At 69.1% G+C, this 56,395-nt stretch carries 50 protein-coding genes and 1 pseudogene (1 of these 51 running past the window's edge); 30 read left to right on the top strand and 21 right to left on the bottom strand.

Annotated features, from left to right (window positions below; translation table 11 throughout):
• The 3 genes from AC1PK7_RS07930 to AC1PK7_RS07940 all read left to right on the top strand — a co-directional run.
• Positions 1–23 carry the final stretch of a PAS domain S-box protein gene (locus AC1PK7_RS07930; protein ID WP_481100863.1) on the top strand. Its footprint begins 4,828 nt before the window's first position, so only the last 23 of its 4,851 coding nucleotides appear in the window; its start codon lies beyond the left edge, outside the window; its stop codon occupies positions 21–23.
• On the top strand, positions 20–955 hold the full coding sequence (locus AC1PK7_RS07935) for a diguanylate cyclase domain-containing protein (protein WP_267106964.1): 936 nt from the start codon (positions 20–22) through the stop codon (positions 953–955). Before AC1PK7_RS07930 ends, AC1PK7_RS07935 begins: the two co-directional genes overlap by 4 nt.
• A 94-nt stretch (positions 956–1,049) precedes the next feature.
• Positions 1,050–2,330 carry an MFS transporter gene (locus AC1PK7_RS07940; RefSeq protein ID WP_481100416.1) on the top strand — a complete coding sequence of 427 codons (1,281 nt, stop codon included), beginning with the start codon at positions 1,050–1,052 and terminating at the stop codon, positions 2,328–2,330.
• Here AC1PK7_RS07940 and AC1PK7_RS07945 read toward each other — a convergent pair.
• The 3 genes from AC1PK7_RS07945 to AC1PK7_RS07955 all read right to left on the bottom strand — a co-directional run bounded on the left by AC1PK7_RS07945 (position 2,311) and on the right by AC1PK7_RS07955 (position 6,495).
• Positions 2,311–3,648, bottom strand: coding sequence for a GGDEF domain-containing response regulator (locus tag AC1PK7_RS07945; RefSeq protein WP_481100417.1), 1,338 nt, complete (start codon positions 3,646–3,648; stop codon positions 2,311–2,313). The two genes, AC1PK7_RS07940 and AC1PK7_RS07945, sit on opposite strands and share 20 nt — an antisense overlap.
• A gap of 79 nt (positions 3,649–3,727) precedes the next feature.
• Complete coding sequence (locus AC1PK7_RS07950) at positions 3,728–5,002, bottom strand: NAD(P)/FAD-dependent oxidoreductase (RefSeq protein WP_481100418.1); 1,275 nt, start codon at positions 5,000–5,002, stop codon at positions 3,728–3,730.
• A 113-nt stretch (positions 5,003–5,115) separates the two neighbouring features.
• Positions 5,116–6,495: a glutamine synthetase family protein gene (locus tag AC1PK7_RS07955; protein ID WP_481100419.1), complete on the bottom strand. Its 1,380-nt coding sequence runs from the start codon at positions 6,493–6,495 to the stop codon at positions 5,116–5,118.
• 244 nt (positions 6,496–6,739) lie between these two features.
• On the opposite strand from AC1PK7_RS07955, the gene AC1PK7_RS07960 reads away from it, so the two are divergent.
• The 11 genes from AC1PK7_RS07960 (at position 6,740) to AC1PK7_RS08010 (ending at position 21,955) form a co-directional block, all read left to right on the top strand.
• The gene (locus AC1PK7_RS07960) at positions 6,740–7,495 is read left to right on the top strand and encodes a gamma-glutamyl-gamma-aminobutyrate hydrolase family protein (RefSeq protein WP_481100420.1); all 756 of its coding nucleotides are present in this window, start codon (positions 6,740–6,742) and stop codon (positions 7,493–7,495) included.
• Between the two features lie 5 nt (positions 7,496–7,500).
• Complete coding sequence (locus AC1PK7_RS07965) at positions 7,501–8,883, top strand: glutamine synthetase (RefSeq protein WP_019801651.1); 1,383 nt, start codon at positions 7,501–7,503, stop codon at positions 8,881–8,883.
• Positions 8,884–9,817: 934 nt separating this feature from the next.
• Positions 9,818–11,182, top strand: a complete 1,365-nt coding sequence (locus AC1PK7_RS07970; RefSeq protein ID WP_481100421.1) for an aspartate aminotransferase family protein — start codon at positions 9,818–9,820, stop codon at positions 11,180–11,182.
• Positions 11,183–11,272: 90 nt separating this feature from the next.
• Complete coding sequence (locus AC1PK7_RS07975; protein ID WP_481100422.1) at positions 11,273–12,394, top strand: polyamine ABC transporter substrate-binding protein; 1,122 nt, start codon at positions 11,273–11,275, stop codon at positions 12,392–12,394.
• Positions 12,395–12,953: 559 nt separating this feature from the next.
• Complete coding sequence (locus AC1PK7_RS07980; RefSeq protein WP_481100423.1) at positions 12,954–14,207, top strand: HlyD family secretion protein; 1,254 nt, start codon at positions 12,954–12,956, stop codon at positions 14,205–14,207.
• Positions 14,204–15,781: a DHA2 family efflux MFS transporter permease subunit gene (locus AC1PK7_RS07985; protein ID WP_420009509.1), complete on the top strand. Its 1,578-nt coding sequence runs from the start codon at positions 14,204–14,206 to the stop codon at positions 15,779–15,781. The genes AC1PK7_RS07980 and AC1PK7_RS07985 overlap by 4 nt, the downstream gene beginning before the upstream one ends.
• Positions 15,782–15,794: 13 nt before the next feature.
• A complete protein-coding gene (locus tag AC1PK7_RS07990; protein WP_481100864.1) occupies positions 15,795–17,297 on the top strand; it encodes an efflux transporter outer membrane subunit in 1,503 nt (500 codons plus the stop codon).
• Between the two features lie 133 nt (positions 17,298–17,430).
• A complete protein-coding gene (locus tag AC1PK7_RS07995; protein ID WP_481100424.1) occupies positions 17,431–18,573 on the top strand; it encodes an ABC transporter ATP-binding protein in 1,143 nt (380 codons plus the stop codon).
• Positions 18,574–18,656: 83 nt separating this feature from the next.
• Positions 18,657–19,532, top strand: a complete 876-nt coding sequence (locus AC1PK7_RS08000; RefSeq protein ID WP_481100865.1) for an ABC transporter permease subunit — start codon at positions 18,657–18,659, stop codon at positions 19,530–19,532.
• Positions 19,529–20,380, top strand: coding sequence for an ABC transporter permease subunit (locus tag AC1PK7_RS08005; protein WP_048489875.1), 852 nt, complete (start codon positions 19,529–19,531; stop codon positions 20,378–20,380). The genes AC1PK7_RS08000 and AC1PK7_RS08005 overlap by 4 nt, the downstream gene beginning before the upstream one ends.
• Positions 20,381–20,590: 210 nt before the next feature.
• Complete coding sequence (locus tag AC1PK7_RS08010) at positions 20,591–21,955, top strand: NAD-dependent succinate-semialdehyde dehydrogenase (RefSeq protein ID WP_481100425.1); 1,365 nt, start codon at positions 20,591–20,593, stop codon at positions 21,953–21,955.
• 142 nt (positions 21,956–22,097) lie between these two features.
• Here the strand turns inward: AC1PK7_RS08010 and AC1PK7_RS08015 are convergent, their stop codons facing one another.
• The 10 genes and pseudogenes from AC1PK7_RS08015 to AC1PK7_RS08060 all read right to left on the bottom strand — a co-directional run bounded on the left by AC1PK7_RS08015 (position 22,098) and on the right by AC1PK7_RS08060 (position 30,573).
• The gene (locus AC1PK7_RS08015; protein WP_010342143.1) at positions 22,098–23,093 is read right to left on the bottom strand and encodes a magnesium and cobalt transport protein CorA; all 996 of its coding nucleotides are present in this window, start codon (positions 23,091–23,093) and stop codon (positions 22,098–22,100) included.
• Positions 23,094–23,143: 50 nt separating this feature from the next.
• Positions 23,144–24,420, bottom strand: a pseudogene (locus AC1PK7_RS08020) (lipoprotein N-acyltransferase Lnb domain-containing protein); the annotation flags it as partial.
• Between the two features lie 18 nt (positions 24,421–24,438).
• The gene (locus tag AC1PK7_RS08025) at positions 24,439–25,320 is read right to left on the bottom strand and encodes an HlyC/CorC family transporter (protein WP_019801191.1); all 882 of its coding nucleotides are present in this window, start codon (positions 25,318–25,320) and stop codon (positions 24,439–24,441) included.
• A gap of 111 nt (positions 25,321–25,431) precedes the next feature.
• A complete protein-coding gene (locus AC1PK7_RS08030; protein ID WP_481100426.1) occupies positions 25,432–26,058 on the bottom strand; it encodes a hypothetical protein in 627 nt (208 codons plus the stop codon).
• A 172-nt stretch (positions 26,059–26,230) separates the two neighbouring features.
• Entirely contained in the window at positions 26,231–26,716 is a 486-nt protein-coding gene (ybeY, locus tag AC1PK7_RS08035) for an rRNA maturation RNase YbeY (protein ID WP_010342139.1), read from the bottom strand.
• Positions 26,717–26,769: 53 nt separating this feature from the next.
• On the bottom strand, positions 26,770–27,525 hold the full coding sequence (locus AC1PK7_RS08040) for a hypothetical protein (RefSeq protein ID WP_481100427.1): 756 nt from the start codon (positions 27,523–27,525) through the stop codon (positions 26,770–26,772).
• A 236-nt stretch (positions 27,526–27,761) separates the two neighbouring features.
• The gene (locus AC1PK7_RS08045) at positions 27,762–28,316 is read right to left on the bottom strand and encodes a hypothetical protein (protein ID WP_420009515.1); all 555 of its coding nucleotides are present in this window, start codon (positions 28,314–28,316) and stop codon (positions 27,762–27,764) included.
• An 8-nt stretch (positions 28,317–28,324) separates the two neighbouring features.
• Complete coding sequence (locus AC1PK7_RS08050) at positions 28,325–29,311, bottom strand: PhoH family protein (protein WP_481100428.1); 987 nt, start codon at positions 29,309–29,311, stop codon at positions 28,325–28,327.
• A gap of 351 nt (positions 29,312–29,662) precedes the next feature.
• Positions 29,663–30,079, bottom strand: a complete 417-nt coding sequence (locus tag AC1PK7_RS08055; RefSeq protein WP_481100429.1) for a hypothetical protein — start codon at positions 30,077–30,079, stop codon at positions 29,663–29,665.
• Positions 30,076–30,573, bottom strand: coding sequence for an OsmC family protein (locus AC1PK7_RS08060; RefSeq protein WP_481100430.1), 498 nt, complete (start codon positions 30,571–30,573; stop codon positions 30,076–30,078). Before AC1PK7_RS08060 ends, AC1PK7_RS08055 begins: the two co-directional genes overlap by 4 nt.
• 71 nt (positions 30,574–30,644) lie before the next feature.
• On the opposite strand from AC1PK7_RS08060, the gene AC1PK7_RS08065 reads away from it, so the two are divergent.
• The gene (locus tag AC1PK7_RS08065; RefSeq protein WP_481100431.1) at positions 30,645–31,307 is read left to right on the top strand and encodes an ArsR/SmtB family transcription factor; all 663 of its coding nucleotides are present in this window, start codon (positions 30,645–30,647) and stop codon (positions 31,305–31,307) included.
• 15 nt (positions 31,308–31,322) lie between these two features.
• On the opposite strand, the gene miaB is transcribed toward AC1PK7_RS08065, so the two are convergent.
• Together miaB and AC1PK7_RS08075 are read right to left on the bottom strand one after the other, a co-directional pair.
• Positions 31,323–32,747 (bottom strand): tRNA (N6-isopentenyl adenosine(37)-C2)-methylthiotransferase MiaB, encoded by a 1,425-nt coding sequence (gene miaB, locus AC1PK7_RS08070; protein ID WP_481100432.1) that lies wholly within the window; start codon positions 32,745–32,747, stop codon positions 31,323–31,325.
• 66 nt (positions 32,748–32,813) lie between these two features.
• Positions 32,814–33,428 carry a glutathione S-transferase family protein gene (locus AC1PK7_RS08075; protein WP_481100433.1) on the bottom strand — a complete coding sequence of 205 codons (615 nt, stop codon included), beginning with the start codon at positions 33,426–33,428 and terminating at the stop codon, positions 32,814–32,816.
• A gap of 76 nt (positions 33,429–33,504) precedes the next feature.
• On the opposite strand from AC1PK7_RS08075, the gene AC1PK7_RS08080 reads away from it, so the two are divergent.
• From AC1PK7_RS08080 to AC1PK7_RS08110, 7 genes are all read left to right on the top strand, one after another.
• The gene (locus AC1PK7_RS08080; RefSeq protein ID WP_481100434.1) at positions 33,505–34,479 is read left to right on the top strand and encodes a helix-turn-helix transcriptional regulator; all 975 of its coding nucleotides are present in this window, start codon (positions 33,505–33,507) and stop codon (positions 34,477–34,479) included.
• Between the two features lie 90 nt (positions 34,480–34,569).
• Positions 34,570–35,523 (top strand): transglycosylase SLT domain-containing protein, encoded by a 954-nt coding sequence (locus tag AC1PK7_RS08085; RefSeq protein ID WP_481100435.1) that lies wholly within the window; start codon positions 34,570–34,572, stop codon positions 35,521–35,523.
• A 146-nt stretch (positions 35,524–35,669) separates the two neighbouring features.
• Positions 35,670–36,299, top strand: coding sequence for a ubiquinol-cytochrome c reductase iron-sulfur subunit (gene petA, locus AC1PK7_RS08090; protein WP_010342127.1), 630 nt, complete (start codon positions 35,670–35,672; stop codon positions 36,297–36,299).
• Between the two features lie 3 nt (positions 36,300–36,302).
• On the top strand, positions 36,303–37,565 hold the full coding sequence (locus AC1PK7_RS08095; protein WP_010342126.1) for a cytochrome b: 1,263 nt from the start codon (positions 36,303–36,305) through the stop codon (positions 37,563–37,565).
• Entirely contained in the window at positions 37,558–38,304 is a 747-nt protein-coding gene (locus AC1PK7_RS08100) for a cytochrome c1 (protein ID WP_420009524.1), read from the top strand. Before AC1PK7_RS08095 ends, AC1PK7_RS08100 begins: the two co-directional genes overlap by 8 nt.
• 170 nt (positions 38,305–38,474) lie before the next feature.
• Positions 38,475–39,110: a glutathione S-transferase N-terminal domain-containing protein gene (locus AC1PK7_RS08105; RefSeq protein ID WP_010342124.1), complete on the top strand. Its 636-nt coding sequence runs from the start codon at positions 38,475–38,477 to the stop codon at positions 39,108–39,110.
• A 73-nt stretch (positions 39,111–39,183) separates the two neighbouring features.
• Positions 39,184–39,615 (top strand): ClpXP protease specificity-enhancing factor, encoded by a 432-nt coding sequence (locus AC1PK7_RS08110; protein ID WP_010342123.1) that lies wholly within the window; start codon positions 39,184–39,186, stop codon positions 39,613–39,615.
• 279 nt (positions 39,616–39,894) lie between these two features.
• Here the strand turns inward: AC1PK7_RS08110 and AC1PK7_RS08115 are convergent, their stop codons facing one another.
• The 4 genes from AC1PK7_RS08115 to AC1PK7_RS08130 form a co-directional block, all read right to left on the bottom strand.
• Positions 39,895–40,239 (bottom strand): DUF3301 domain-containing protein, encoded by a 345-nt coding sequence (locus AC1PK7_RS08115; RefSeq protein ID WP_209031122.1) that lies wholly within the window; start codon positions 40,237–40,239, stop codon positions 39,895–39,897.
• 276 nt (positions 40,240–40,515) lie between these two features.
• Positions 40,516–41,640, bottom strand: coding sequence for a DUF2272 domain-containing protein (locus AC1PK7_RS08120; protein WP_481100436.1), 1,125 nt, complete (start codon positions 41,638–41,640; stop codon positions 40,516–40,518).
• 284 nt (positions 41,641–41,924) lie between these two features.
• Positions 41,925–42,803, bottom strand: a complete 879-nt coding sequence (nadC, locus tag AC1PK7_RS08125; RefSeq protein ID WP_481100437.1) for a carboxylating nicotinate-nucleotide diphosphorylase — start codon at positions 42,801–42,803, stop codon at positions 41,925–41,927.
• Positions 42,800–43,069: a Trm112 family protein gene (locus tag AC1PK7_RS08130; protein ID WP_010342118.1), complete on the bottom strand. Its 270-nt coding sequence runs from the start codon at positions 43,067–43,069 to the stop codon at positions 42,800–42,802. The genes nadC and AC1PK7_RS08130 overlap by 4 nt, the downstream gene beginning before the upstream one ends.
• A 58-nt stretch (positions 43,070–43,127) precedes the next feature.
• Here AC1PK7_RS08130 and purE point away from each other — a divergent pair, with 58 nt between their 5' ends.
• Positions 43,128–43,631: a 5-(carboxyamino)imidazole ribonucleotide mutase gene (purE, locus tag AC1PK7_RS08135; protein ID WP_481100438.1), complete on the top strand. Its 504-nt coding sequence runs from the start codon at positions 43,128–43,130 to the stop codon at positions 43,629–43,631.
• Positions 43,628–44,776 (top strand): 5-(carboxyamino)imidazole ribonucleotide synthase, encoded by a 1,149-nt coding sequence (locus AC1PK7_RS08140; RefSeq protein ID WP_481100439.1) that lies wholly within the window; start codon positions 43,628–43,630, stop codon positions 44,774–44,776. The genes purE and AC1PK7_RS08140 overlap by 4 nt, the downstream gene beginning before the upstream one ends.
• Positions 44,777–44,872: 96 nt before the next feature.
• Here the strand turns inward: AC1PK7_RS08140 and AC1PK7_RS08145 are convergent, their stop codons facing one another.
• Positions 44,873–45,448: a superoxide dismutase gene (locus AC1PK7_RS08145; RefSeq protein WP_481100440.1), complete on the bottom strand. Its 576-nt coding sequence runs from the start codon at positions 45,446–45,448 to the stop codon at positions 44,873–44,875.
• A 125-nt stretch (positions 45,449–45,573) separates the two neighbouring features.
• On the opposite strand from AC1PK7_RS08145, the gene grxD reads away from it, so the two are divergent.
• From grxD to ppnN, 6 genes are all read left to right on the top strand, one after another.
• Positions 45,574–45,894: a Grx4 family monothiol glutaredoxin gene (grxD, locus tag AC1PK7_RS08150; protein ID WP_010342114.1), complete on the top strand. Its 321-nt coding sequence runs from the start codon at positions 45,574–45,576 to the stop codon at positions 45,892–45,894.
• Positions 45,891–46,631 (top strand): SDR family NAD(P)-dependent oxidoreductase, encoded by a 741-nt coding sequence (locus tag AC1PK7_RS08155; RefSeq protein WP_481100441.1) that lies wholly within the window; start codon positions 45,891–45,893, stop codon positions 46,629–46,631. Before grxD ends, AC1PK7_RS08155 begins: the two co-directional genes overlap by 4 nt.
• The gene (locus tag AC1PK7_RS08160) at positions 46,628–47,227 is read left to right on the top strand and encodes a YhgN family NAAT transporter (protein ID WP_019800076.1); all 600 of its coding nucleotides are present in this window, start codon (positions 46,628–46,630) and stop codon (positions 47,225–47,227) included. Before AC1PK7_RS08155 ends, AC1PK7_RS08160 begins: the two co-directional genes overlap by 4 nt.
• A 301-nt stretch (positions 47,228–47,528) precedes the next feature.
• Positions 47,529–49,907, top strand: coding sequence for a TonB-dependent receptor (locus AC1PK7_RS08165; protein ID WP_481100442.1), 2,379 nt, complete (start codon positions 47,529–47,531; stop codon positions 49,905–49,907).
• Positions 49,908–50,638: 731 nt separating this feature from the next.
• Entirely contained in the window at positions 50,639–53,860 is a 3,222-nt protein-coding gene (locus AC1PK7_RS08170) for a TonB-dependent receptor (protein ID WP_481100866.1), read from the top strand.
• A gap of 109 nt (positions 53,861–53,969) precedes the next feature.
• Positions 53,970–55,358: a nucleotide 5'-monophosphate nucleosidase PpnN gene (gene ppnN / locus AC1PK7_RS08175; protein WP_209244477.1), complete on the top strand. Its 1,389-nt coding sequence runs from the start codon at positions 53,970–53,972 to the stop codon at positions 55,356–55,358.
• On the opposite strand, the gene AC1PK7_RS08180 is transcribed toward ppnN, so the two are convergent.
• A complete protein-coding gene (locus AC1PK7_RS08180) occupies positions 55,348–56,385 on the bottom strand; it encodes a sensor histidine kinase (protein ID WP_420009533.1) in 1,038 nt (345 codons plus the stop codon). The two genes, ppnN and AC1PK7_RS08180, sit on opposite strands and share 11 nt — an antisense overlap.
• Positions 56,386–56,395: the final 10 nt, after the last annotated feature.

Here is a 56,395-nt window from a genome sequence, read left to right on the forward strand (position 1 = left end):
TGTTGGAGACCGCTTCCCCATGAGCGATTTCGCTGCCTACCGACGCCTCGCCCCGCAGGGACGGCGCCCGCGCGTGCTGATCGTGGACGACCAGCCGATCAACATCCACGCGCTGCACGAACTGCTGCGCGACGCCTGCGAGGTCAGCATGGCGCTGGATGGCGCGCGCGCCCTGGCCTTGTGCCAGCAGCAGCCGCCGGACCTGGTGCTGCTGGACGTGATGATGCCGGAGCTGGACGGGCTGCAGGTCTGCCGTCGGCTCAAGGCCGACCCGGCGACGGCGGACATTCCGGTGGTGTTCGTCACCGGGCAGGATGCGCCGGAGGACGAGGTCGCCGCGCTGGAGGCCGGGGGCGCCGATTTCATCAGCAAGCCGGTGCAGCCGGTGGTGGTGCGGGCGCGGGTGCAGAACCATCTGATCATGAAGCTGCAGAGCGATCTGTTGCGCGAGGTCGCGCTGCTGGATGGGCTGACCGGGGTGGCCAATCGTCGCCGGTTCGACGAGGCCCTGGCCACGCACTGGCAGGCCTGCCTGCGCGAAGGCAAGCCCTGCGGGGCGCTGATGATCGACGTGGACTACTTCAAGCGCTACAACGACCACTACGGCCATCAACTCGGCGACGGCTGCCTGCGCGCCGTCGCCCAGGCGCTGGCCGGCTGCGTGCTGCGCCCGCACGATCTGCTGGCCCGCTACGGCGGCGAGGAGTTCGTGGCGCTGCTGCCGGGCAGCGAGGCCGAGGGGGTGCGCGAGGTGGCGCAGCGCATGCTGCAGCGGGTCGCCGAACTGCAACTGGCGCATGCGGCTTCGCCGCTGGGGCCATGCGTGAGCATCAGCCTGGGCGGTGCGGTGGCGCTGCCCCAGGCCGAGATCAGCGCCGCGCAGCTGCTGGCGCAGGCCGATGCGCAACTGTATCTGGCCAAGCAGGGCGGTCGCGCGCAGGCCAGCGTGGCGTGATGCATTGCGCAGGCGATCGTTGCCGGCGCAACCAAGCGCGTCGCAGCTTCGCCGATCTGCCAGAATCGGCCGATTGCCTGTCGATGTCGCCTCCATGACCGTTGCCGCGTCTCCCGTTCCGCCCGTGAATTCGCCGCGTCGCGTGCTGCTGGCCAGCCTGGTCGGTACCACCATCGAGTTCTTCGACTTCTACATCTACGCCACCGCCGCGGTGCTGGTGTTTCCCAAGCTGTTCTTCCCCGAAGGCGATGCCGATGCGGCGCAGCTGCAGTCGCTGGCGACCTTCGCCGTGGCCTTCGTCGCGCGGCCGCTGGGGTCGGCGCTGTTCGGCCATTTCGGCGACCGGATCGGGCGCAAGGCCACCCTGGTGGCGGCGCTGCTGACCATGGGCCTGTCCACCGTGCTGATCGGCCTGCTGCCCAGTTACGGGCGCATCGGCCTGTGGGCGCCGGCGCTGCTGGTGCTGTGCCGCTTCGGCCAGGGCCTGGGCCTGGGCGGCGAGTGGGGCGGGGCGGTGCTGCTGGCCACCGAGAACGCGCCGCCGGGCAAGCGCGCCTGGTACGGCATGTTCCCGCAGTTGGGCGCGCCGCTCGGCTTCCTGCTGTGTTCGGGCATCTTCCTGCTGCTGGGCGCGCTGCTGGACGAGGCGCAGTTCCTGCACTGGGGCTGGCGCATCCCGTTCGTCGCCAGCGCCCTGTTGGTGATCACCGGGCTATGGGTGCGCCTGCGCATCCACGAGACCCCGGATTTCCAGCGCGCCCTGGACCGCAACGAGCGCGTGCGTCTGCCGATGCAGACGGTGCTCTCGCAGCACATCGGCGCGACGCTGCTGGGCACGTTCGCGGTGCTGGCGACCTTCGTGCTGTTCTACCTGATGACGGTGTTCGCGCTGCAGTACGGCACCAAAACGCTGCACTACAGCCGCGAGCAGTTCCTGCTGCTGCAGATGGTCGGCATCCTGTTCTTCGCCGCCGGCATTCCGTTGTCGGCCTGGTATGGCGACCGCCGCGGCACGCGCACGGCGATGCTGGTGGCCACCGTGGCGATCGTCGCATTCGGGTTGCTGTTCGCGCCGCTGTTCCAGGCCGGCCAGCCCTGGCAGGTGCTGGCCTTCCTGGCGCTGGGCTTCTTCTTCATGGGCCTGACCTACGGCCCCTGCGGCACGCTGCTGGCCGAACTGTTCCCGGTGCCGGTGCGCTACACCGGCGCCTCGCTGGCGTTCAACCTGGCCGGCATCGTCGGCGCGGCGCCGGCGCCGTATGTCGCGGTGTGGCTGGCCAAGCAGTACGGCCTGCCGTGGGTCGGCTACTACCTCAGCGCGGCGGCGCTGCTGACCTTGCTGGCGCTGCTGGCGATCAGGCGGCCGCGTCGCTGAGCGCCGGTTCCGGCGGCGGTGCGCATTCGACCCGGTTGCGGCCGCCGGCCTTGGCCAGGTAGAGATACTTGTCGGCCTCGGTCAGCAGCGGATGCAGGGTCTGCCGCTGCGGGCCGCTGCTGCTGACGCCGATGCTGATGGTCAGGCGCAGGGTCTGCGTACCCAGCGGGATCTTGAGGTCGGCGATGCGCGCGCGCAGGGTCTCGAAATAGTCGGTGGCCGCGGCCGCGTCCAGGCCCGGCACCAGCATGCAGAACTCTTCGCCGCCGAAGCGCGCCACCATGTCCTGCGGGCGCGCGTGCGCGGCCAGGGTCGCGGCGACCGCGCGCAGCGCCTCGTCGCCGGCCTCGTGGCCGCAGGTGTCGTTGATGTGCTTGAAGTGGTCGATGTCGAGCATCGCCACGCTGACCGGTTCCTGCCGCGCCAGCCACTGCGGCAGCATGCGCTGGCTCTGTTCGAGGAAGTGCCGGCGGTTGGGCAGGCTGGTGAGGAAATCGCGCGTGGCCAGGTCCTGCAGCGTGCCGATCAGCTCCAGCTGGTCCACGTTCTGCGAGACCCGGCAGAAGAACTCCTCGCGCGAGAAGGGCTTGCGCAGGAAGTCGTTGGCGCCGTTCTTGAGGAAGCGCGGCACAAGCGAGGGGTCGTTGTTGCCGGACAGGCCGATCACCGCCAGCATGTCGCGTGCGCGCAAGGTGCGCAGCCGGCGGGTGAATTCCACGCCTTCCATGCCCGGCATCTCCTGGTCCACCACGGCCAGGCGGATGGACGGGTTGGCCTCGATCGCGCGCAGCCCGGCGGCGCCGTCGGCGGCCTCGACCACGCGGTAGCCATACATCTTCAGCAGCGAGGCGGCGTAGGCGCGCGCCGAAGGCGAGTCGTCCACCACCAGCGCGGTGATGGCGCGGTTGCGCGCCAGTCGCTGCACCAGCCAGGCCAGGTAGTCGATGCTGTCCGGCGCGTTCTTCAGCACGAAGTCGATGATCTGCTGGGTCAGGATGCGCTTGCGCAGGCTTTCGTCGTAGACCCCGCTCACGACCACCGTGGGCAAGCCGCGCGCGACGAAGAAGTCCACCACGGCGTCGCGGTCGCCATCGGCCAGCACCAGCCCGGTCAGCGCCAGGAACCAGGAGCCGCCGTCGTCCAGCGCGGCGGCCGCCTCGGCCAGGGTGGAGACCACCACCACCGGCAGTTCGACCCGTTGCGCGATCGCCGCGCGCAGCAGGTCGGTGAAGGTCCGAGAATTTTCCACCAGCAGGATGCGCTGCTGTGCGGGGCTGCCGTCGGGGGCGATCGGGGCGATCGACAACGGGTGCGACATGCAGGCCTCGCGGGCGGCAATCCAGGGGTGGAACCCGGTTAGCGGCCGCGCGCGCGCAAACTTGAGGGGCGCGCGACGGCTACCACAGCGCGTCGCGCAGCTTGTACCAGGACATCGCCGCCACCAGCAGCGGCGTACGCAGCAGGCGGCCGCCGGGGAAGGGCGCGTGCGGAATCCGCGCGAACACGTCCAGCCGCTGCGCCTGTCCGCCGATCGCCGCGGCGATGACCGCGCCGGCCAGGCCGGTGGCGGCCACGCCGTGGCCGGAGAAGCCCTGCGCGAAGTACACGTTCGGGGTCAGCCGGCCCCAGTGCGGGGCGCGGTTGCGGGTGATGTCGACGTAGCCGCCCCACACCGACTCCATCTCCACCCGGCGCAGTTGCGGGAACACCTGGCGCATGCGCCGGGTCATCACCCCGCGCAGGCCGGGCGGCGGCAGCGAGGAATAGCTGGCGCGGCCGCCGAACAGCAGCCGGTGATCGCGGCTGAGGCGGAAGTAGTCCAGCGCCCAGTTGACGTCGGCCACCGCCATGTCGTTGCCGATCAGCTCGCGCGCCAGCGCCTCACCCAGCGGCGCACTGGCGCCGATGTAGGTGCCGACCGGCATGATCCGCGATTCCAGCTCCGGGGCGATGCCACGCAGCCAGGCGTTGCCGGCGAGGATGGCGAACTCGCCCTCGACCTCGCCGTGCGCGCTGCGCAGGATCGGCCGCGCGCCGCGCAGCAGCTGCGTGACCGGCGTCTGCTCGTGGATGCGCACGCCGGCCGCCAGCGCCGCCCGCGCCAGGCCACGCGCGTACTCCAGCGGATGCAGGTGGCCGCTGGCGGCGTCGTACATCGCCCCCAGATAGCGCGGGCTGCGCAACTGCGACTGCAACTGCGCGCGGTCCCACCATTGCAGCGGATAGTCGTAGCGCTGCGCCATCTCGATGATGCCGGCGCGCAATGCGCGTTCCTGGCGCGGCTTGATCGCCACGTGCGCATGCCCGTCGCGCCAGTCGCAGGCGATGCCGTGACGGGCGATGCGGCTGCGCAGCAGGTGCATGCCGTCGCGCGAGAAATCGAACAGCAGCCGCGCATCGTCCTGGCCGAGCAGGGCTTCGAGGGTGTGCTGCTCGCAGCCGTAGCCGACGATGGCCTGCCCGCCGTTGCGCCCGGACGCCCCCCAGCCGACCCGCTGCGCCTCCAGCACCACCACCCGATACCCGGCCTCGGCCAGCGCCAGCGCCGCACTCAGCCCGGTATAGCCGGCACCGAGGATGCACACATCCGCCTGCACGCGCCCACGCAGCGGTTCCTGCGCGGGGAACGGCGCGGCGCTGTCGGTGTACCAGTTGCGGGCGGGGGCAGGCATGGGATTCGGGATTGGAGATTGGGGATTAAGATCAGCGAGCGCGTGATGGACCTGTGGCTGGCGGAAATCTGCTTGTAGCGAATCCCCAATCCCGAATGCCCAATCCCCGCTCCTCAAACCGTGCGCAAATACCAGCGATAGTCCACATCGCTGACCTGCGCCTGGAAATCCAGCAGCTCGCGGCGCTTCTGCTGGCCGTAGATATGCCGGAAGCGCGTGCCGAAGTAGGTGGCGGCAAAATCACTGTCCAGGAAACGGCCGATCGCGCCGCGCCAGTCCGGTTCGCGTGCGGCGTGCTGGGCGTAGGCGTTGCCCTGCGTCGGCGGCCCCGGATCGAGGCCGTGCGCCAGGCCGTGTTCGATGCCGGCGAGCACCGCCGCGGCGACCAGGTAGGGGTTGGCGTCGGCGCCGGCGATGCGGTGTTCGATGCGGGTGTTGGCCGGGTCGCTGTGCGGTACCCGCATCGCCACGGTGCGGTTGTTGAAGCCCCAGCTGTCGTTGAGCGGGACGAAGGCGTTGGCGACGAAGCGCCGGTAGCTGTTGGCGTGCGGGGCGAACAGCAGCAGGCAGTCCTCGGCGCTGTGCTGCAGTCCGCCGATGGCATGGCGCAAGAGCGCGGCCGGCGCCTGCGGTGTGCAGGCGAACACGTTGTCGCCGGCACCGTCCAGTAGGCTCACGTGCAGGTGCAGGCCGCTGCCGGACTGCGCGGCGAACGGCTTGGCCATGAAGCTGGCGAGCAGTCCCTGCTGCTGCGCGATCGCCTTGATCGCGCGCTTGAGCAGCACCGCATCGTCGCAGGCGGCCAGGGCATCGGCGCGGTGCTTGAGGTTGATCTCGAACTGGCCCGGCGCGTATTCGGCGACCGCGGTGTCGGCCGGGATGCCCTGCGCGCGGCAGGCCTGCGCGACCGCGTCGGTGAAGCCGCGCTGGTCGTCCAGTTCCTGCATGTAATAGACCTGGGTGCTGTCGCTGCGCAGCCCGCTGTGGGCATGCAGCGGCGGCTGCGGGCGGCCGTGCGCATCGGCGCGCGGATCGAACAGGTAGAACTCCAGTTCCACCGCGATCACCGGCGTCAGCCCGCGTGCCTGCAGCCGCGCCAGCACCTGCGCCAGCACCTGGCGCGGGGCGAAGTCGAGCGCGCCGCCGGCGCCGTCCTGCATCGTCAGCAGCAACTGCGCCGACGGCACCGGCGCCCATGGCACCGGCCGCAGGCTCCCCGACACCGGAACGCACAGCCGGTCCTCGTCGCCGATGTCGTAGCCCAGCCCGGTTTCCTCGACGGTGTTGCCGGTGATGTCGGTGGCGATCAGCGACATCGGCAGGCACACCCCGTCGCGGTAGACCTTGTCCAACGCGTCGCGGGCGATGCGCTTGCCGCGCAGCAGGCCGTTGCAGTCCGGCAGCAGCAGATCGATCTGCTCGCAGCCGGCGATGCGCTGCAGGGTCTGGGCGTCGTCCGGGGACAGCAGCGGAGCATCGTGCATGCGGGTCATCGCGGCGGACTGCGGGAGTGCTTCGAGCTTAGCAGAGCGCCATGGCGTCAAGAATACTCAACAGCCGCGGGGCGCGCTGTGCCAATGGTCGGACGTGCTGTCGTCACGCTGCGGCAAGATTTCACCATGTTGCGTGCGCAATGCGCGCGCCGCGCATGCAGTCTGTGCTGCGTTCCGCACTGCGTCGTGTTGTAAAAATAAAACGCCCGCGGTAACTTGCGACGACGCCACACGAGTTCTTCGCATGGCCGTATCGCCCCTGGTCGGCGTGCCGACCGACCGCAAGCTCATCGGCCAGCATCCATTCCTGGCCGCGGGCGAGAAGTATCTGCGCGCCGCCGTCGATGGTGCGGGGGTGACCCCGGTGCTGCTGCCGTCGCTGCAGCCGCCGGTCGATGCCCGCGCCTGGCTGACCCGGCTCGATGGCCTGCTGCTGACCGGCGCGGTCAGCAACATCGAACCGCATCATTACAGCGACGAGCCGAGCTGGCTCGGCAACCTGCACGACCCAGCGCGCGACGCCAACACGCTGGACCTGATTCCGCAGGCCATCTCGCTGGGCCTGCCGATCCTGGCGATCTGCCGCGGCTTCCAGGAAGTCAACGTCGCCCTCGGCGGCACCCTGCACCAGAAGGTGCATGCGCAGCCGGGGCTGTCCGATCACCGCGAGGATCCGCAGGCGCCGCTGGAAGCGCAGTACGCGCCGGCGCACGAAGTGACGCTGAGCGAAGGCGGCTGGCTGGAGGAGATCGCCGGCCGCGGGCGGGTACGGGTCAACTCGCTGCATGGCCAGGGCGTGGCCCGGCTCGGCGGCGACCTGATCGTCGAGGCGCTGGCGCCGGATGGATTGATCGAGGCCTTCCGCGGCATCGGCCCAGGCTTCCTGCTCGGCGTGCAATGGCATCCGGAGTGGCGGGTGCTGGACGACGCGTTCTATCTCGGCATCTTCCAATCCTTCGGCGACGCCTGTCGCCACTATGCGGCCACCCGCAGGCACTGAGTCCCATGGCCAGTCGACCCCGATCGCGCAAGCACACGCCGGAACAGCAGGAAAGCTCGCTGCGGCGCTGGCTCAAGGAACGCCACATCACCGAGGTCGAATGCCTGGTGCCGGACATCACCGGCAACGCCCGCGGCAAGATCATTCCCGCCGCCAAGTTCTCGCACGACTACGGCACGCGGCTGCCCGAGGGCATCTTCGCCACCACCGTCACCGGCGATTACCCGGACGACTACTACGACCTGACCTCGCCGTCGGATTCGGACATGCAACTGCGCCCGGACCCGGACACGGTGCGGATGGTGCCCTGGGCCGCCGACCCCACCGCGCAGGTGATCCACGATTGCTACACCAAGGAAGGCAAGCCTCACGAACTGGCGCCGCGCAACGTGCTGCGCGGGGTGCTGGCGGCGTATGCGGCGATCGGCTGCAAGCCGGTGGTGGCGCCGGAGCTGGAGTTCTTCCTGGTGCAGAAGAACACCGATCCGGACTTTCCACTGCTGCCGCCGGCCGGCCGTTCCGGACGCCCGGAGACGGCGCGGCAGTCCTACTCGATCGACGCGGTCAACGAGTTCGACCCGATCCTGGACCTGATGTACGACTACTGCGACGCGATGGAGCTGGACGTGGACACGCTGATCCACGAATCCGGCGCGGCGCAGCTGGAGGTCAACTTCACCCACGACGACGCGCTGTCGCGTGCCGACCAGGTGTTCCTGTTCAAGCGCACCATGCGCGAGGCGGCCTTGCGCCACGGCGTCTACGCGACGTTCCTGGCCAAGCCGATGGAGAACGAGCCGGGCAGTGCGATGCACATCCACCAGAGCCTGGTGGACAAGCACGGCAAGAACGTCTTCAGCGGCCGCCGCGCCGGCGAGTACAGCCGCACCTTCGCCCATTACCTGGCGGGTTTGCAGAAGTACGTGCCGATGGCGATGGCGTTCTTCGCGCCCAACGTCAATTCCTACCGGCGGCTGATGTTCGGCGAGGTGTCGCCGAGCAACGTGCTGTGGGGCTTCGACAACCGCACCTGCGGCCTGCGCGTGCCGATCGACACGATCGAGAACATGCGCGTGGAGAGTCGCTTCGCCGGTTCCGACGCCAATCCCTATCTGGCGATGGCGGCGACGCTGGCCTGCGGCTTGCTCGGAATCCGCGAGAAGCTCGAGCCGACCGAGCCGACCACCGGCAGCGGCAAGGAGATGGGCTATCAGTTGCCGCGTTCGCTGGGCGAGGCGCTGGACGAGCTGGAGCGCTGTGCGCCGTTGCAGGAGTTGCTGGGGCCGCGCTTCGTGCGGGCGTACATTTCGGTCAAGCGCAAGGAGTACGAGACGTTCTTCCGGGTGATCAGTTCGTGGGAGCGGGAGTTTTTGTTGTTGAACGTGTAGGGGGCGATTCGCGCCAGCCAGCCAGAACATCACCGTCGCCGTTGCCGTTGCCGTTGCCGTTGCTGTCGCTTTTGCTTTTGCTTTTGCTTTTGCTTTTGCTCCTGACGTTGCTCTTGCTCCGGACGTTGATGTTGCTTTTGCCTTACCGGGTTCCCTTCCGTAGCGGCGGCCATCGCGGGGAAAAACCCGAAGGGCGGCGTACATGGATGTACGCCGTCCGCGGCAGGGGCAGGATGCCCCTTCCGCGGATCCCCGTGATGGACGCGGACCCGGAGCGCGCAGCGCGGAGGGCGCGAAGGCAGGGCGCGCTTTCTTTTGGTTACTTTTCTTTGCGCGAGCAAAGAAAAGTAACTCGCCCGACAGGGCGAAAGCCTTTAAAGCTTTAGCTGTTGCTATTGCTGTTGATTGAAGTTTGTCTGTCGGACGAGAAGATATGTAGGAGCGGCTTCAGCCGCGACAGGCACAATTGGCTCTCGCTGTCGCGGCTGAAGCCGCTCCTACGATCCAGCGGCCGTCTCCGCATCAGCTGGAGCAAGAGCAAAGCTTTCGCCTGGCGGCGAGTCACTTTTCTTTGCTTGTGCAAAGAAAAGTAACCAAAAGAAAGCACACCCTGCCTCGCGCCCTCCGCGCTAACGCGCTCCGGGTCCGCGCCCATGCCGGGGATTCGCGGAAGGGGCATCCTGCCCCTGCCGCGAACGGCGCACATCCATGTGCGCCGCCCCTTCGGGGTTTTTCCCCGACACGGCCGCCGCTTCGGAAGGGAACCCGGTAAGTCAAAAGCAAAACAAGAGCAACAGCAACAACAGCAGCAACAGCAAGAGCAGCAACAGCAAAAGCAGCAACAGCAAAAGCAGCAACAGCAAAAGCAGCAACAGCAAAAGCAGCAGCAAAGCTTGGCCTCGTTTGCGGCTTTGGTACCAACATTGGAGTGGACATGGACCCGATCGACACGCGCGCCCTGCAGGACCTGGATGCCGCGCACCACCTGCACCCGTTCAACGACAACGGCGCCCTGGCGCAGAAAGGCACCCGCATCCTCACCCGCGGCGACGGCGCCTACGTCTGGGACGCCGACGGCAACCAGTTACTGGACGCCTTCGCCGGCCTGTGGTGCGTCAATGTCGGCTATGGGCGCAAGGAACTGGGCCAGGCCGCCGCGCGGCAGATGGAGCAGCTGGCGTACTACAACAGCTTCTTCCAGTGCACCACCGAACCCACCATCCGCCTGGCCGCCAAGCTCGCCGAACTGGCGCCGGGCGACCTTGACCATGCCTTCTTCACCAACTCCGGCTCCGAGGCCAACGACACCATCCTGCGCCTGTTGCGCCACTTCTGGGCCGTGCAGGACCAGCCGCAGAAGACCATCTTCATCGGCCGCCACGACGGCTACCACGGCACCACCATGGCCGGCGCCAGCCTCGGCGGGATGAAGGGCATGCACCGCCAGGGCGGCCTGCCGATCCCCGACATCCACCACATCGATCCGCCTTACTGGTTCGGCGACGGCGGCGACATGGATCCGGAGGAGTACGGGCTGCTGGCCGCGCGCAGGCTGGAGGAGAAGATCCTGGAACTGGGGCCGGAGCGGGTGGCGGCGTTCATCGGCGAGCCGATCATGGGCGCGATCGGCGTGTACATCCCGCCGCGCAGCTACTGGCCGGAGATCGAGCGTATCTGTCGCCGTTACGACGTGCTGCTGGTCGCCGACGAGGTGATCTGCGGCTTCGGCCGCACCGGCGAATGGTTCGGGTCGCAACACTTCGGCTTCCAGCCGGACGTGATGACCATCGCCAAGGGCATCACCTCCGGCTACATCCCGCTCGGGGCGGCGATGTTCGGCACGCGCGTGGCCACGGTGCTGAAGGAGCAGGGTGGCGAGTTGGCGCACGGCTGCACCTATTCCGGCCATCCGGTGTGTGCGGCGGTGGCGCTGGAGAACCTGCGCCTGTTGCAGGACGAGGGCATCGTCGAACGCGCGCGCCGCGAGATCGCGCCGTACCTGGCGCAGCGCTGGGCCGAGCTGGGCGAGCACCGGCTGGTCGGCGAGGCGCGCATCGTCGGCATGATCGGGGCGCTCGAGCTGGTGCCGGACAAGCCGCGGCGGCATTACTTCCCCGAGCGCGGCAAGGTCGGTGCCCTGTGCCGCGACAACGCGCTGCGCCGCGGCCTGATCCTGCGCGCCACCCACGATGCGATGCTGCTGTCGCCGCCGCTGATCCTCAGCCGCGCCCAGGTCGACGAACTGTTCGACAAGGCCTGGCGGGCGCTGGAGGACACCGCGCAGGCCCTGGGCAAATAGCCCGGCGCTGGGTAGTCTGGGACCGTCCTCCGGACCGGCGCGCGTCGCCGATCCTTCCCCCTCTTGCCCATGGACCCGCGGAGACCTGCCATGACCTTGCGACTGCTCACTCTTTCCCTGGCCACGGCGCTGCTCGCCGGCTGCGGCGGCTCCGGCAGCGATGCGGACAAGGCGGGGCAGGGCGAGGCGAAGGTGCTTAACGTGTACAACTACTCGGACTACATCGCCGAGAACACGATTCCCGACTTCGAGAAGCAGACCGGCATCAAGGTCACCTACGATGTCTTCGACAGCGACGAGATGGTGGAGACCAAGCTGCTCGCAGGCGGCAGCGGCTACGACGTGGTGGTGCCGACGCTGAACTTCTTCGGCCGCCAGATCCAGGCCGGGGTGTTCCTGCCGCTGGACAAGAGCAAGATCCCGAACCTGGCCAATCTCGATCCGCAGATCATGCAGCGCATCGCGCAGCAGGACCCGGGCAACAAGTACGGCGTGCCATACATGGTCGGCACCACCGGCATCGGTTACAACGTGGACAAGGTCAAGGCCGCGTTCGGCAGCACCGACATCGCCAACAGCTGGGACCTGGTGTTCAAGCCGGAGAACCTGGCCAAGCTCAAGGATTGCGGCGTGACCCTGCTGGACACGCCCTCGGACCTGATCCCGATCGCGCTGCACTACCTGGGCGAGGATCCGCACAGCACCGATCCGGCCAAGATCGAGCAGGCCGCGGCGCTGATCAAGCGCATCCGCCCCTACGTGCAGAACTTCCACTCCTCGCAGTACGTGACCTCGCTGGCCAACGGCAGCACCTGCCTGGCGGTGGGCTGGTCCGGCGACATCATCCAGGCCCGCGACCGCGCCGAGGAAGCCAAGAACGGCGTGCACGTGGCCTATTCGATTCCCAAGGAAGGCGCGCCGCAGTGGTTCGACATGCTGGCCATCCCCAAGGACGCCAAGCACCCGGACAACGCCTACGCGTTCATCAACTACCTGCTGACGCCGAAGGTGGCCGCGGCCAATACCGACTTCATCCACTACGCCAACCCGGTGCCGCAGGCGACCCCGCTGGTGGACGCGGCGATCCGCAACGACCCCACCATCTATCCGCCGCCGGAAGTGGCCGCGAAGATGTTCACCTACTCGATCAACCCACCCGAGGTGGACAAGCTGTATACCCGACTGTGGACGGAGATCAAGACCGGCCGCTGAGCCGCTGGCTGTGTGGTCCCGGGCGATGTGTTGCCGTTGATCCGGGCGGGGCAGCACGACACGCTTGCCCGAGTCGGCCATGCCAAGTGCAAGCGGCTGTTGTGGGAGGGACTTCAGTCCCGACGCGATGCTGCCTGGGACGCATCGCGTCTTCGCCCGTCGCGGCTGAAGCCGCTCCTACGACGTTTGCTTGAGCGCGCAGGTCCCGCGGCGGCAAGCTCTCCCGTTTGATCGGCGCGGGCAACACCCTCTCCCGTAGGAGCGGCTTCAGCCGCGACGGGCCTTCCCGCTAGCGCCTCGTCTCGCGGCCGAAGGGCGCCTCTGCGCATGGCGCCCCATCGGGCTGAGCGACCGGGAAATCGCTCCCTCGACGCAGGCGGCCGGGTCTGGCGCCGCCCAGCATCCGCACTCGCGCAGACGCCGCAGCGCCACCGCCACAAGATGCTCACATACTCTGTACTCGCCGGTACAAATAATGCGCCGGCCGGCGTACGCTACCGTTTGGTGGTGTCGCCGTCCCGACCCGGCGACGTTCTTCCTCTCCCCAGGAATCAGCGACTTGAGCAACCACGACCCAGACTCCTCGCAGGCGCCGCGGCAGGCCGCCGCGCACGACGCCCATGACGACCAGGGCCAGGCCGGCAAGCGCCGGGACGACGCGCGCGGCGACGACGCCGGCAAGGCCGACACCCCGTCGCCGCTGAAGAACCCCAAGGTCAAATGGACCCTGCTGCTGATCGGCCTGCTGGTGGTGATCGGCCTGGTGGTGTGGCTGATCTACTACCTCACCACCGGCCGCTACCTGCAGGAGACCAACAACGCCTACCTGCAGGCCGACACGGTGGCGGTGGCCCCACGGGTCAATGGCTATGTCACCGCGGTGTACGTGCGCGACAACCAGACGGTGACCGCCGGGCAGCCGCTGCTGGAGATCGACCCGCGCACCTACCGCGCCACCCTGGAGCAGGCGCAGGCCGCGATCGCGGTGCGCCAGGCCGACATCGCCGCTGCCGAGGCCGGGCTGCAGGCGCAGCGCGCCAGCCTGCTGCAGGCGCGCACCCAGGTGACCGCGGCGGCCGCCAGCCTGCGCTTTGCCCAGGGCGAGGCCAAGCGCTTTGGGCCGCTGGCCGCGTCCGGCGCCGACACCCACGAACGCTACGAAAGCATCCTCCACGACCGCGACCGCGCGCAGGCGCAGTTCGACGCGGCCAAGGCCCAGGTGGTCGCCGCCGAGAGCCAGGTGCAGGGCACCAGCGCCCAGCTCGACCAGGCGCGCGCCGCGCTGGTGCAGGCGCAGGCCGACGCCGCGCAGGCGGAAGTGGCGGTGGAGGACACCCGCCTGACCGCGCGCATCGCCGGCCGCATCGGCGACAAGACCGTGCAGGTCGGCCAGTTCGTCGCGGCCGGCACCCGGCTGATGAGCGTGGTGCCGGTGGAGGCGCTGTACCTGAGCGCCAACTTCAAGGAAACCCAGGTCGGGCTGATGCGGCCGGGGCAGCCGGCGCGGATCGAGGTCGACGCGTTGTCCGGGGTGGAGCTGGATGGCGTGGTCGAGAGCATCGCCCCGGGTACCGGGTCGCAGTTCGCGCTGCTGCCGCCGGAGAACGCCACCGGCAACTTCACCAAGGTGGTGCAGCGGGTGCCGGTGCGGATCCGCCTCAAGGCCGGCTCCGAGGCGCGCAAGGTGTTGGTGCCGGGCATGTCGGTCACGGTCACGGTCGATACGCGCAGCGCCAAGGACGCCAAGGAGCGCGTGGAGGAAGAAGACGCGCAGGGCCAGGATGCGGTCGCCCCGCGCGGGCGCACCCCGTGAGCGAAGCGGCCGCGGCGGCCGGCGCGCAGGCGCCGCAAAAGGCCGACACCGGCGCGTGGCTGGCGGTGGCCGCCGGCACCATCGGCTCGTTCATGGCGACGCTGGACATCTCCATCGTCAACGCCGCGCTGCCGACCATCCAGGGCGAGGTCGGCGCCAGCGGCACCGAGGGCACCTGGATCTCGACCTCCTACCTGGTCGCCGAGATCGTGATGATCCCGCTGACCGGCTGGTTCGTGCGCACCCTGGGGCTGCGCAACTTCCTGCTGATCTGCGCGCTGCTGTTCACCTTCTTCTCGGTGGTATGCGGGCTGTCCAACAGCCTGACCATGATGATCCTCGGCCGCGTCGGCCAGGGCTTCGCCGGCGGCGCGCTGATCCCCACCGCGCTGACCATCGTCGCCACGCGCCTGCCGCCGGCGCAGCAGACCCTGGGCACGGCGCTGTTCGGCATGACCGTGATCCTGGGCCCGGTGATCGGGCCGCTGCTGGGCGGCTGGCTCACCGAGAACGTGAGCTGGCACTACGCGTTCTTCCTCAACGTGCCGGTCTGCGCCGGCCTGGTGGCGCTGCTGCTGCTCGGGCTGCCGCACGAGCGCATGTACCTGCGCGGGCTGCTCGACGCCGACTGGCTCGGCATCTTCGGCCTGACCGCGGGGCTGGGCGCCTTGACCGTGGTGCTGGAGGAGGGCCAGCGCGAGCGCTGGTTCGAATCCACCGAGATCGTGCTGCTGAGCGTGGTGTCGCTGGTCGGCTTCATCGCCCTGGTGGGCTCGCAGTTCCTCAGCCGGCAGCCGGTGATCCGCCTGTCGATCCTGCTGCAGCGCAGTTTCGGCGCGGTGTTCGTGATGGTGATGGCGGTGGGCATGATCCTGTTCGGGGTCATGTACATGATCCCGCAGTTCCTGGCGGTGATCTCCGGCTACAACACCGAGCAGTCCGGCTACGTGGTGCTGCTGTCGGGCATCCCCACCGTGCTGCTGATGCCGATGATGCCCAAGCTGCTGACCACGGTGGACGTGCGCGTGCTGGTGCTGGGCGGGTTGAGCTGCTTCGCCGCGGCCTGTTTCGTCAACATGCATCTGACCGCCGAGTCGGTCGGCATGCATTTCGTCGTCGGGCAGCTGCTGCAGGGCTGCGGACTGGCGCTGGCGATGATGTCGCTCAACCAGGCGGCGATCTCCTCGGTGCCGCCGGACCTGGCCGGCGACGCCTCGGGCCTGTTCAACGCTGCGCGCAACATGGGCGGCTCGATCGGGCTGGCGCTGATCTCCACCTTCCAAGAGCGGCGCATGGTGTTCCACACGCAGATGCTCGGCAGCGGCACCACCGCCAATTCGCCGCTGGCGCAGGACTACCTGCACGGCGTCGCCGCGCAGTTGCAGTCGGCCTCCGGCGCCGGCGCGGCGATGCAGTCGCTGGCGCAACTGGCGCGGCTGGTGCAACAGCAGGCGCTGGTGATGACCTACAACGACCTGTTCTGGATCTTCGGGGTGATCGTGGTCTGCACGATCCCGCTGGCGTTCCTGCTCAAGCCGCTGCCCAAGGGCGGCGCTCCGCTCGCGATGCATTGAGGATTCCATGGCCCTGCGTTTCTCCCGCGTTCTCGTCGCCGCCGCGCTGCCCTCGCTGCTGTCGGCCTGCATGCTCGGCCCGGACTACGTGAAGCCGCCGCCGGTGGCCGAGGCGGCGCTGGCGCAGCCGCGGCTGCACCGCGCCGATGCCACGGCCGCCGCCGCCGGCGTGGTGCCGGCGCCGCCGCCGCAGCGCTGGTGGGACACCCTGCACGACCCGCAGCTGAGCATGCTGGTCGACCAGGCGCTGCAGCACAGCCCCAACCTGCGGGTGGCGCAGGCGCGCCTGCGCGCCTCGCGCGCGCTGGTCGACCAGCGCCACGCCGAGCAGTTGCCCAGCGTCGGCGCCAACGCGGCCTACCTCAACGCGCGCGCGCCGGATGCGCTGACCGACCGCCTGGGCAGCATCGCCGCCGGCACCGGCCAGCCGGTGGAGATCGATCCGCGCATGCAGCTCTACAGCGTCGGCATCGATGCCAGTTGGGAGCTGGATTTCTTCGGCCGCCGCCGCCGCGCCAGCGAAGGCGCACTGGCCGACGCCCAGGCCGACGAGGCCGACCTGGCCGACACGCAGGTACAGATCGCCGCCGAAGTGGGGCAGGCCTACCTGGGCTACCGCAGCACCCGTGCGCGCATGGCCGTGGCCCAGCGCAACCTGGAGGCCGCGCGGCAGACCCTGCAACTGACCCGCCAGCGCCGCGAGCGCGGTGCCGACGCCGACCTGCAGGTGGAGCGCGCGCAGGCGCAGTTGCAGCAGCAGGAAGCGGTGTTGCCGGACCTGCAGGCGCAGGCGCAGGTGGCGCTGGACCAACTGGCGCTGATGATCGGCCGCGAGCCGGGCGCGCTCGACGCCGAACTGGCCGCGGACCGGCCGTTGCCGACGCTGCCGGCGACGGTGCCGGTGGACGATGCCGGCGCGCTGATCCGCCGGCGCCCGGACGTGCGCCGCGCCGAACGTCAGCTGGCCTCGTCCTCGGCGAAGATCGGCGAAGCGCTGAGCGCGTATTTCCCGCAAGTGCGGCTGCTCGGCAACATCGGCATGGCCGCGACCTCGCCGGGCGATCTCGGTCGCGATGCGCTCAACAGCGTGGTGGCGCCGTTCCTGCAATGGTCGATCTTCGATTTCGGCGGCACCCGCGCCAAGGTCGAGCAGGCCCGCGCCGGCAATGAAGCGCGCCTGGCCGCCTACGAGGGTACGGTGCTGGCCGCGCTGCAGGACGCCAACGGCGCACTGGCGCGGTTCGGCGCCGCGCGTCAGCAGGCGTTGGCGGCGGACAAGGCCGCCGCCTCGGCGGATCGCTCGGCCGCACTGCTGCAGCAACGTTATGCCGCCGGCGCCTCGTCGCTGATCGATGCGTTGGACGTGCAGCGCCAGCAGGCCTCGGCCCAGGACAGCGCGCTGCAGGCGCACACCCAGGTGCTGCTGCGCTACGTGGCCCTGCAGAAGAGCCTGGGCCTGGGCTGGGAGGCACCTCCGCCACCGGCGTCCGCGCCAGCGCCAGTCACGAGGCGGTAAGCGCGCCGTTTTTACGAATCCCCAATCCCGACTCCCGAATCCCGCGCGCCCACCGCTACACTGACGATCACCGCGCCATGGTCGCCGCCGCATCGGCGCGGCGCACGACGGCGTGCTTCACGGGGAATCACCGATGGCGTTGAGCGACGCGAGAACCGACCATCTGCCGGCGCCGCCGCCGGCCAAGGGCGCCGGCTATGTGTCCATCGCCGGGCTGCGCAAGGAGTTCGACGGCTTCGTCGCGCTGGACGACATCGACCTGGATATCGGCCAGGGCGAGATCTTCGCGCTGCTCGGCGGTTCCGGCAGCGGCAAGTCGACGCTGCTGCGCTGCCTGGGCGGGTTCGAGCAGCCCAGCCGCGGGCGCATCGTGCTCGACGGCCAGCCGCTGGATGGGCTGCCGCCGTACCAGCGTCCGCTTAACATGATGTTCCAGTCCTACGCGCTGTTCCCGCACATGAGCGTGGAGCAGAACATCGCCTTCGGGCTGAAGCAGGACGGGCTGTCGCGCAGCGCCATCGCCAGCCGCGTCGGCGAGATGCTGGAGCTGGTGCGGCTGGGCACGCTCGGCAAGCGTAAGCCGCACCAGCTCTCTGGTGGCCAGCAGCAGCGCGTGGCGCTGGCGCGCTCGCTGGCCAAGCGGCCGAAACTGCTGCTGCTGGACGAGCCGATGGGCGCGCTCGACAAGAAGCTGCGCTCGCAGATGCAACTGGAGCTGGTCTCGATCATCGAGACCTCGGGCGTGACCTGCGTGATGGTCACCCACGACCAGGAGGAGGCGATGACCATGGCCACGCGCATCGCGCTGATGGAGCAGGGCCGCATCCGCCAGGTCGGCACGCCGGGGGACATCTACGAGTCGCCGAACAGCCGTTTCGTCGCCGAGTTCATCGGCTCGGTGAACATGTTCGAGGGCCGCATCGGCGAGGACCACCCCGACCACGTGACCGTGCTGTGCCCGCAGTTCCCGGTGCCGATCTACATCAGCCACGGCATCACCGGCGTGGAAGGGCAGGAGGTGGCGTTCGCGGTGCGTCCGGAAAAGGTCTGGATCACCAAGGGCGAACCCGAGCAGACCTACAACAAGGCGCGCGGCACCATCGAGGACATCGCCTATTTCGGCAGCCACTCGATCTTCCACGTGCGCCTGCCCAGCGGCATTCGTGTGCAGTCCAACTTCGCCAACCAGAAGCGCTGGGACAGCGAGGGTATGACCTGGGGCGACGCGGTGTGGGTGTCGTGGGACGACAACGACGGCGTGGTGCTGACCGCATGAGCGCGCCCGTCGTGCCGGTGCCGCCGGACCCGACGCCGCGGCTGCGCCTGCAGCAGCGGTGGCGCCTGCGCTCGCTGCCGGCGATGCGCTGGCTGGTGATCGCCGCGCCGTACCTGTGGCTGCTGCTGTTCTTCGCGATCCCGTTCCTGATCGTGCTGCGCATCTCCTTCGCCGAGCAGGCGATCCGCAGCCCGCCGTACAGCGCACTGCTCGAAGTCCGCGATGGCGTGCTGACGCTGAAGCTGACCCTGCAGAACTACCTGGCGCTGCTGCGCGACCACCAGTACATCGAGGCTTACTGGGGCTCGATCAAGATCGCCGGCATCTCCACCGTGCTGACCCTGCTGATCGGCTATCCGATGGCCTACGCGATCGCGCGGCTGTCGCCGTCGGCGCGCAACATCGCGATGATGCTGGTGGTGCTGCCGTCGTGGACCTCGTTCCTGATCCGGGTCTACGCCTGGATCGGCATCCTCGACAGCAACGGCGTGCTCAACCGCGCGCTGCTGGCGCTGGGCCTGATCGATGCGCCGCTGCACATCCTGTACACGCCGGTCGCCGCCTACATCGGCATCGTCTACTGCTACCTGCCGTTCATGGTGCTGCCGCTGTACGCGACCCTGGTCAAGCTCGACCAGCGCCTGCTCGAGGCCGCCTACGATCTCGGCGCGCCGCCGTGGAAGGCGTTCCTGACCGTGACCCTGCCGCTGTCGCGGCCCGGCATCGTCGCCGGGTGCATGCTGGTGATGATCCCGGCGGTGGGCGAGTTCGTGATTCCGGAGATGCTCGGCGGCCCGGACACGCTGATGATCGGCCGCGTGCTGTGGGGCGAGTTCTTCAACAACCGCGACTGGCCGACCGCCTCGGCGGTGGCGATCGCGATGCTGATGTTGTTGATGGTGCCGATCCTGATCTTCAACCGCTACCAGCAGCGCCAGCTCGAAGGCGGGCAGGCATGAGCGGCGCGCGCGGCGGCATGGGCACGGTGCTGCGCTGGACGGTGCTGGGCGCCGGCTTCGCCTTCCTGTACCTGCCGATCCTGCTGCTGATGGTGTATTCGTTCAACGCCTCCAAGCTGGCGACGGTGTGGGCCGGCTTTTCCACCAAGTGGTATGGCGAGCTGCTGCGCGACCGGCAGATCCTGCAGGCGGCGTGGATCAGCCTGAAGGTGGCGTTCTGGACCGCCACCGCGTCGATGGTGCTCGGCACGCTGGCGGCGATGGCGATGACCCGCTTCCGCCGCTTTCCCAGCAAGAGCCTGTTCGGCGCCTTGGTGACCGCGCCGCTGGTGATGCCGGAAGTGATCATCGGCCTGTCGATCATGATGATGCTGGTGTCGATGGGCGGCGTGCTCGGCATCCCGCCCAAGGGCGTGATGGCGATCTGGGCCGCGCATGTCACCTTCACCCTGTCCTTCGTCACCGTGGTGGTGTCCTCGCGCCTGCAGGAGCTGGACCGCTCGCTGGAAGAGGCGGCGATGGACCTGGGCGCCAACCGGCTCAAGGTGTTCTTCCTGATCACCGTGCCGATCATCGCCCCGGCGCTGGTGTCGGGCTGGTTGCTGGCGTTCACCCTGTCGCTGGACGACGTGGTGATCGCCAACTTCGTCGCCGGCCCGGATTCGACCACGCTGCCGATGACGGTGTTTTCGTCGGTGCGCATGGGCCTGAAGCCCAAGATCAACGCGCTGGCCACGCTGATGGTGCTGGCGGTGTCGATCGCCGCCGTCGTCGGCTGGTGGCTGATGGCACGCAGCGAGAAGCGTCGCCAGCGCGATATCCAGCTTGCCCAGCAGCAGGCGGGCTAGGGCGTCGCGTTGCTCCACGTAGGAGCGGCTTCAGCGGCGACCGGTGCCTTGCCGGTAAAGGCCCGTCGCGGCTAATCCCGAAAAGGGGACCGAGAGCCGCTCCTACGGGCCTCGCAGAACACTGTGAGCCATCGCACTCGACGGCATCGCCACGCCGCCGCAACCTTCGCGGCGCTAGGCTGATCGCACATTTTTCCAGGAGTCCGCGCGATGCCTTACGACACCGTCAATCCGGCCAATGGCCAGGTCGAATACAGCCTCGAGCTGATGGATGCCGCCGCCGTCGAAAAGCGCCTGGCCGCTGCGGCGCAGGCGTTCCCGGGCTGGGCGGCGACCCCGCTGGAACAGCGCGGCGCACTGCTGCGCAAGGCCGGTGCCCAATTGCGCGAACAGCGCGACGCGATCCAGCGGGTGATGACTGCGGAAATGGGCAAGCTGCGCAAGGAGGCCCTGGCCGAACTCGACAAGTGCGCCGCCGCCTGCGACTACTACGCCGAGCATGCGGCCGAGTACCTGCGCGAGCAGCCGGTGGCCACCGATGCGCAGCGCAGCTACGTGCGCTATGAGCCGCTGGGCTGCGTGCTGGCGGTGATGCCGTGGAACTTCCCGATCTGGCAGGTGTTCCGCTTCCTGGCGCCGGCGCTGATGGCCGGCAACGTCGCCCTGCTCAAGCACGCCAGCAACGTGCCGCGCTGCGCCGACGCCATCCGCAAGGTGCTGGCCGACGCCGGCCTGCCGGACGGGGTGTTCGACGTGCTGCACATCGACAACGACCAGGCCGCCGAGGTGCTGCGCGATGCGCGGGTGGCCGCAGTCACCCTGACCGGCAGCGAGCGCGCCGGCCGCTCCATCGCCGCCAATGCCGGTGGGCAGCTGAAGAAGTGCGTGATGGAACTGGGCGGCAGCGATGCCTTCGTGGTGCTGGACGACGCCGACCTCGATGCCACCGTCGCCGCGGCGGTGAAGTCGCGCTTCGACAATGCCGGCCAGACCTGCATCGCGGCCAAGCGCTTCGTGGTGGTGGAGCCGATCGCCGACGAATTCGTGCGCCGCTTCGTGGCCGCCGCGGCCGAGCGTCGCCTGGGCGACCCGCAGGACGAGGCGACCACGCTGGCGCCGATGGCGCGGCAGGACCTGCGCGACGAACTGCACAAGCAGGTACAGGCCAGCATCGCCAAGGGCGCCAAGCCACTGCTCGGTTGCGAGCCCGAGCGCGACAGCCACGCAGGCTATCCGGCGTCGATTCTCGACAACGTGACGCGGGGCATGCCGGCCTACGACGAGGAACTGTTCGGCCCGGTCGCGGCGATCCTGCGCGTGGCCGACGAAGCCGAAGCCGTGCGCGTGGCCAACGACACCACCTTCGGCCTCGGCGGCAGCGTCTGGACCCGCGACCTTGCCCGCGGCGAACGCGTGGCCTGCCAACTGCAATGCGGTGCCGCCTTCGTCAACGCCATCGTCAAAAGCGACGTGCGCCTCCCGTTCGGCGGCATCAAGCGCTCCGGCTTCGGCCGCGAACTGGCCGAGCATGGCATCCATGAGTTCATGAACATCAAGACGGTCTATGTGGCTTGAGGCGGGGATTCGGGAGTCGGGATTGGGGATTCGCAAATGCGGATCCCCTTCGCCGACGTATCCCGTGCAACCCGGGCGTTAAACCATCAGGCGCAGCGCATCGCTTTAACGAATCCCCAATCCCGACTCCCCAATCCCGGCCTCACAACCACCTCGCCCGCTTGAACGCCACATACAGCGCCACGCACACCGCCGCCACGCCGCCGACCATCAGCGGGTAGGCCCAGGGCCATTCCAGTTCCGGCATCTGCTTGAAGTTCATGCCGTACCAGCTGGTGATCAGGGTCGGCGCGGCGAGCAGGGCGGCCCAGGCGCCGAGGCGCTTGACCGTCTCGCCCTGGGCCAGGGTCACCAGCGACAGGTTCACGCTCAGCGCGGTGCCGAGCATCTCGCGCAGGGTGTCGATGGCGTCGTTGGTGCGCACCGCATGGTCGAGCACGTCGCGCACGTACAGCCGCACTTCCTCGGCGATCAGCGGGCCGGGGTGGCGCTTGAGGTGCGCCAGCACGTCCTGCAACGGCGCTACCGCCAGGCGCATCTGGTTGAGTTCGCGCTTGAGTTCGTACAGCCGGATCGCGGTGTCGCGGCGGTACGACTCGGCGAAGATGTCGGCCTCCAGCCGCTCCAGGCTCTGCCGGAAGGCGTCGAGGATCGGCTGGTAGTTGTCCACCACGTAGTCCAGCACCGCGTACAGCGCGTACGACGGGCCCAGTTTCATCAGCGAGGCCTCGCGCTCCAGCCGCTCGCGCACCGGCGCGTAGGGCAGCGAGGCGCCGTGGCGCACGGTCAGCAGGAAACGCTCGCCGAGGAAGGCGTGGGTCTCGCCGTAGACGATGCGCTCGTCGATCACCTGCGCGGTATGCACCGCCAGGAACAGCGAGTTGCCGAAGGCCTCGACCTTGGGCCGCTGGTGCGCCTTGCGGGTGTCCTCGATCGCCAGTTCGTGCAGCTGGAATTCTTCCTTGAGCTGCTGCAGCACCGCGTCGCCGGGCTCGTACATGCCGACCCAGACGAAGCCGTCGTCGTGGCCGGCCAGCACGTCGCTGATCTGCTCCAGGGCGATGTCGTGGCGGCGGCCGTGGCCGTCGTAGTGCACGCAGTTGATGACGCAGGCGGGATTGGCGGTCGCGGAGGCCATGGCGGGAGCGGGTTCGGTGGAGACGCGCGGGGCGAGTGGCGTCGACGGTATCAGCGCTGCGGGCGAGGGCGGGTGAGCGCCCAGGCCAGCGCCGCGTGCACCGGCAGCAGCAGCGCGATCCATTGCAGGTTGAACTGCGGCTGCAGCATCGACAGCCAGTGGATCAGCAGCGCGGCGCCGGCCAGTGCCACCACCAGCCACAGCAGCACGTCGAACCAGCGCCCGGGGCGGCGCCCGCGCAAGATCGCAAAACCGCCGACCAGCAGCGGCAGGCACAGCGGATCCAGCAGCAACAGGTTGCGGTTGCCCCAGGCGGCGCGATGCTCGCTGAAGCCCCACAGATAGAGCAGGACCGCGCCACCCAGCGCGCACAGCAGCCAGAACGGCAGCGCCAGCGCGGCCAGCCAGCGCGGGCGGCGGCCCAGCGCCAGCACGCCCGCCGCCGCGGCCAGCCCGACCAGCAGCCACGGCCACCAGTGCCGCAGTTGTTCCGGCGGCTCCGGCGGCAGCCGCTGCGGCAGCAACTGCTGGCGCGCCTGCACCAGCGGACGGCCTTCGCTGTTGCGCACCTCGTTCAGGCTCTCGGCCAGGCGCATCGGCACGAAGGCCTCTTCCCAGCGCGACAGCGGCTTGTCGGCGTACGGGCCCAGGCCCAGGTCGAAGCCCAGCCACATCCACGGCGCCGGCGAAGCCAGGCGCACCGATTCGCTGCGGTAGGTGTTGCCGCGCGAGCGGCCGGACAGCTGCGCGTGCAGCGCGCCGCCCATGGCCCGGTCCAGCGCATCGCGGACCATCGTGGCGCAGTTGGCGGTGTAGTAGTCGTAGCGGTAGCGCGCGTTTTCCGGGCGCGCGCGCCAAGCCAGCGCCTGCTCGAGCGCGCGTGCCTGCGCCGGGGCCAGGTCCAGCCACTGGATGTCGACGCCGCGGCCGGCCTCGCGGTACTGCTCCAGGTCCTCCTGCAGCGGCAGCGCGACCAGGTAGTAGCGCATGTCGCCGGCGGCGAAGCGGCCGACGAAGCCGGGTTCGCTGGGGTCGAAGAAGCCGAAGTTGTAGGAGGTGGCCTGGCCGGTGCGCGGGTCGAGCACCACGATGGCGTCGTGGCCGAAGCGCTCGAAGAACACTTCGCCGGGCTGCATCGTGGCCACGCCGATGCGCGGCGCCGGGTCGCTGGCGTCGGCTGCGGCGGTTGCCGCGCCTGCGGGTGGCGTGGTCGCCGGCGGGGCGGCCAGCGGCGGCGGGGCCGCCGGATCTGCCGACAGAGTCTGCGCGAACGCCAACCCGGCCCACAGCGCCAGCAGCAATCCCAGCCAGCACGCCGCGCGCGTGCGCGGCAGTTTGCGCGCGCTCAAGCGCCGTCCTGCTCGGCGGGCGGCAGGATGGTGACGTGGAACGCCTGCACCCGGCGCGCGTCGGCCTTCGCCACGCGGAACGCGAACCGCCCCAGGGTCAGTTCCTCGCCGGTCTCGGGCAGGTGGCCGATCGCCTCGGTGACCAGCCCGCCGACGGTGTCGTAGTCGTCGTCGGGGAAGTCGGCGCCGAAGCGCTCGTTGAAGTCCTCGATCGGGGTGAGTGCGTCCACCACGTACTGGCCGTCGGCCTGCGCGGCGATCAGCGAGGCCTCGTCCTCGGCGTCGTCGTGCTCGTCGTCGATGTCGCCGACGATCTGCTCCAGCACGTCCTCGATGGTCACCAGCCCGGCCACGCCGCCGTACTCGTCGACCACGATCGCCATGTGGTTGCGCGAGAGCCGGAACTCCTTGAGCAGCACGTTGAGCTTCTTCGACTCGGGAATCAGCACCGCCGGGCGCAGCAGTTCGCGCACCGTGCCGGGACCGTGGTCGGCGACCACGCCGCGCAGCAGATCCTTGGCCAGCAGGATGCCGAGGATGTCGTCCTTGTTCTCGCCATGCACCGGGAAGCGCGAGTGGCCGGATTCGACCACCTGCTTCATCAGGTCGAGGAAGCGCGACTCCACCGGCAGCGACACCATCTGCGCGCGCGAGACCATCACGTCGCCGACGGTGAGTTCGGAGACCGACAGCGCGCCCTCCATCATGCGCAGCGTGTCGGCGGCGATCAGGCCGTCGTGCTGCGCGTCGCGCAGCACCTCGACCAGATCGTCGCGGGTGTGCGGGTCGCCGGAGAACACCGAGGTCAGGCGTTCCAGCCAGCCGCGGCGCTTTTCGTGGGGTTCCGGGGAGGAGCTACTCGGTCCGTCTTCAGACATGTTCTGTGGTCAGGCGCCCGGTCGAACGGGCGGTAGCCGCAAGTCTAGCAGGGCGGTCGCGACAGCATCGCGACGCCGGCGGCGCGTGCCGACAGGCCCGCCGGCGCGGGTTCAGCCGCCCTTGGGCGGCGTGTGCAGCGCGTCCGGCGCCGGGGGCGCGCCCGGCTCCTCGGGCAGGTCCAGGCTGTAGCTGCAGCCGGCCAGGGTCTTGCCGGGGTGCGATTTCACCGTGGACACGCTGAGGATGATCGACTCGATCATCGGCTCGCCGGTCTTGGGGTCGTGCACGTCGCGGCTCAGCACCTCGCGGCCGAACATGGCCTTCTCCGGCGTATCCACCGCCGCTTCCAGGTCCAGGCGCTTGGCCAGCGGCCGCGGGTCGGGCAGGTCCAGGATCGCCATCACGCTGGCGCCGGAGAAGGCGATCTGCTCGCTGCTGTAGCCGAACACCTGGATCGGCCGGACCAGTGCGTACTCGGTCATGAACGGGTTGGACTGCGGCAGCGGCCGCCAGCCGTGCGCCACCGCCTTCAGCGGATCGGCCAGCAGCGGCGCCAGCGCGGCGAAGTCGGCCTCGTGCTGGCGGCATTCCAGCAGCGCCGGCAGGTCGATGGCCGGATCGGTGGTTGCGGTGGCGGCAGGCGCTGCAGTCGGTGGTGCGGGAGGCGCGGCGACGGCGGCGACGGCGGCGGGGACGGCGCAGGCGAGCGCGAGCAGGACGAGCGAGGGACGGATCAACGCACGGAACCTCGGAGCAGAACGGGGCTGCGGCGATCGCCGCGCGGCCACGTTACCGCCGGCGCCTGCGCTTGACCAGCGTGGGGCAGGTGGGCGACACACCGAGCCCCTCTCCCCCCGGGAGACGGGTTGGGGTGAGGGTCGGTTGCGGCAGAGGGCGAGGGATATCGGATCAACGCTCGCCGGCGTAAGGATCGGACACACCGAGGTCGGCCAGGATCTCGCGCTCCAGCTGCTCCATCGCCTCGGCTTCCTTGTCGTCCTCGTGGTCCCAGCCGAGCAGGTGCAGCACGCCGTGCACGGTCAGGTGCGCGTAGTGCGCATTGAGCGGCTTGTCCTGTTCGGCGGCCTCGCGCGCCACCACCGGCGCGCAGATCACCAGGTCGCCGAGCAGCGGCAGCTTGACGCCCTTCGGCAGCCCCTCCGGCAGTTCGGCCGGGAAGCTGAGCACGTTGGTGGCGTAGTCCTTGCCGCGGTAGTGCTGGTTGAGGGCACGGCCTTCGCGGTCGTCGACCAGGCGGATCGCCAGGTCGGCCTCGCGGATGCGGCCCTTCAGCGCCGCGGCGACCCATTTGCGGAAGCTCGTCGCCGCCGGCAGCCCGGCACGGGGCAGGGCGTAGCTGACGCCGACATCGAGGCGGACGGGACCTTTGGTCATGGCGGAACGGCCGGGTGCAGCGGTGGGGTGGACAGTATCGCGCTAACGCACGCTCAGGGCGACGCCCAGTCGCCGGCGTCGTAGGCGATCTCGATCACGGCGGCGTTGCCCGCCGAGCGATCGATGCCGGCGTCCGCGACGGATTTGCTGCAGTTGAAGCCCTGGTAGAGGGTGCTCTGGCGAACGAGCTGCAGTGCCATCTGGTCCGGCTTGCCGTTCGGGTCGATCTGGAGTGTCGGGGTCGCGCAGCTGCCGACATTGGTCACCTGGATGGCAGGCACGAGCGTGCGCGCTGCCTGGTCGGCGAGGGTGTCGAAGGCATCCGGTCCGATGTCCTGCGCAGCGGCCGACACGCGCACCTTGAAGTAGTAGAGCTGTTTGTAGAACAGATAGCCGTTGGAGCGCGCCGGTGCATCCTCCGGGGCGAGGCGCAGTTCCATTCGCAGCTTTTCTCCGGGCACCCGTTGGGCCTCTGCGATCGCCGCGACCAGCGCCTTGTCCAGGGCGCTGGCGGCCTTCGGCGCCGGTTCGACGACGCTGCCCAGCTCGAATCGTTGCGCCCCCAGTTCGTGCAGTTCCGCGTAGGTGCCGCCGGAGACCGCTGCGGCCAGATCGGCGCGGAAGCCCGCCATGCCGTCGGCGATGGCCCGCGCCGATTCCTTTTGTCCGGCGGGATAGACGAACACGTTGATGGTCAGTTCCGGATGGCCTTTCAGCACGTAGAGGAAGCCGGCACCGGCGGCCTTGGCGGCCGGGTCGTACTTGCTGCTGCGCAGGCTGAAGTCGCCCACCGTGTCGGGAGCGACCACGTAGCTGGTTTCGACGAAGGGCCGCGCCGGCGTTGCTGCGGGCGGCGCGGCCGCGGCGGCAGCCGCTGGCGCGGCGCAGGCGGCCAGGATCGGCCAGAGCAGACAGGCGAACGACGACGATCGCTGGAACATGGCACCTCCCCGTGCACGGCAGCAGCATCGCAGTGTACGTCGGTCACTGCCGCGTGGTGCGTGCGGACGCTACGGAGTGCCGCGACAGGCGCGCAGCAGCAGGTTCACGTCACGCAGGCGACCAGGAACAGCAGCGGGGTCTTTTCGTCGTCGACGCGGTAGGCCAGGCTGCCCATCGGGCCTCGCTGGCACTGCGGATTGTCGCGCCGGATCTCCACCGTGGCGGCGAAGCGCCCCGACGCGGGCAGCCACACCGCGGCCTGGCCGTGTTCGAGCAGTTGGCCGACGAGGTAGAAGCTGTCCGCTGGCACCTTTGCGTAGGCCAGCGCATTGCAGCCGAAGCGGTCGCGCGTCACGCCGGCGATCTCGGCCGCATCGAGCAGCGCCTGCGCCCGGGTGCCGGCGATCCAGGCCAGGCGTTGCGCTTCGTTGCCGCGCGGCGCAGTCGGCGAAGTGCGGGCGATCGCCGCGGCGCGCTCGAGCACATCGCGCGGCAGGCCGATGCTGGCGGTGTCCTGCACGATCGACAGACAGGGCGGCGTCAGCGATTGCGCCAGGGCGCTGCGCTGCGGCGCCGGATCCTGCGCGGGCGTTGTGTCGGGCGTCTGGCCGCCGGCACTGCCGGCCACGCCGAGCAGCGTTGCCAGCAGGGCGGGCACGACCCGGATCATGCGGTGGGGCCGCTGGCGCGGTCGACGACGTCGCGCTTCTCGTAGGCGTTGACGATGCGCGCCACCAGCGGATGCCGGACCACGTCGCGCGCCTCGAAGAAGGTGAAGCTGACCCCGTCCACCTCGTGCAGCACCTCGATGGCATCGCGCAGGCCGGACTTGACGTGCTTGGGCAGGTCGATCTGGGTCAGGTCGCCGGTGACCACGGCGGTGCTGCCGAAGCCGAGGCGGGTCAGGAACATCTTCATCTGCTCGATGGTGGTGTTCTGCGCTTCGTCCAGGATCACGTAGGCGTCGTTGAGGGTGCGTCCGCGCATGTACGCCAGCGGCGCGATCTCGATGACGTTCTTCTCCAGCAGCTTGACCACCTTCTCCACGCCCAGCATTTCGTACAGGGCGTCGTACAGCGGGCGCAGATAGGGGTCGACCTTCTGGCTGAGGTCGCCGGGCAGAAAGCCCAGCTTCTCGCCGGCCTCCACCGCCGGGCGCACCAGGATCAGCCGCTGCACCCGCGATTCGTTCAGCGCTTCCACCGCGCTGGCCACGGCCAGGAAGGTCTTGCCGGTGCCGGCCGGGCCGATGCCGAAGTTGATGTCGTGGGTGGCGATCTGGTGCAGGTACTTGGCCTGGTTGGCGCCGCGGCCGCGCACCGTGCCGCGCTTGACCTTGATCGCCACCTCCTGCGGCTGGTAGGCGCGCTGCGCCACCTGGTCGACGTTGGACTGGTTGAGCCGCAGGTGGATTTCCTGGTCGTCGAAGACGACATGGTCGGCCTCGGCGTACAGCGCCTGCAGCAGGCGCTCGGCCGCCGCCACCGCCGGCTCCGGCCCGGTCACCCGGTACACGTTGCCGCGGTTGGAGATCTCCACGCCCAGGCGCAGTTCGATCTGCCGCAGGTGCGCATCGAACGGACCGGCCAGGTTGGCCAGGCGCTCGGTGTCGGCGGGATCCAGGGTGAAGTCGCGTTGCGCAGGGATGGTCATGGCGGGCGCACGCCGCCAGCGGCAGCGTCGAAAACGAGGGGCGCAAAGGGTAGCGCGCGGCGCGTAGCCGGGCCAGTGAAGGGGGCGCGGCGGTGGCGTCGGTGTGTGCACGCCAACGCGATTGGACTGCGCCCGCGCCTGTGAGCGCCACCGCCGCGACCCGCACGAGGCGACGATGGCAACGTTGTCCACAATGGATGTGGATCGATTGTCCAAAAGCCTGTGGACAACCGTGCGAACGCCTTGCCACGCAAGGCCAAGACCCGCGGTGGCGAAAAAAACCGCAGCGCTGCGGCCGCGGCCCGTGCCTGGCCGCAGCGCTCGTCCTCCCGGAATCGGTGGCGGCGGGCCTTAGCGACAGCGACCGCCGCCGCGCGCGTCGCGGGCCTGCATCCACGCGTCCGCGATCGCCCGCGCACCGGCAAGGTCGTCCACCACCAGCACCAGTTGACCGTGGTGATCGCTGTACTGCACGGCGATGTCGATGCCGGCGTCGCCGAGCAGGCCGGTCAGCAAGCCCAGTTGTCCCGGAATTTCCTGGTCCAGGCGCAGCAGCACCGCGGGGCGCTCGGCGGCCACGCGCATCCCGTGCGCCTGCAGCGCGTCGCGCACCGGCGCGGCAGCATCGAACAGGAAGTGCGCGACCGCGTGGCCCTCCACGCGCCATGCGCCGCCCCCTTCGATGCTGATGCCGGCCGCGCCCAGCGCCTTGGCCATCGCCGCCAGTGCGCCGGGGCGATCGTCGAGATGGACCTCCACGTCCTTCATCGCAGCGCCTCCGCCGGCGCCTCGCCGTGCACGATCGTCGCCTCGCAGCGCACCGCCACCGCGCAGCTGTTGGCGATGAAGCACTGCGCGTGCGCCTGTGCGTGCAGCGCGTGCGCGCGGGTCGCATCGCTGTCCGCGGCAATGGTCACCCGCGGCGCCAGCGCCACCTCGCGGAAGCGTCCGCCGCGGCCGGGATGCAGCTCCAGCCAACCTTGCGCCTGGTCGTCGTAGGCCAGGACCCGGATGCCGGAATGCGCGCACAGCGCCAGGTAGGTGAGCATGTGGCAGGCGGCGAGGGCGCCGACGAACAGGTCTTCCGGGTTGTGCAGCGCCGGGTCGCCGCGGAACGCCGGATCGGCGCTGCCCGCCAGCGCCGCTTTGCCGGGAACCTGCAGCGTGTAGTCGCGGCCGTAGCCTGTGTAGTCGACGGTGCCGTTGCCGCGGTTGCCGGTCCAGTGCAGTTGCGAAGCGTAGTGATGGAGCGTGTCGGCCATGTGCCTGCCTCGTGTGGGAAGCGGGCACGGTAGGCGTCAGCGCGGCATCATGCTTCGTCTAGAATCGAAGCATGAGTGAAGCCACACCGCTGTCCCGTGTCGCCTTCCTGCTGGGCGACGCCGCGCGCAGCCGCATGCTGGCGGCGTTGATGAGCGGACAGGCGCGCACGGCCACGGAACTGGCCCTGGACGGTGGCGTGGCGCCGTCCACCGCCAGCCGGCATCTGACGCAACTGGTCGAGGCCGGCCTGCTCGCGGTGGTGCGCCAAGGCCGGCACCGCTATTTCCGCCTGGCCGATGCCCAGGTCGCCGCGGCAGTCGAGGCGATGATGGGGCTCGCGCCGCCGCAGACCCGGCGGGTCGGTCCGGTGGATTCCGGCCTGCGCCGGGCGCGGGTGTGCTACGACCACCTCGCCGGCGAACTGGCGATCCGCTGGCGCCAGCAGATGGAGGCGCGCGGACACCTGCTGTGCAGCGACGGCATGGCGCTGAGCGCGTCCGGCACGGCCTGGTGCGCGGCGATCGGCATCGACGTGGCGGCCTTGCGCGGCTCTCGGCGGCCGCTGTGCCGGCCGTGCCTGGACTGGAGCGAGCGCCAAGACCATGTCGCTGGTGCACTGGGCAGCGCCTTGCTCCGGTATCTCCTCGACACCGGCCTGGCCCGGCGCGTGCCGGATTCGCGGGTGGTGCAGATCGGCCCGCGCGGCGAGCGCTTCCTCAGCGCGCTCGACTAGCGCGCCCGGCGCCGCTCAGGCCGCAGCGTCGTCCTCGGCCAGGTGCAGGCGGCCGCGCAGCGAATTGCTCAGCGCCTCGGTGATCGTCACCTCGACGAACTGGCCGATCAGGCGCGGATGGCCGGGGAAGTTCACCGAACGCATGTTCTCGGTCTTGCCGGTCAGCTCGGCCGGGTTCTTCTTCGACGGGCCTTCCACCAGCACGGTCTGCACGCTGCCGATCATCCCCTGCGAGATCGTCTGCGCATGCGCATTGATGTGCGCCTGCAGCCGCGCCAGTCGCGCGTGCTTGACCGCCTCGGGGGTGTCGTCTTCCAGGTCGGCGGCGGGCGTGCCCGGGCGCCGCGAATAGATGAAGGAGAAGCTTTGGTCGAAGCCCACGTCCTCGATCAGCTTCATGGTCTTGTCGAAGTCGGCGTCGCTCTCGCTGGGAAAACCGACGATGAAGTCCGAACTGATCGAGATGTCCGGGCGCACCGCGCGCAGCTTGCGGATCTTCTGCTTGAACTCCAGCGCGGTGTAGCCGCGCTTCATCGCGCTGAGGATGCGGTCGCTGCCGGCCTGCACCGGCAAGTGCAGGTAGTTGGCCAGCTGCGGCACGTCGCGGTAGGCCTCGACCAGCGAGTCGCTGAATTCCAGCGGATGCGAGGTGGTGAAACGGATGCGGCCGATGCCCTCGATCTGCGCGATGCTGCGGATCAGCAGGCCCAGGTCGGCGTGCTGCGTCTCCTCGCCGGCCTCGGCGTCGGCGTAGGGCCCGCGGTAAGCGTTGACGTTCTGGCCGAGCAGGTTGATCTCGCGCACGCCCTGCGCGGCCAGCTGCGCCACTTCCACCAGCACGTCCTCGAACGGCCGGCTGATCTCCTCGCCGCGGGTGTAGGGCACCACGCAGAACGAGCAGTACTTGGAACAGCCTTCCATGATCGACACGAAGGCCGATGGGCCTTCGGCACGCGGTTCCGGCAGGCGGTCGAACTTCTCGACCTCTGGGAAACTGATGTCCACCTGCGACTTGCCCGATTCGCGCCGCGCGCGGATCAGCTCCGGCAGCCGGTGCAGGGTCTGCGGGCCGAACACCAGGTCCACGTAGGGCGCGCGCTTGACGATGGCCTCGCCCTCCTGCGACGCCACGCAGCCGCCGACGCCGATGATCACCGGCTTGCCGCCGGCCTTCAGCGCCTTCCAGCGGCCGAGCTGGCTGAACACCTTTTCCTGCGCCTTCTCGCGGATCGAGCAGGTGTTGACCAGGACCACGTCCGCTTCTTCGGGGTTGTCGGTCAGCTCCAGGCCCTCGGACGCGGCGAGCACGTCGGCCATCTTGGCCGAGTCGTACTCGTTCATCTGGCAACCGTGGGTCTTGATGTACAGCTTGCCGCGCACCGGCGCGGGTGCGGCGGCGGTGCCGGCGGAGGGCAGGGGATGCAGGACGGTCCCGGGCATGGCGCTTAATCCAGGCGGGTGGAAAGGAAGCCGACTAGTTTACTCGTGCCGGTGCGCGGGCGCAGGTTATCCTGCCGCGTCCACCGCCAGCGCGCGCTGCACCGCCGGCCGCGCGGCCATGCGCTCGGCGTAGGCGCGGGTCGGCGCCGGCGAGTCGAGCAGGCCGAACTGCAGCATCCAGCCCAGCGCGCTGCCCCACAGCACGTCGGCGGCGCTGCAACGCGCGCCGAGCAGGTAGTCGCCGCGCGCCAGTTGCGCGTCCACCACCGCCAGCACGGTATCGCAGTCTGCATAGGGCGACATCGCCCGCGGCGGCGGTTCGCGCTTGAGCGCGCGGTCGACCAGGGCCGGTTCGAAGCACGCGCCGTAGAACGCCAGCCAGCGCAGGTAAGGGCCGCGCAACGGATCGCCGATCGGTGGCGCCAGCCCGGCTTCGGGATACAGGTCGGCCAGGTAGGGGTAGATCGCGCCCTGTTCGGTCACCACCGCGCCGGCGTGCACGATCGCCGGCACCTTGCCCATCGGGTTGATCGCCAGGTATTCCGGCGCCAGTTGCGCCTGCCGGTCGAAGTCGATGCGCTCGATGGCGTAGTCGGCGCCCAACTCCTCAAGCAGGATCAGCACGCCGCGCGAGCGCGAACGCGGGTTGTGGAAGAGGGTGATGTGGCGGTCGCTGGTCATGGGCGGCTCCTGGCTGGTCGGTGCGGACACCCTAGACCCCATTGCGGACAGATCCTGTCCGCAATAGCGTGCACCGATGTCATCGCCCGCCGCCCGCCTGTTGCGCCTGATCGCCCTGCTGCAGACCCGTCGGCTGTGGTCCGGTGCGGAGCTGGCCGAGCGGCTCGGCGTGGACCGGCGCAGCTTGCGCCGCGACGTGGAGCGGCTGCGCGCGCTGGGCTACGCCGTGGAGGCCGCGGCCGGGGTCGGCGGCGGGTACCGGTTGGCCGCCGGCGCGCAGATGCTGCCGCTGCTGTTCGAGGAGGACGAGGCGGTGGCGGTCGCGGTGGCGCTGCGCGCGGCCTGCGCCAGCATGGCCGGCCTGGAGGACACCGCGGTGCGGGTGCTGGCCAAGCTCGAACCGCTGCTGCCGGCGCGGGTGCGCCAGCGCGCCGACGCCTTGCAGGGGGCGACCCTGGCGCTGGGCCAGGACCCGCTGCGGCCGGACACGCGGGTGCTGATCGGCGTCGCCAGCGCCTGCCGCGACCGGCGCCTGCTCGGTTTCGCCTATCGCGATCACGGCGGCCGCGCCAGCCAGCGCCTGGTCGAGCCGCTGCGCCTGGTCAACGCCGGCCGCCGCTGGTACCTGCTGGCCTGGGACCGCGACCGCGGCGATTGGCGCACCTTTCGCGCCGAGCGCATCGTGCCGCCCCTGCAGCTCGGCGCGGCGGTGGCATTGCGCCTGCCGCCGCAGGACGCTGCGGCCATGGTCGATGCGGCGATCCGCTACAGCCCGCAGGCGCTGGGCTACGCGCTCAGCGTGCGGCTGCGCGGCAGTGCCGCCGAGCTGGGGGCGCGCACTCCATTGTGGTGCGGCACCCTGCAGGACGAGGCCGACGGCCACTGCCGGCTGTCGCTGCTGGCCGACGCGGTGCCGTGGCTGGCGGCGCAACTGCTGACCATCGGCGTGCCGTTCGCCGGGCTGCAGGCCGAACCCGACGTGCTGGCGGCGCTGCGCAGGACCCTGAACGCGTTGCTGGAGCAGCTTCCGGCGCCGGTGCCCGAGGAATAGGTGCCCGGGCCTGCCGGCGACCATGCCTCGCGGCGGTGCAGGGATGGCGCGCACTTGGCAAGCGCTGGGGAAGTTGGGACACTCGCTGCCATGAAGGGGATGCTGTGGCTCCTGGGGCTGGGATTCGCCACGTTGACGGCTGCGCCGGCCAGCGCCGGCACCCTGTACAAGTGCACCGGCAGCGACGGCGTGCCCAGCTACGGCAGCAAGCGCGTGTCCGGCGCCAGCTGCAGCGTGATCGGCCGTTACACCCCCGACCGCCGCGCCGCGCGCGCCACCCCGGCGCCTGCACCGGCCAGGGCCAGTGCCGAGCGCTCGAGCCGCGGCGTCATCGCCAGCGCCGGCACGGTAGCGCCGGCCACCCTGATCAGCGCCCCGGTCGCCGCACCGGCCCCGGTCACCGCCAACGCCGTGCCCAACCGGGTCGCCCCGGTGTCGCCCAGCAGCAGTGGCGCGCCACGGCGCCTGGTCAGCGGCCAGCTGTATTCGTACATGAAGGACGGCGTGCGCCACTACACCAGTGCGCGCCCGACCCAGGTCGCCAATCTCGGCGCGGTGCGCACGATCCGCTACAGCTTCATGGAGACCTGCTACGCCTGCGCCAATCCCGGGGTCAACTTCGGTGCGGTGCGCCTGAACACCACCGCCTACCAGAGCGAGATCGCCGCGGCCGCGCGCGAGTACGGCGTCGACGAGGCGGTGGTGCGCGCCATCATCCACGCCGAATCCGCCTACAACCCGATGGCGCTCAGCCGCGCCGGCGCGCAGGGGTTGATGCAGTTGATGCCGCCGACCGCACGCCGCTTCGGCGTCAGCGATTCGTTTGATGCAGCGCAAAACATTCGCGGTGGCGTGCAGTACCTGGCGTGGCTGCTGAAGCGCTTCAACGGCAACCTCAGCCTGGCTGCGGCCGGCTACAACGCCGGCGAGGGTGCGGTAGACAAACACGGCGGGATCCCGCCGTACAGCGAGACCCAACGCTACGTGCAACGGGTGGGCGTGCTCGCCGAGCGCTATCGCGGCGTGCTGGCGACCGCGCATTGAGCCGTTGCCGCGGCCCGGCAGGAGGCGTCGCGCGTCCATTGTCGTCGCGTTAAGGGTTCCGCTACACTGCAGTGGATTCAGTGCGGCTCGACCCCCACCGAGCTGCTGGCAGCCTCACGCTACCCAATCACAGATCGGAGTGCCGGATGGCCAACGATGGGGTCAACGATTCTGTAAACGCAGGACGCCGCCGCTTTCTCACCGCCACCACGTCCGTCGTGGGCGCGGTCGGTGCGGGGTTCGTGGCGGTTCCGTTCATCAAGTCCTGGAATCCGAGCGCAAAGGCCAAGCTGGCCGGCGCGCCGGTCACCGCCGACATCAGTGCCCTGCAGGAAGGCCAGCGCCTGATCCTGGAGTGGCGCGGCCAGCCGATTTGGATCGTCAAGCGCTCCAAGGCGATGCTCGATGCGTTGCCGTCGCTGGACAGCCGGCTCAAGGATCCGGAGTCCACCAACAAGGACCAGCAGCCGGACTACGTGCTGAAGAATCCGGAGTACCGCTCGATCAAGCCCGACGTCTCCGTGCTGGTCGGCCTGTGCACGCACCTGGGCTGCTCGCCGGAAATGGTCGCCGAGATCCGCCCCGAACCCTACGACCCCGACTGGAAGGGCGGCTATTTCTGTCCCTGCCACAAGTCGCGCTTCGACATGTCCGGCCGCGTGTTCCAGGGCGTGCCGGCGCCGATCAACCTGCTGGTGCCGCCGCACCACTACCAGGACGACAACACGCTGGTGATCGGCGTGGACCCGAGCGCGTCCGCGAAGGGAGGGGCGTAAGTCATGGCCGACAACATCCTCACCCGCACCGCGGGCAACGTGTTCGATTGGGTCAACGAGCGTGCTCCGGGGCTGATGCCGTTCTACCGCAAGCACGTCACCGAGTACTACGCGCCGAAGAACTTCAACCTCTGGTACTACTTCGGCTCGCTGGCGATGGTGGTGCTGGTCAACCAGATCGTCACCGGCATCTTCCTGACGATGCACTACAAGACCAGCGCGGCCGAGGCGTTCAACTCGGTCGAGTACATCATGCGCGACGTCGAGTGGGGCTGGCTGATCCGCTACATGCACTCCACCGGTGCCTCGCTGTTCTTCATCGTGGTGTACCTGCACATGTTCCGCGGGCTGATGTACGGCAGCTACAAGAAGCCGCGCGAGCTGGTGTGGATCCTGGGCATGCTGATCTACCTGGTGCTGATGGCTGAGGCCTTCATGGGCTACGTGCTGCCCTGGGGGCAGATGTCGTTCTGGGGCGCGAAGGTGATCATCTCGCTGTTCGGCGCGATCCCGGTGATCGGCAACGGCCTGACCGAGTGGATCATGGGCGACTACCTGCCGTCCGACGCCACCCTCAACCGCTTCTTCGCCCTGCACGTGATCGCGCTGCCGCTGGTGCTGCTGTTGCTGGTGGTGCTGCACCTGGGCGCGCTGCACGAGGTCGGTTCCAACAATCCCGACGGCGTGGAGATCAAGAAGGGGCCCAAGGGCAATCGCTGGAACCCGAACAAGCCGGCCGACGGCATCCCGTTCCATCCGTACTACACGGTCAAGGACCTGGTCGGCGTCGGCTTCCTGCTGATGATCGGCGCCTTCATCATCTTCTTCGCCCCCGGCTTCGGCGGCCTGTTCCTGGAGCACGACAACTTCACCGAGGCCAACCGCCTGGTGACGCCGGAGCACATCAAGCCGGTCTGGTACTACACCCCTTACTACGCGATGTTGCGGGTGGTGCCGAACAAGCTCGGCGGCGTGCTGGTGATGTTCTCGGCGATCGCGATCCTGTTCCTGGTGCCCTGGCTGGACCGCGCCAAGGTCAAGTCGATCCGCTACCGCGGCTGGATCTCGCGGGTGATGCTGGGGATTCTTGCGGTGTGCTTCGTCTGGCTGGGCGTGATTGGTTCCGGCCCGGGCACCGAGATCATCGAGACCTACATCGGTCGCGTGCTGACCGTGCTGTATTTCGCCTTCTTCCTGACGATGCCGATATGGACCTCGCTGGATCGAACCAAGCCGGTGCCGGAGCGGGTGAGCAGCCATGACTAAGCGCCTGATCGCCGTGCTCGCCGGCTTCGCGTCGGCCTTGCTGCTGTCCGCCTCGGCCATGGCCGCCGAGGGCGGCGCCACCCTGCAGGCCGGCAACGACCTGGGCGACCGCGCCTCGCTGCAACGCGGCGCCAAGCTGTTCATGAACTACTGTTCCGGCTGCCATTCGCTGAAGTACCTGCGCTACCAGCGCATGGCCGAGGATCTGGGCCTGAGCGAGGACGAGGTGATGCACAACCTCAACTTCACCGGGGCCAAGATCGGCGAACACATCGAGACGGCGATGCCGCACGATGCGGCGACCAAGTGGTTCGGCAAGGCGCCGCCGGACCTGAGCCTGATCGCCCGCGTGCGTGGCACCGACTGGGTCTACACCTACCTCAAGTCGTTCTATCTCGACCAGTCGCGGCCGCTGGGCTGGAACAACAAGCTGTTCGCCAACGCCTCCATGCCCAATCCGCTGTGGGACCTGCAGGGCCTGCAGCAGCCGGTGTACGGCAAGGCCGAGCAGCCGGGCGTGGACAAGCCGGTGGAGCGGTTGCAACTGGCCACGCCGGGCAAGCAGAGCCCGGCCGAGTTCGACCAGACGGTGCGCGACATCAGCAATTTCCTCGAGTACGCCAGCGAGCCGGCGGCGCTGAAGCGGCAGAACCTGGGCGTGTGGGTGGTGCTGTTCCTGGCGCTGCTGACCTTCCTGGCCTATCTGCTCAAGAAGGAATACTGGAAGGACGTGCATTGAGCGGCGGCCGTTCCGGCCGCATCCCGGCTGCACCGTTGCTGAGCCGATCCCCTGTTCATCCTATTGGCTTTTGTGAGCGAGGGTTGCACACTCAGGGGCCGTGACGACCGTCCGCAATGTGCGGGCGGCGTCGATGCGGCCGGCGGATTCCGGTCGTCGGAGAGCCTTGAATGGCGGCGAGTTTGCGCATGCGAAATACCTTGACGTTGTTTTCCTCCACGGATGATGTCCTGTGCCACCGCGTCCGCCTGGTGCTCGCGGCCAAGGGCGTGACCTACGATTTCGTGGCGGTGGATCCGCAGAATCCGCCGGAAGACCTGATCGACCTGAATCCCTACCACTCGGTGCCGACGCTGGTGGAGCGCGAACTGGTGCTGTATGCCGCCTCGGTGGTCAGCGAGTACCTGGACGAACGCTATCCGCATCCGCCGCTGATGCCGGTCGACCCGCTCTCGCGCGCGCGCCTGCGCCTGGCCATGCTGCGCATCGAGCACGACTGGGTGCCGCAGGTGCAGGCGATCCAGCTCGGCAACAAGGCCCAGGCCGAGGCCGGGCGCAAGCGCCTGAAGGAACTGCTGACCGCCTCGGTGCCGCTGTTCAAGGCCAGCAAGTTCTTCCTCAATCCGGAGATGAGCCTGGCCGATTGCGCGATGGCGCCGATCATCTGGCGCCTGCAGGCGCTGGATATCCCGCTGCCGAAGGACGGCAAGGCGATCGAGGATTACGGCAACCGCATCTTCCGCAATCCCGGTTTCATCCGCAGCCTGACCGACCAGGAAAAGAAGCTGCGCGACCTGCCGGCATGATGCCGTGCGTCGCGCCGTCCCCGCTGTGTTCCGAGCTGTACCGGCGTCGCGCGCCGGCACGTAGAATGGGCGCATGACCGAAGACACTTCCCGCATGACCAGCCATCGCCCGTACCTGCTGCGGGCGCTGGTGGAATGGATCAACGACAACGGCATGACCCCGCACATCCTGGTGGATGCGGGCCTGCCCGGCGTGCAGGTGCCGCCGAGCGCGGTCAAGGACGGGCGGGTGGTGCTGAACATCGCCGAGCGCGCCGTGGTGCGTCTGCAGATCGACAACGACGGGGTCAGCTTCACCGCCCGCTTCGGCGGCGTCAGCTATCCGGTGCAGGTGCCGATGTCCGCGGTGCTGGCCGTGTATGCGCGCGAAACCGGGCAGGGCATGGCGCTGCCGGACGACATCCACGGCGCCAGCGAGCCGCCGGGCGACGACACCCCGCCACCGCCGCGGCCGGGCGGGTCCGACGACGCCGGCAAGCGTCCGCGCCTGCGCGTGGTCAAGTAGCCAGTCGATGCGCGACCTCGATGGTCGCGCTTCACCCACCCAAGCGTTGGCGTTTCCCGTGTTCGCGCGTCGCACGCACTACGTTCTGCCGTAGGAGCGGCTTCAGCCGCGACGCGCGTTACCGGTAATGCCCGTCGCGGCTGAAGCCGCTCCTACGACAGGCGGATAAATCCCAGCAGTTGCCGTCCATTCGAGATGGCATGCGAAGCGGTTTCCCACTCACCTTGGCAGTCGCCCAAGCGGCTGCGTGCCATCGATGCGCAGCCGTGGTGCCTTGGCTCATTCGCGCTGCGCGCGCGCTTCCTGCAGGCTGCTCACGCTGGCTACCGACGGCCCGGTGAAGGCGATCAACTGGTCGCCGAGCAGCACCAGGCGGCCACTATGGCGGTCGCTGCCGTCGTAGGAATAATCGAAGCGGAAGCTGCGTTCGAAGCCGAGCCAGCCGTTGGGCAGGCGCCGCAGGCGCAGGCCGGTGCCGTGCACGCTCTGGTCGAGCCACTGCACGTCGGCGGCCTTGCAGGCATTGCGGCCGAGGATTTCGGCGCGTTCGGCGGCGGCACGCGAGGCGTTCCAGAACGCGAACACCGCCGCGCCGGCGATCATCAGCAGGATCAGGCTGGGCATGGCGCCACTGTAGCGAGGCGCCGGTAGGTGGGCAATCGGGCTGGGATTGGGGATTCGGGATTGGGGATTGGCAGGTGGGTCGGCGGCTGTTGGGGCGATCACTGCCGGGCAATGCCGCGTGGTCGCGCAACTGGTGGTGTGTTTGGGTACGCCCAGCCGAAGTGCTCCATCGCCACCATTCTCCTGCGCAACACTCGCACATGGCCTTGATTGCACGATGTGCCTACCTGCAGAAATGTTTTGGGCCAAGCTTGCGGTGGGTCGCGCGCGTTTCGGCTAGGACTGCGGTTCGGTCTTGGGCGTGTCTTTGCCGGAAGGGGTGGCGGGTTGTGGCGGAGCAGGTGCTGCGGCGGGCGCCGGTGGCGGGGCCGGCGGGTTCGGCGCGGTCGGCGGTGCTGGCGGGACGGCGGGCGTGCCCGGTGTCGCGCTGGCTGGCGTCGCGGGCGGCGGCGCGATCGGCATGGGGGCAGGCACGGTGGGCGGGGTAGGCGGCAATAGCTGCGCCTGCGGTTGCAGCTTCAGCAAGGCCGACCAGTCCTGGCGGTTGACGTCGCACAGCTCCTCGTGGCCGGGCGTGCATTCGAGGGCGGCGCCTTCGTCGTTCTGCTCCTGCGCCAGCGGCGCGTCCAGTTGCAGGCGCCCGCTGCGGTCCAGCTTGAGCTTGCGCATGGTCACCGCGTTGAACACGTTGCCGCCGATCAGGTACAGGGTCTGGTCGCCGCCGACGTTGGCCGCGACCACGATGTCGCAATGCGATTCCCACGGCAGCGGGCGGCCGCGCGCCAGCGCCTCGCGCAGGCCGGCGGCGCCGACCGGCTGCCGGCGTCCGCGCAGGAAGCACAGCAGGTCGCCGGGCGCGGGCTTTTCCTGCTGCGGGTCGGCGTAGCGGTAGGGCAGGCCGTCGGCGCCGGCCTGGTAGGCGGCGCGGATGTAGTCGATATGGCGGATCGAGGTGCGGAAGCCGGCCACGCCGGCGCGCACCATCACGTAGGACACGAACGCCGCCGACCATGGATTGTCGACGATGAAGGCGCGGCAGTCGTTCTCGCGGTAGCGCGATCCGTCCAACTGCTGGCAACTCGCGGCGCCGTCGATCTGCCCCATCGCGCCCAGCGTGCCGCTGTCGCGCCAGTACGCGGCGACGCGCTGCCAGGCTTCGATGCCGTCGTCGGCAAGGTCGGCGCGTTCGGCCTCGGTGACGCGCAGGCCGGCCAGGCGACCGTCGCGATCGATGAACGGGCGCCACCACAGCCGGTGTTCGTTGCAGGCGGTGCGCACGATCGCCACCGCCGCCGGAGTCAGGCCGAAACGCGGCGGCAGATCGCAGACTTCCGCGGCCGCGGCGCGGCCGGCGGGAAACAGGGCGGCGACACACAGCAGCGCGAACCAGGGGCGGAACATCGGCGAACTCGGCGGGGAGAGGAGCGCGCAGCGTCGCAGAGCGGCGTCGGCGGTGCCGTGAAGTGTAGGGGGTCTGTTCGGCGATGGGTCGATCGCGTGTGCCGCGTCGGCCTGGCACCCGCGCATGTGGCGCGCCGCGCCGTTTCGCGACCTGATTGGCGGGCTGCTGGCGTGATCCCGCGGCGGCTGGAGGCCTCGACGTCGGTATCGCGGCGCGCTGCGAGAGTGCGCGTCGCTGGCCGGGGAGGCGCTGCAGTGGCGGCTCCCAGGCCAGGTGCCGGTCGCTACTGCGGCGGCGTTCCGAGTTTCAGCGACAGATCCACGGCCTGCACGTGCTTGGTGAGGGCGCCGATGGAGATGCAGTCGACACCGTCCTGTGCGATCGCGCGCACCGCCTCCAGGTCGACGCCGCCGGAGACTTCCAGCGGAATCGCACGGTTGAAGGGTGCGGCCGCGGCGATCGCCACCGCATCGCGGCGCTGTTCCGCGGTGAAGTCGTCGATCAGGATGCGGTCGCAGCCGGCTTGCAGCGCTTCGCGCAACTGCTCCAGGGTTTCCACCTCGACCACCAGCGGCAGCGCCGGCCACTGCGCGCGCGCGGCGGCCACTGCCGCGGGCAGCGAGCCGGCGGCGTGGATGTGGTTTTCCTTCAGCATCACCGTGTCGTACAGACCGATGCGGTGGTTGTCGCCGCCGCCGCAGCGCACCGCGTACTTCTGCGCCAGGCGCAGGCCGGGCAGGGTCTTGCGCGTGTCCAGGATGCGCGCGCCGGTGCCGGCGACCGCGGCCACATAGGCGGCGGTGGCGGTGGCGGTGGCCGACAGGGTCTGCAGGAAGTTCAGCGAGGCGCGCTCGGCGCTGACCAGGGTGCGGCTGCGCCCGTGCAGCAAGGCCAGCACGGTGCCGGCGGCCACGCGCTGGCCTTCGGCCACCTGCCAGTCGATCCGGACCTGCGGGTCCAGCGCCTGGTGGCAGGCGTCGAACCAGGGCCGGCCGGCGATCACCGCGTCCTGCTTGCACAGCAGGTAGGCGCTGTCGGCGCGATCGGGCAACAGCGCGGCGGTGACGTCGCCGCTGCCGAGGTCCTCGGCCAGCGCGCGCGCCACATCGGCGGCGATCAGGTCCGCGGCGGGCGCCTGCGGCGGCGCCGTGTCGCGGCTCATTTAGCCGGGAAGTCGGCGAGCTGGGCGGTGCCGATGGCCTCTTCGGCCAGCAGCACCGGGATGCCGTCGTCGACGCGGAACACCTGCTTGCGGTCGCGGGTGATCAGGGCTTCGCGCAGCGGTTGCGCCTGCGCACTGCCATCGGCGCGCTGCACGCCGCCGGCGGCGATGGCGCGGTTCAACGCCTCCAGGCCGCGCGCCTCCAGCAGCGCCAGCGGTTGGCGGGTGTCGGGCGAGCACAGCAGGTCGAGCAGTTTGCGGTCCATCCGGTCTTCGTCTTGCGTGGAAGACGGCTAGAATACGTCTTTAAGGCAGGGGACGGCCATGACCTCCAAGCAAACCGCGCCGCTCGTCGGCATCGTGATGGGTTCCCGCTCCGATTGGGAGACCATGCAGCATGCGGCGCAGAAACTCGATGCGCTGGGCGTGCCCTATGAAGTGAAGGTGGTGTCGGCGCACCGCACCCCGGACGTGTTGTTCTCCTATGCCGAGCAGGCGGCCGCGCGCGGCCTGCGCGCGATCGTGGCCGGCGCCGGCGGCGCCGCGCACCTGCCGGGCATGCTCGCGGCCAAGACCGCGGTGCCGGTACTGGGCGTGCCGGTGCAGTCCAAGGCGCTCAACGGCATGGACTCGCTGCTGTCGATCGTGCAGATGCCGGCCGGCATCCCCGTTGCCACCTTCGCGATCGGCAATGCCGGCGCGGCCAACGCCGCGCTGTTCGCCGCGGCGATGCTGGCCCACGACCACGCCGGGATCGGCACCGCACTGGGCGACTTCCGCCAGCGCCAGACCGACGACGTGATGGCCAAGGACGATCCGCGCCAATGACCACCGTCGGCATCCTGGGAGCGGGGCAGTTGGCACGCATGATGGCCGTGGCCGGCGTGCCGCTGGGCCTGCGCTTCGCGCTGCTGGATCCGGCGGCCGATGCCTGTGGCGGGCAGGTGGCGCCGCTGCGGGTCGGCGGCTATGCCGACGAGACCGCGCTGGCCGCGTTCGCGGACGCGGTCGACGTGGCGACCTTCGATTTCGAGAACGTGCCTGCGGCCAGCGCCGGTTGGCTGGCCGGGCAGGTGCCGGTGTTCCCGAGCCCGGATGCGCTGGCCGTGGCGCAGGACCGCCTGGCCGAGAAGACCCTGTTCCGCGAGCTCGGCATCCCGGTGCCGGCCTTCGCTGCGATCGAGACGCGCGCCGACCTGGACGCGGCGCTGGCGCAGGTCGGCACGCCCTGCATCCTCAAGACCCGCCGGCTCGGCTACGACGGCAAGGGCCAGTTCCGCATCGCCGCTGCCGCCGATGCCGATGCGGCCTGGGACGCGTTGGGCGCGCAGGCGGCCAGCGTGGGCCTGATCGCCGAGGCGTTCGTGCCGTTCCAGCGCGAGGTCAGCGTGGTGGCGGTGCGCGGCCGCGACGGCGAGTTCCGCACCTGGCCGCTGACCGAGAACTGGCATGTGCACGGCGTGCTGTCGGCCAGCCTGGCGCCGGCGCAGGCCGATGCCGCGCTGGAGCAGGTGGCGGTGGCGCATGCGCGCGCCCTGGCCGAGCGCCTGCAGTACGTCGGCGTGTTCGCGCTGGAGCTGTTCTGTCGCGACGGCGAATTGCTGGCCAACGAGATGGCCCCGCGCGTGCACAACTCCGGCCACTGGACCATCGAAGGCGCGGAGACCTCGCAGTTCGAGAACCACCTGCGCGCGGTGCTGGGGCTGCCGCTGGGCTCCACGCGCATGCGCGGCCATGCCTGCATGCTCAACTGGATCGGCGCGATGCCCGACGCCGCACCGGTCCTGGCGCAGCCCGGCGGGCACTGGCACGACTACGGCAAGCAGCCGCGCGAAGGTCGCAAGGTCGGCCACGCCACCCTGCGCGAGGACACGCCCGAGGCGCTGGCCCAGGCGCTGCAGACCGTGGGCGCACACCTGCAGCGCGAGACCCAGGTCGCCCCGGTGATCGCCGCCCTGCGCGGCGAGCGCTGAACCAGCATCACGAAGCCCAGGCCACGCCTGGGCCAGGAACTGGCGGCCGCGGCCGCCGCTCTAGCGAATCCCCAATCCCGACTCCCCAATCCCTGCTTATCGCAGATTGGACGCCGCGAACTCCCAGTTGACCAGCTTCCAGAACGCCTGCAGATAGCGCGCGCGGTCGCCGGGATAGTCGGTGTAGTAGGCGTGTTCCCAGACGTCGCAGGCCAGCAGCGGCGTGTCGTCGCCGGTCAGCGGGGTGCCGGCGTTGGCGGTGCTGACCACGGCCAGGCTGCCGTCCGGACGCTGCACCAGCCAGATCCAGCCGGAGCCGAACAGCGCCAGCGCCATGCGCTCGAACTCGGCCTTGAACCGGGCCACGTCGCCGAAGCTCTTGGCCAAACGTTCGCCGAGCGCGCCGCCGGGTTCGCCGCCGCCGCGCGGGCGCAGGCCGCGCCAGTAGAACGCGTGGTTCCAGACCTCGGCCGCCTCCTGGAACAGGCTGCCCTGGGCGCGCCGCAGCAGGTCCGGCAGCGCCAGCTCGGCCAGGTCGCTGCCGGCCAGGCGCGCATTGAGCCGTTCCACCAGGGCGCGCTCATGGGCGTGATGCTGCTCCACCGCGGCGGCGGACAGATGCGGGGCCAGCGACGCGGCGGCGTAGGGCAGGGGAGCGAGTTCGATGGGCATGGATCCTCGGGCGGTTTCGGGTGCGTGTCGCGGTACTGCCGCGCGCAGGGCTTACACTATGCGGCTACGCGAGAGTCTAGCCGACCGCCAAGGTCGTTCTTTCGCCCCAGCAGGAGAGAACCCGCATGCAGGTGATGGAGCGCATCCAGGCCGACGTCGAACGCCATCCCATCGTGTTGTTCATGAAGGGCACGCCGCAGTACCCGATGTGCGGCTTTTCCAGCCGCGCGTTGCAGGCGCTGCTGGCCGCCGGCGCCGACCGCCTGCACACGGTCAACGTGCTCGACGAGCCGGAGATCCGGGCCAATCTGCCGCGCTATTCGAACTGGCCGACGTTCCCGCAGCTGTTCATCCATGGCGAGCTGATCGGTGGCTGCGACATCACCATGGAACTGTTCGAGTCCGGCGAACTGCAGCGCATCGTCACCGAGGCCTACCAGTCGTGACCGCGCCTGCGTCGCCGCAGGCCGGCGCGCTGGCGCAGCGGGTGATCCTGGTCAGCGGCGCCGCCGGCGGGCTCGGCAGCGCCGCGGCGTTGGCCTGTGCCCAGGCCGGGGCCACCGTGGTCCTGCTCGGGCACAAGCTGGCCCGCCTGAACCGGGTCTACGACGCGATCGCCGCGGTCGGCGCCGCGCCGCTGCTGTATCCGCTGGATCTGCTCGGCGCCACCCCGCCGGACTACGCGACCCTGGCCGAGCGCCTGCAAAGCGAGCTCGGGCGCCTGGACGGGCTGCTGCATTGCGCGGCCGACTTCGCCGGGCTGACCCCGTTCGAGCATGCCGATCCGGCCCAGTTCGCGCGCGCCCTCCACGTCAACCTGACCGCGGCGGCCTGGCTGACCCAGGCCTGCCTGCCGTTGCTGCGGCAGGCCGAAGATGCCGCGATCGTGTTCGCCGTGGACGATCCGGCGCGGGTCGGCCAGGCCTACTGGGGCGGTTACGGCGCCGCCCAGCACGGCCGCCGCGGCCTGCTGGCGAGCCTGCACGGCGAACTGGCGGCTTCGCGCGTGCGCGTGGCCGGGCTGCAGCCGGGGCCGATGCGCACCGCCTTGCGCGCCCGTGCCTACACCCATCAAGAAGACCGCGACGCGGTCGACCCGGCGCGCTACGCCGGCGCCTGCGTCGACCTGCTGTCGCCCGCCGGCGCCGCGCACCGCGGCGCGATCTGGAATCCCCTGGCATGACCATCCTGTCGGCAGCGCTGCTGCTGTTCCTGATCCTCGACCCGCTGGGCAACATCCCGGTGTTCCTCAGCGTGCTCAAGCCGCTGCCGGCGCGGCGCCAGCGCATCGTGCTGGCGCGCGAACTGCTGATCGCGCTGGGCGTGCTGATGGGCTTCCTGTGGGGCGGCAAGTACGCCCTGGAAGTGATGCACCTGCGCCAGGAATCGGTGGCCATCGCCGGTGGCATCGTGCTGTTCCTGATCGGCATCCGCATGATCTTCCCGCGCCCGGAAGGGCTGATGGGCGAGATTCCCGACGGCGAGCCGTTCATCGTGCCGCTGGCCATCCCGCTGGTGGCCGGCCCCTCCGGCATGGCCGCGGTGATGCTGATGGGCAGCAACGAGCCGACCCGGCTGGGCGAGTGGAGCCTGGCGTTGATCCTGGCCTGGCTGGGGACCTCGGCGCTGCTGTTCTCCGGCACGCTGCTGTACAAACTGCTCGGCATGCGCGTGCTGACCGCGGTCGAGCGGCTGATGGGCATGTTGCTGGTGGCCATCTCGGTGCAGATGTTCCTGGACGGGATCAGCGCCTACCTGAAGCTGCCGGTCGCTGGCTGAGCAGGCGCGGCAGTCGCCGCGCGTCTTTCCTCGCTGATGCGGCTTGCCTGTCGCCGTGCGTCAGCGTTGCGACGTACCGCGCGTCTGCGGCAGTTCGATGACATGCGCGGCGTTTTTTTGTGCCCGCGCGTGTCGAGGCGTGGCGGCACATTAAGTTCTCGTCAACGCCCTGGGCATATGCGGGCGAAATAGCGTGCTTACCCTGGCGCCTTCCGACGCGGTAGGGGGCGGTGTGCCATGGGCGCGCCGGGCCGCCTGCCGTCTCTGCCGCTCCCCGCTTGGTCCCAGAGGCGCTTGCCCGATGACGTTCCGTTCCACACCGCGTGTTTCCACACTTTCCCTTGCGCTGTTCACGGCGTTCGCGGCCCATTGCGCCTTCGCCCAGGACGCCGGCAGCGAGTCGGCGCAGCGGGTCACCGCCTCCAGCACGTCCAATACCACCGCCGCATACGAGACCAAGCGCGTGCAGCAACTGGACAAGGTCAACGTCAGCGCCGACAAGGGCAGCTACGTCCTCGGCGGCGGCAACATGACCGTGCAGACCGCCAGCAAGGCGATCTCCACGGTGACCCGCGAGGCGATCGTGCAGGCGTCCGGCGGCAGCAACTTCACCCAGATGATCGATGCGATCCCGGGCGTGGACGCCTCCACCAGCGACGTGACCGGCCTCAACAACGGCAACTACAGCCTGCGCGGTTTCGATTCCTCGGCGATCGGCATCACCGTCAACGGTGCCCCGGTGACCGACAGCGGCAGCTATTCGGTCTATGCCACCGAATACGGCGATGCCGAGAACTACAACGACATCACCGTCACCCAGGGCACGCCGAACGTGGACCAGCCGGAGATGGGCGCCACCGGCGGCCAGATCGCCTGGTCGACCATCGATCCCAGCCATGCGTTCGGGGTGGATTTCAACCAGAGCTTCGGCAGCAACGATTACCGGCGCACCTTCGTGCGGGTCAACACCGGCGATACCGGTCCGCTGCGCTCGTGGGTGTCGTATTCGACCAACAGTGCGGACAAGTGGAAGGGCAATGGCGACATGTCGGTCGGGAAGATCGACGGCAAGAGCGTGTGGGACATCAGCCCCGGCAACTCGATCAGCGCCTCGTTCCAGTACAACCGGCAGTCCAACTACTCCTACAACACCGCCAGCAAGGCGCAGTTGGCCAGCGACTACGCCTACGACTACAACGCGACCTGGGGCGGCGGCACCACCTCCGCCGACCAGTCCTACTGGAAGCTGCGGCGCAATCCGTACAAGAGCCTGTTGGCCAGCCTGGATGGCGAGTTCACCCTCGGCGACACCCTGCGTCTGTCGGTGGTGCCCTACGTGTGGTGGGGCGAGGGCGGCGGTTCCAGCGCCGCGTCGGTGTACCCGTCCACCAGCAGCAGCAACGTCTATGGCTACGCCAGCGGCGTGAGCGGCAGCCGCGACGTCGACTACACCTATTCCTACTCCGCGACGGTGCGCCCGGGCGTGGTCGCCAAGTTCTTCCAGGACATCGGCATGGACCACAACCTGGTCTACGGTCTGTGGTACGACCGCTCGCGCAAGAGCCAGAACAGCAGCATCGTCAAGACCGATCAGAGCACCGGGCAGCCGTGCGACGTCTGGGCCCAGAGCGAGGGCTGCTTCCTGACCTATGCCGACGGCCAGGTGCAGCAGAGCTACCGCACCTACACGGTGACCGACGTGCAGAAGTACTTCATCCAGGACAACTGGACCCCCGCCGACGACTGGGCGGTCAACTACGGCGTGTCCTGGATCCATGCCACGCGCAAGGGCCACAACTATCAATGGCCCGACAGCACCAAGGAGATCGGCGTGGACTTCGACAACAGCTACAGCAAGCTGCTGCCGGCGTTCGGCATCAAGTACGCGCCGGACAGCCGCACCCAGTTCTACTACGGCGTCGCCAAGACCTTCCGCGTGCCGGCCACCAACTCGATCTCGATCAACCTGTCGGCGGCGCAGGAGATTCCGCAACCGGAATCGGCCTGGACTAACGACCTGGGCTGGCGCTACTACGGCGACCGCTTCTCGCTGTCGGCGATGCTGTACCAGAGCAACTACCGCAACAAGCAGATGTCCAGCTACGACCAGACCACGGCGCTGACCACCTACATCTCGATCGGCAAGGTGCGCATGCGCGGCTTCAACGGCGAGGCCAGCTACAACATCACCGACAACCTCAAGCTGTACGGCTCCTACACCTACACCCAGGCCAGGATCCTGAGCGACAGCCTGGCGGTGGGCACGTCCAAGGGCATCTACGACTATGCGGTCGGTGGCAAGCAACTGGCCAATACGCCGAAGAACCTGGCCAATCTGCGCCTGAGCTACAGCCTCGGCGATTTCTGGGTCGCGCTGAAGGGCCGCTACTCCGGCCCGCGCTACGGCGACTACATGAACACCGAACGGGTGGGGGGCTACACCACCTTCGGCGCCGACGCCGGCTATACCTTCGCCGACTGGGGCTGGCTGAAGAAGCCGTCGATCAAGCTCAACCTGTACAACCTGACCGACAAGCAGGCCGTCACCTGGGTCAGCACCAGCCAGGTGCTGGCGGCGTCCGGCGCCAGCGACTATCCGGACGTGGCGGCCACCGGCACGCCTTACTACTCCGTGCTGGAGCCGCGTGCGTTCGCGGTGACCTTCGGCGCCTCGTTCTGAGGCACTGCCAGCCCGCACCCGGGCTGGACCAGGCAAGACGCAAACGGCCGGGGCCATCGCCTCGGCCGTTTGCGTTTGCGGGCATGCGACGTCGGGGAGCGTCGCCGGCCTGATCACGGGCGTGTGGATCCGGGGCCGGCATGCCGTCGGCCGCCCGGCGCCGGTTCGGCGGAACCCAGGGTGCCTCCTGAGGGGAATCCAGGGTGCCTCCTGAGGGCTAGGGCCAAGGGGAGCAGGGTCTGGCGCCGGGCGCGGCCGGTGGACCGGATCGCGCCGGCCTCCCGAAACTGCCTGGTCGGTGGCCGCGCAGGGCGGGCGGCATGGCACGCGGAAGCAGGGTGGGGCTGACGCCACCGCGCCACCGACGCCTGGGGAGTTGGAGTGTGGGGGGCGCTCCGGTCGCCGCGCTGCTGGCGTCGCGGCGCCACGCTCGGCCCAGCTGCCGCGCGCGGCGGCCTGGCGGGCGGCAAGCCCGTGCGCCTGTGCCAGGGCATGACCGGATGCGGTCAAAAAACTGGGATCCATGGCAAGTCATGTCCATTTGTGCCCGGTTGTCACGTTTCGGCAACAAATTGGCCCTATGGTGTTAAACTCATGTTAACCCTTGCGGGGAATCGGCAAGGGTGACCAGCCCCCATCCCGCGGCCGTGCGCCCGAACTCGCGCGGCACTGCCATGCGCATTTCGTCAAACTCCATCGAGGCTATTGCAATGATTCAACCCCGTCTGCGGATGTCCAAGCTCACTCTGGGCCTCGTTGCGGCGCTGGCCGCGGCGCCGGTGTTCGCCCAGAGCACCTCCGCCGGTGTCGGCGGCGTGGTGACCCATGGCGGCCAGCCGGTCGCCGGCGCCGAGGTGACCATCACCCACGTCGAGTCGGGCACGGTCAGCCGCGCCACCACCGATGCCGCCGGTCGCTACAACGCGCGCGGCCTGCGCGTCGGCGGCCCGTACAGCATCACCATCACCAAGTCGGGCGACGGCACCAAGACCGAAGACGGCGTGTACCTGAGCGTCAACCAGAACGCCACCATCAATGCCGACCTGACCGGCGACATGGCCGCGCCGACCACCCTGGAGACGGTCAATGCCGTCGCCGTGGCCACCGGCTCGGAAGTGTTCAGCGCCACCAAGACTGGCTCGGGCACCAACATCGGTCGCGAGCAGATCGAAGCGCTGCCGTCGATCAACGGCAACATCCAGGACTACATGCGCCTGGATCCGCGCGTGGCCTTCGTCGATCGCGCCTCGGGCACGATCAGCGCCGGCGGCCTGAATCCGCGCTACAACTCGATCAACATCGACGGCGTCTCGGCCAGCGACACCTTCGGCCTGGAAGGCAACAACATGACCACCCGGCGTCAGCCGGTGTCGATGGAAGCCATCGAAGCCATCGACGTCAACCTGTCCAACTACGACGTCAGCATCGCCAGCGCCGCCGGCGCCACCGTCAATGCGGTGACCAAGTCGGGCACCAACGAGTTCCACGGCTCGGTGTACGGCAGCTATCGCGATGGCGACTGGTTCGGCGACAACCCGGACGGCACCAAGTTCAACGGCTTCACCAAGGAGAAGACCTACGGCGCGACCTTCGGCGGCCCGATCGTCAAGGACAAGCTGTTCTTCTTTGCCAACTACGAGAAGTTCCAGCAGGATGCGCCGGGTGTCGACCTCGGCAGCACCGCGCTGGGCAAGGCCAACGCCAAGTATGGCATGGCCGACGTGACCCGCGCCCAGCAGATCGCTAAGAACTACGGCTTCGATGCCGGCGGCCTGGACAGCGACGGCAACACCGACCTGAAGGAATACGCCCTCAAGCTCGACTGGAACATCAGCGACAACCACCGCGCCAGCTTGCGCTACAGCAAGCTCGACCAGAGCAAGCTGCGCATCAACGGCGCCGGCAGCTCCAGCCAGGCCTCGCTGAGCTCGTACTGGTACCAGCACGAGAAGTCGGTCGAGAGCTATGTCGGCCAGCTGTTCAGCGACTGGTCCGAGAACTTCTCCACCGAGTTCAAGGTGTCCTACCGCGACTACTCCGCGATCCGCGTGGTGCCGACCAATGCGCCGAGCATCGCCGTGTACTTCGACGGCTCGGTCGCCAACCCGACCGGCGACGTGCTGTTCCTGGGCACCGAGACCAACTCGCAGGGCAACATCCTCACCACCAAGACCTGGAACTACTACGGTGCGGGCACCCTGACCCTGGACAACCACAACCTGAAGTTCGGCGTCGACTACAGCACCAACGACATCTACAACCTGTACGGCCGCAACAGTTGGGGCGTGTACACCTTCTTCGGCCTCGACAACTTCGCCAGCGGCCGCTGGAGCTCGTACCAGCTCAACCAGGAGCGTAGCCCGGGCTCGATCGCGGCCGACTACAAGAACAGCAACCTCGGCCTGTTCGTGCAGGACACCTGGTACGTCAACAACAACCTGACCCTGACCCTGGGCCTGCGTGGCGACCGTCCGCAGGTGAGCCCGGATCCGACCTACAACGCCGCGGCGCAGGCCTACTTCGGCTACGACAACAGCAAGATCTTCAAGAGCGACTTCCTGGTCCAGCCGCGCTTCGGCTTCAACTACACTTTCGACACCGACCGTCCGACCCAGCTGCGCGGTGGCGTCGGCCTGTTCCAGGGCGATGCGCCGCAGGTGTGGATCGGCAACAGCTACTCCAACACCGGCTTCAACTACAACGCCTACAGCTTCACCGCCTACAACCCGGCCCTGCCGTTCAGCGCCAACAAGGACACCCAGCCGATTCCGACCACGCCGGGTTCGGCGACCCAGGGCGTGAGCTTCGTCGGCAACGACTTCAAGCTGCCGTCGCTGTACAAGGCCAACCTCGCCCTGGATCACGAACTGCCGTGGTACGGCATCGTCGCCTCGGCCGAGTTGCTGGTGACCAAGGTCAAGGATGGCCTGTACTACAAGAGCCTGAACATCGGTCGCGTCAACAGCCCGGGCCAGGATCCGAGCCCGGCCTACTATGGTCCGGACGGCCGCGCGCTGTACTGGAACCCGGCGCGTACCGGCCGCCCGTGGGCGACCAGCGACAACCGCTACAACCGCAACAGCGCGTACAGCGACGTCTACCTGATCGACAACACCGACAAGGGCAAGACCCAGCAGTTCACCGTGTCGCTGTCCAAGCCGTTCAGCGAAGGCGGCGACTGGTCCTGGACCCTGGGCTACACCTATACCCACGCCACCGAAGTCGGCCCGCTGACCAGCTCCACCGCCAGCTCGGGCTGGGGCTACCAGTACGCCTTCGACGCCAACTCGGAAACCGAGAACCGGTCGCGCTATGAGATCAAGGACCGGATCTCCGGCTCGCTTGACTGGAAGCACATGTTCTTCGGCGACTACGAGACCCGCGTAGGCCTGGTCTACGAAGGCCGCAGCGGCCGTCCGTACAGCTACGTGTTCAACGGCGACGCCAACGGCGACGGCCGCAGCACCAACGACCTGTTCTACGTGCCGAAGGGCCCGGGCGACGTGCTGTTCGGCACGCTGAGCAGCACCGGTGCGTTCACCGCCAACCCGGCGCTGCAGCAGCAGTTCTTCGACTGGCTGGCCAAGAACCCGCAGCTGGCCAAGTACGCCGGCAGCTACGCCCCGGCCAACGGCTTCCGTTCCGGCTGGATCAACACCTTCGACGTGCGCATCACCCAGCAGCTGCCGGGCTTCTACAAGGGTCACAAGTCCGAGATCTGGCTGGATATCCAGAACGTGGGCAACCTGCTGAACAAGAAGTGGGGCCGGATCGAAGACTACGGCTTCTACGCCGATGCCCGCGTCGCCAACCTGCAGGGCATCTACCAGGGCAAGTACGTGTACAACACCCTGTACACCGACCAGCCGACGGCCGCCAATGCCGACGCCGACGGCTTCAACATCGGTGTGTCGCAGTGGTCCATGCAGCTGGGCTTCCGCTATCAGTTCTGATCGCGGCGCAAGCTGAAGCGTTGGAAGCGGCCGGGGCGACCCGGCCGTTTTCTTTTTGCGGGGGCTGACGTTAAAGTCGCCGGCTGACGACACCGACAAGACATTCGATATGACGACCAGCAATACGGCGGCGCGCGCGCTGCCGGTAGTGGATGCGCGGATCTACCCGCGCGGCGGCCTGGACATCCTCTCGCGCGTGGAAGTGGCGCGCCTGCGCGATGCGTCCAGCGGCGGCCTGCACGAGCTGCTGCGGCGCTGCGCGCTGGCGGTGCTGACCAGCGGCAGTGCCTCGGACGATCCGCGCGCGGCGCGCGACCTGTATCCCGACTTCGACATCCAGGTGGTGCAGCGCGACCGCGGCGTGCGCATCGATCTGCTCAATGCGCCGGCGATGGCCTTCGTCGACGGCGAGATCATCAACGGCGTGGCCGAACTGCTGTTCGCCGTGGTCCGCGACCTGGCCTACATGGCCATCGAGCTCGGCCCCGAGTCGACCACCGACCTGCAGTCCAGCGAAGGCATCACCAACGCCGTGTTCGGCCAGTTGCGCAACGCGCGCATTCTGCAGCCGAACGATCCGAAACTGGTGGTGTGCTGGGGCGGCCATTCGATCTCGCGCGACGAATACCTGTACACCAAGCAGGTCGGCTACGAGCTGGGCCTGCGCGGGCTGGACATCTGCACCGGCTGCGGTCCGGGCGCGATGAAGGGCCCGATGAAGGGCGCCACCATCGCCCACGCCAAGCAGCGCAAGCACGACAACCGCTACATCGGCGTGACCGAGCCGGGCATCATCGCCGCCGAGTCGCCGAACCCGATCGTCAACCACCTGGTGATCATGCCGGACATCGAGAAGCGCCTGGAGGCCTTCGTCCGCATCGGCCACGGCATCATCGTGTTCCCGGGCGGCGTCGGCACGGCCGAGGAGATCCTGTACCTGCTCGGCATCCTGCTGCGCGAGGAGAACCGCGCGCTGCCGTTCCCGCTGATCCTCACCGGCCCGACCATCGCCGCGCCGTACTTCGAGCAGATCGACCGTTTCCTGCGCCTGACCCTGGGCGAGGTGGCGACCTCGCGCTACGAGATCGTGGTCGGCGACCCGGTGGCGGTGGCGCGCAAGATGGCCGCCGGCATCCAGCAGGTGCGCGCGCACCGCAAGGAGCAGAAGGACGCGTTCTACTTCAACTGGTCGGTGGACATCCCGCTGGAATACCAGCGTCCGTTCGAGCCGACCCACGAGGCGATGGCCGCGCTGGATCTGCATCATGGCCGCCCGCCGCATGCGTTGGCCGCCGACCTGCGCCGCGCCTTCTCCGGCATCGTCGCCGGCAACGTCAAGGAAGACGGCATGCGCCGCATCGAGCAGCACGGCCCGTTCGAGATCCATGGCGATGCGGACATGATGCAGGCCCTGGACGAACTGCTGCGCGCCTTCGTCGAGCAGCGCCGCATGAAGATTTCCGGCGAGTACCGGCCCTGCTACCGGGTCATGGCCTGAGCCCGATCCGGATCGTCGCGACGAACCAGGCGCCATCGCTATCGGTCTGCAGCGAGGCGCCTTCCAGGTTTTCCAGGCGCGTACGCAGCGCCGACAGCCCCACGCGGTGACCGCGGCCGATGTGCGGCGACAGACCCGTCCCCGGGACCGCGTTGCGCACCCGGATCTCCAGGGCGCCGGCGCGCGCGCCGATGGCGATGCCGATCTCGCCGCCCTCGGTGCTGCATTCGATGCCGTGGTGGACCGCGTTTTCCAGCAGCGGCTGCAGCGACAGCCGCGGAATCCGCACCGGTACCGGTGTTTCGGGCATGTCCCAGTGCACGCGCAGGCGCGGCCCGAAGCGGATCGCCTCGATGTCCAGGTAACGTCGTGCCAGGTCGATCTCGTCCTGCAGGTCGACCAAATCCGGCGCCGCCAATGCGGCGCGGAACAGGTCCGACAGGTCCATCAGCAGCTGTTCCACCTGCTGCGGTTGCCGGTGCACCAGCATCACCGCGGTGTTGAGCGTGTTGAACAGGAAATGCGGCTGCACGCGCGCGGTCAGCGCGTCGATCTCGGCCTGCTTGGCGCGCTCGACCAGTTGCTTGATGCGCACATGGTTGTGCAGCGCGGCCATGCCGAGCAGGCCGATCAGCAAGGCGATGCCGGACAGCTGCAGCGACAGCGCCAGCCACGCACGGCTGGAGAGCTGCCAGTAGTCCCCGAAGGCATAGAGGATCACGCCGCTGATCAGCCAGGTCAGCGCCTGCATCAGGCCCAGGGTGGCCACGGTGATGGACAGGAAGCCGCGTCCGGCCAGTGCCCGGCGCAGCAGCAACAGGCTGGCCAGGGTCAGCAGTGCGACCCACTGGATGCCCAGCGACGCCAGGCCGAAGTAGACCCAGCGGCTCCCGGCCATGCCCGCGCCCGGGACCGGGGTCAGGGCCAGGATGGCGGCGATGCACTCGCCGGCCATCACGATCCAGATCAGGGTCGAGGGTTGCTTGAGGACCTGCAACTGGTCGTTGGAGTAGGCGGAGGCAGGCATCGGGGCGGAA

The organism is Xanthomonas sp. NCPPB 3174 (assembly GCF_056725205.1).

Bases quoted from the DNA above. Each gene is read 5' to 3' on its own strand.
- AC1PK7_RS07935 (WP_267106964.1), top strand. From the start codon at position 20: ATGAGCGATTTCGCTGCCTACCGACGCCTCGCCCCGCAGGGACGGCGC.
- AC1PK7_RS07940 (WP_481100416.1), top strand. From the start codon at position 1,050: ATGACCGTTGCCGCGTCTCCCGTTCCGCCCGTGAATTCGCCGCGTCGC.
- AC1PK7_RS07945 (WP_481100417.1), bottom strand. From the start codon at position 3,648: ATGTCGCACCCGTTGTCGATCGCCCCGATCGCCCCCGACGGCAGCCCC.
- AC1PK7_RS07950 (WP_481100418.1), bottom strand. From the start codon at position 5,002: ATGCCTGCCCCCGCCCGCAACTGGTACACCGACAGCGCCGCGCCGTTC.
- AC1PK7_RS07955 (WP_481100419.1), bottom strand. From the start codon at position 6,495: ATGACCCGCATGCACGATGCTCCGCTGCTGTCCCCGGACGACGCCCAG.
- AC1PK7_RS07960 (WP_481100420.1), top strand. From the start codon at position 6,740: ATGGCCGTATCGCCCCTGGTCGGCGTGCCGACCGACCGCAAGCTCATC.
- AC1PK7_RS07965 (WP_019801651.1), top strand. From the start codon at position 7,501: ATGGCCAGTCGACCCCGATCGCGCAAGCACACGCCGGAACAGCAGGAA.
- AC1PK7_RS07970 (WP_481100421.1), top strand. From the start codon at position 9,818: ATGGACCCGATCGACACGCGCGCCCTGCAGGACCTGGATGCCGCGCAC.
- AC1PK7_RS07975 (WP_481100422.1), top strand. From the start codon at position 11,273: ATGACCTTGCGACTGCTCACTCTTTCCCTGGCCACGGCGCTGCTCGCC.
- AC1PK7_RS07995 (WP_481100424.1), top strand. From the start codon at position 17,431: ATGGCGTTGAGCGACGCGAGAACCGACCATCTGCCGGCGCCGCCGCCG.
- AC1PK7_RS08000 (WP_481100865.1), top strand. From the start codon at position 18,657: ATGCGCTGGCTGGTGATCGCCGCGCCGTACCTGTGGCTGCTGCTGTTC.
- AC1PK7_RS08005 (WP_048489875.1), top strand. From the start codon at position 19,529: ATGAGCGGCGCGCGCGGCGGCATGGGCACGGTGCTGCGCTGGACGGTG.
- AC1PK7_RS08010 (WP_481100425.1), top strand. From the start codon at position 20,591: ATGCCTTACGACACCGTCAATCCGGCCAATGGCCAGGTCGAATACAGC.
- AC1PK7_RS08015 (WP_010342143.1), bottom strand. From the start codon at position 23,093: ATGGCCTCCGCGACCGCCAATCCCGCCTGCGTCATCAACTGCGTGCAC.
- AC1PK7_RS08025 (WP_019801191.1), bottom strand. From the start codon at position 25,320: ATGTCTGAAGACGGACCGAGTAGCTCCTCCCCGGAACCCCACGAAAAG.
- ybeY (WP_010342139.1), bottom strand. From the start codon at position 26,716: ATGACCAAAGGTCCCGTCCGCCTCGATGTCGGCGTCAGCTACGCCCTG.
- AC1PK7_RS08050 (WP_481100428.1), bottom strand. From the start codon at position 29,311: ATGACCATCCCTGCGCAACGCGACTTCACCCTGGATCCCGCCGACACC.
- AC1PK7_RS08055 (WP_481100429.1), bottom strand. From the start codon at position 30,079: ATGAAGGACGTGGAGGTCCATCTCGACGATCGCCCCGGCGCACTGGCG.
- AC1PK7_RS08060 (WP_481100430.1), bottom strand. From the start codon at position 30,573: ATGGCCGACACGCTCCATCACTACGCTTCGCAACTGCACTGGACCGGC.
- AC1PK7_RS08065 (WP_481100431.1), top strand. From the start codon at position 30,645: ATGAGTGAAGCCACACCGCTGTCCCGTGTCGCCTTCCTGCTGGGCGAC.
- miaB (WP_481100432.1), bottom strand. From the start codon at position 32,747: ATGCCCGGGACCGTCCTGCATCCCCTGCCCTCCGCCGGCACCGCCGCC.
- AC1PK7_RS08075 (WP_481100433.1), bottom strand. From the start codon at position 33,428: ATGACCAGCGACCGCCACATCACCCTCTTCCACAACCCGCGTTCGCGC.
- AC1PK7_RS08080 (WP_481100434.1), top strand. From the start codon at position 33,505: ATGTCATCGCCCGCCGCCCGCCTGTTGCGCCTGATCGCCCTGCTGCAG.
- AC1PK7_RS08085 (WP_481100435.1), top strand. From the start codon at position 34,570: ATGAAGGGGATGCTGTGGCTCCTGGGGCTGGGATTCGCCACGTTGACG.
- petA (WP_010342127.1), top strand. From the start codon at position 35,670: ATGGCCAACGATGGGGTCAACGATTCTGTAAACGCAGGACGCCGCCGC.
- AC1PK7_RS08095 (WP_010342126.1), top strand. From the start codon at position 36,303: ATGGCCGACAACATCCTCACCCGCACCGCGGGCAACGTGTTCGATTGG.
- AC1PK7_RS08100 (WP_420009524.1), top strand. From the start codon at position 37,558: ATGACTAAGCGCCTGATCGCCGTGCTCGCCGGCTTCGCGTCGGCCTTG.
- AC1PK7_RS08105 (WP_010342124.1), top strand. From the start codon at position 38,475: ATGGCGGCGAGTTTGCGCATGCGAAATACCTTGACGTTGTTTTCCTCC.
- AC1PK7_RS08110 (WP_010342123.1), top strand. From the start codon at position 39,184: ATGACCGAAGACACTTCCCGCATGACCAGCCATCGCCCGTACCTGCTG.
- AC1PK7_RS08115 (WP_209031122.1), bottom strand. From the start codon at position 40,239: ATGCCCAGCCTGATCCTGCTGATGATCGCCGGCGCGGCGGTGTTCGCG.
- AC1PK7_RS08120 (WP_481100436.1), bottom strand. From the start codon at position 41,640: ATGTTCCGCCCCTGGTTCGCGCTGCTGTGTGTCGCCGCCCTGTTTCCC.
- nadC (WP_481100437.1), bottom strand. From the start codon at position 42,803: ATGAGCCGCGACACGGCGCCGCCGCAGGCGCCCGCCGCGGACCTGATC.
- AC1PK7_RS08130 (WP_010342118.1), bottom strand. From the start codon at position 43,069: ATGGACCGCAAACTGCTCGACCTGCTGTGCTCGCCCGACACCCGCCAA.
- purE (WP_481100438.1), top strand. From the start codon at position 43,128: ATGACCTCCAAGCAAACCGCGCCGCTCGTCGGCATCGTGATGGGTTCC.
- AC1PK7_RS08140 (WP_481100439.1), top strand. From the start codon at position 43,628: ATGACCACCGTCGGCATCCTGGGAGCGGGGCAGTTGGCACGCATGATG.
- AC1PK7_RS08145 (WP_481100440.1), bottom strand. From the start codon at position 45,448: ATGCCCATCGAACTCGCTCCCCTGCCCTACGCCGCCGCGTCGCTGGCC.
- grxD (WP_010342114.1), top strand. From the start codon at position 45,574: ATGCAGGTGATGGAGCGCATCCAGGCCGACGTCGAACGCCATCCCATC.
- AC1PK7_RS08160 (WP_019800076.1), top strand. From the start codon at position 46,628: ATGACCATCCTGTCGGCAGCGCTGCTGCTGTTCCTGATCCTCGACCCG.
- AC1PK7_RS08165 (WP_481100442.1), top strand. From the start codon at position 47,529: ATGACGTTCCGTTCCACACCGCGTGTTTCCACACTTTCCCTTGCGCTG.
- AC1PK7_RS08170 (WP_481100866.1), top strand. From the start codon at position 50,639: ATGTCCAAGCTCACTCTGGGCCTCGTTGCGGCGCTGGCCGCGGCGCCG.
- ppnN (WP_209244477.1), top strand. From the start codon at position 53,970: ATGACGACCAGCAATACGGCGGCGCGCGCGCTGCCGGTAGTGGATGCG.
- AC1PK7_RS08180 (WP_420009533.1), bottom strand. From the start codon at position 56,385: ATGCCTGCCTCCGCCTACTCCAACGACCAGTTGCAGGTCCTCAAGCAA.